Source organism: Pseudoalteromonas fuliginea, assembly GCF_000690055.1.
Classification (GTDB): domain Bacteria; phylum Pseudomonadota; class Gammaproteobacteria; order Enterobacterales; family Alteromonadaceae; genus Pseudoalteromonas; species Pseudoalteromonas fuliginea.
This window is the reverse complement of record NZ_JJNZ01000007.1, coordinates 1-57671: the sequence shown is the minus strand read 5'-3', so window position 1 is coordinate 57671 and position 57671 is coordinate 1. Positions and strand designations below refer to the sequence as shown.

43 protein-coding genes and 2 pseudogenes (1 of these 45 running past the window's edge) are annotated in these 57671 nt (G+C 38.0%); 11 read left to right on the top strand and 34 right to left on the bottom strand.

Annotated features, from left to right (window positions below; all coding sequences use genetic code 11):
* From DC53_RS18285 to tagH, 18 genes are all read right to left on the bottom strand, one after another.
* A protein-coding gene (locus tag DC53_RS18285; protein ID WP_033028454.1) for a type VI secretion system Vgr family protein crosses the window boundary here: on the bottom strand, window positions 1–1831 show its 5' portion. Its footprint begins 47 nt before the window's first position; 1831 of the gene's 1878 nt are visible here — the first part of the coding sequence; the start codon lies at window positions 1829–1831; the stop codon falls past the left edge of the window.
* 73 nt (window positions 1832–1904) lie between these two features.
* Window positions 1905–2384 carry an Hcp family type VI secretion system effector gene (locus DC53_RS18290; protein ID WP_007377086.1) on the bottom strand — a complete coding sequence of 160 codons (480 nt, stop codon included), beginning with the start codon at window positions 2382–2384 and terminating at the stop codon, window positions 1905–1907.
* 239 nt (window positions 2385–2623) lie between these two features.
* Window positions 2624–5227, bottom strand: coding sequence for a type VI secretion system ATPase TssH (gene tssH, locus DC53_RS18295; protein ID WP_008137754.1), 2604 nt, complete (start codon window positions 5225–5227; stop codon window positions 2624–2626).
* Window positions 5228–5249: 22 nt separating this feature from the next.
* Window positions 5250–6239, bottom strand: a complete 990-nt coding sequence (tssG, locus tag DC53_RS18300; protein WP_033028453.1) for a type VI secretion system baseplate subunit TssG — start codon at window positions 6237–6239, stop codon at window positions 5250–5252.
* Window positions 6236–8062 (bottom strand): type VI secretion system baseplate subunit TssF, encoded by a 1827-nt coding sequence (gene tssF, locus DC53_RS18305; RefSeq protein ID WP_033028452.1) that lies wholly within the window; start codon window positions 8060–8062, stop codon window positions 6236–6238. The genes tssG and tssF overlap by 4 nt, the downstream gene beginning before the upstream one ends.
* Window positions 8059–8544 carry a type VI secretion system baseplate subunit TssE gene (tssE, locus tag DC53_RS18310; RefSeq protein WP_007377090.1) on the bottom strand — a complete coding sequence of 162 codons (486 nt, stop codon included), beginning with the start codon at window positions 8542–8544 and terminating at the stop codon, window positions 8059–8061. The genes tssF and tssE overlap by 4 nt, the downstream gene beginning before the upstream one ends.
* Before the next feature lie 17 nt (window positions 8545–8561).
* The gene (locus DC53_RS18315) at window positions 8562–9338 is read right to left on the bottom strand and encodes a type VI secretion system accessory protein TagJ (protein ID WP_007377091.1); all 777 of its coding nucleotides are present in this window, start codon (window positions 9336–9338) and stop codon (window positions 8562–8564) included.
* 2 nt (window positions 9339–9340) lie between these two features.
* A complete protein-coding gene (gene tssC, locus DC53_RS18320; RefSeq protein WP_007377092.1) occupies window positions 9341–10867 on the bottom strand; it encodes a type VI secretion system contractile sheath large subunit in 1527 nt (508 codons plus the stop codon).
* A 36-nt stretch (window positions 10868–10903) separates the two neighbouring features.
* A complete protein-coding gene (gene tssC / locus DC53_RS18325; RefSeq protein WP_007377093.1) occupies window positions 10904–12394 on the bottom strand; it encodes a type VI secretion system contractile sheath large subunit in 1491 nt (496 codons plus the stop codon).
* Window positions 12391–12894 carry a type VI secretion system contractile sheath small subunit gene (tssB, locus tag DC53_RS18330; protein ID WP_007377094.1) on the bottom strand — a complete coding sequence of 168 codons (504 nt, stop codon included), beginning with the start codon at window positions 12892–12894 and terminating at the stop codon, window positions 12391–12393. Before tssB ends, tssC (DC53_RS18325) begins: the two co-directional genes overlap by 4 nt.
* Before the next feature lie 16 nt (window positions 12895–12910).
* Complete coding sequence (tssA, locus tag DC53_RS18335) at window positions 12911–14026, bottom strand: type VI secretion system protein TssA (protein WP_007377095.1); 1116 nt, start codon at window positions 14024–14026, stop codon at window positions 12911–12913.
* Between the two features lie 203 nt (window positions 14027–14229).
* The gene (locus DC53_RS18340) at window positions 14230–15027 is read right to left on the bottom strand and encodes a PP2C family protein-serine/threonine phosphatase (RefSeq protein WP_007377096.1); all 798 of its coding nucleotides are present in this window, start codon (window positions 15025–15027) and stop codon (window positions 14230–14232) included.
* Window positions 15020–15748 (bottom strand): type VI secretion system-associated protein TagF, encoded by a 729-nt coding sequence (gene tagF, locus DC53_RS18345; protein ID WP_007377097.1) that lies wholly within the window; start codon window positions 15746–15748, stop codon window positions 15020–15022. Before tagF ends, DC53_RS18340 begins: the two co-directional genes overlap by 8 nt.
* Window positions 15730–19239, bottom strand: coding sequence for a type VI secretion system membrane subunit TssM (gene tssM / locus DC53_RS18350; protein ID WP_033028451.1), 3510 nt, complete (start codon window positions 19237–19239; stop codon window positions 15730–15732). Before tssM ends, tagF begins: the two co-directional genes overlap by 19 nt.
* A 10-nt stretch (window positions 19240–19249) precedes the next feature.
* Entirely contained in the window at window positions 19250–20530 is a 1281-nt protein-coding gene (gene tssL / locus DC53_RS18355; RefSeq protein WP_033028450.1) for a type VI secretion system protein TssL, long form, read from the bottom strand.
* Between the two features lie 19 nt (window positions 20531–20549).
* On the bottom strand, window positions 20550–21878 hold the full coding sequence (gene tssK, locus DC53_RS18360; protein WP_033028449.1) for a type VI secretion system baseplate subunit TssK: 1329 nt from the start codon (window positions 21876–21878) through the stop codon (window positions 20550–20552).
* 16 nt (window positions 21879–21894) lie between these two features.
* Window positions 21895–22359, bottom strand: a complete 465-nt coding sequence (tssJ, locus tag DC53_RS18365; protein WP_033028448.1) for a type VI secretion system lipoprotein TssJ — start codon at window positions 22357–22359, stop codon at window positions 21895–21897.
* 15 nt (window positions 22360–22374) lie between these two features.
* Complete coding sequence (gene tagH / locus DC53_RS18370; protein ID WP_033028447.1) at window positions 22375–23646, bottom strand: type VI secretion system-associated FHA domain protein TagH; 1272 nt, start codon at window positions 23644–23646, stop codon at window positions 22375–22377.
* Window positions 23647–24169: 523 nt separating this feature from the next.
* Between tagH and DC53_RS18375 the strand changes: the two genes are divergently transcribed.
* Window positions 24170–26143: a serine/threonine-protein kinase gene (locus tag DC53_RS18375; protein WP_008137777.1), complete on the top strand. Its 1974-nt coding sequence runs from the start codon at window positions 24170–24172 to the stop codon at window positions 26141–26143.
* Window positions 26144–26351: 208 nt separating this feature from the next.
* Window positions 26352–26699 (top strand): hypothetical protein, encoded by a 348-nt coding sequence (locus DC53_RS18380; RefSeq protein WP_007377104.1) that lies wholly within the window; start codon window positions 26352–26354, stop codon window positions 26697–26699.
* A 90-nt stretch (window positions 26700–26789) separates the two neighbouring features.
* Here DC53_RS18380 and DC53_RS18385 read toward each other — a convergent pair whose 3' ends face one another.
* Window positions 26790–27161 carry a DUF1294 domain-containing protein gene (locus DC53_RS18385; RefSeq protein WP_033028446.1) on the bottom strand — a complete coding sequence of 124 codons (372 nt, stop codon included), beginning with the start codon at window positions 27159–27161 and terminating at the stop codon, window positions 26790–26792.
* Between the two features lie 51 nt (window positions 27162–27212).
* On the opposite strand from DC53_RS18385, the gene DC53_RS18390 reads away from it, so the two are divergent.
* Window positions 27213–27746, top strand: coding sequence for a hypothetical protein (locus DC53_RS18390; RefSeq protein ID WP_033028445.1), 534 nt, complete (start codon window positions 27213–27215; stop codon window positions 27744–27746).
* 62 nt (window positions 27747–27808) lie between these two features.
* On the opposite strand, the gene DC53_RS18395 is transcribed toward DC53_RS18390, so the two are convergent.
* Complete coding sequence (locus DC53_RS18395; protein ID WP_007377107.1) at window positions 27809–28351, bottom strand: carboxymuconolactone decarboxylase family protein; 543 nt, start codon at window positions 28349–28351, stop codon at window positions 27809–27811.
* A 111-nt stretch (window positions 28352–28462) separates the two neighbouring features.
* Here DC53_RS18395 and DC53_RS18400 point away from each other — a divergent pair, with 111 nt between their 5' ends.
* Complete coding sequence (locus DC53_RS18400; RefSeq protein WP_007377108.1) at window positions 28463–29050, top strand: TetR/AcrR family transcriptional regulator; 588 nt, start codon at window positions 28463–28465, stop codon at window positions 29048–29050.
* A gap of 65 nt (window positions 29051–29115) precedes the next feature.
* On the opposite strand, the gene DC53_RS18405 is transcribed toward DC53_RS18400, so the two are convergent.
* The 5 genes from DC53_RS18405 to DC53_RS18425 form a co-directional block, all read right to left on the bottom strand.
* A complete protein-coding gene (locus tag DC53_RS18405) occupies window positions 29116–31236 on the bottom strand; it encodes a methyl-accepting chemotaxis protein (protein ID WP_033028444.1) in 2121 nt (706 codons plus the stop codon).
* Window positions 31237–31341: 105 nt separating this feature from the next.
* The gene (gene arsJ / locus DC53_RS18410) at window positions 31342–32559 is read right to left on the bottom strand and encodes an organoarsenical effux MFS transporter ArsJ (RefSeq protein WP_033028443.1); all 1218 of its coding nucleotides are present in this window, start codon (window positions 32557–32559) and stop codon (window positions 31342–31344) included.
* A gap of 24 nt (window positions 32560–32583) precedes the next feature.
* Window positions 32584–33594 (bottom strand): ArsJ-associated glyceraldehyde-3-phosphate dehydrogenase, encoded by a 1011-nt coding sequence (locus DC53_RS18415; protein WP_033028442.1) that lies wholly within the window; start codon window positions 33592–33594, stop codon window positions 32584–32586.
* Window positions 33595–33614: 20 nt separating this feature from the next.
* Window positions 33615–33971, bottom strand: a complete 357-nt coding sequence (locus DC53_RS18420) for a metalloregulator ArsR/SmtB family transcription factor (RefSeq protein ID WP_008137792.1) — start codon at window positions 33969–33971, stop codon at window positions 33615–33617.
* Between the two features lie 164 nt (window positions 33972–34135).
* Window positions 34136–34564 carry an organic hydroperoxide resistance protein gene (locus DC53_RS18425; protein WP_024594483.1) on the bottom strand — a complete coding sequence of 143 codons (429 nt, stop codon included), beginning with the start codon at window positions 34562–34564 and terminating at the stop codon, window positions 34136–34138.
* A 123-nt stretch (window positions 34565–34687) separates the two neighbouring features.
* On the opposite strand from DC53_RS18425, the gene DC53_RS18430 reads away from it, so the two are divergent.
* From DC53_RS18430 to DC53_RS18450, 5 genes are all read left to right on the top strand, one after another.
* Entirely contained in the window at window positions 34688–35122 is a 435-nt protein-coding gene (locus DC53_RS18430; protein ID WP_004334500.1) for a MarR family winged helix-turn-helix transcriptional regulator, read from the top strand.
* 45 nt (window positions 35123–35167) lie between these two features.
* On the top strand, window positions 35168–36274 hold the full coding sequence (locus DC53_RS18435) for an L-dopachrome tautomerase-related protein (RefSeq protein ID WP_033028441.1): 1107 nt from the start codon (window positions 35168–35170) through the stop codon (window positions 36272–36274).
* Window positions 36275–36911: 637 nt separating this feature from the next.
* On the top strand, window positions 36912–38258 hold the full coding sequence (gene astB / locus DC53_RS18440; RefSeq protein ID WP_004334492.1) for an N-succinylarginine dihydrolase: 1347 nt from the start codon (window positions 36912–36914) through the stop codon (window positions 38256–38258).
* Window positions 38259–39385: 1127 nt separating this feature from the next.
* Window positions 39386–45859 carry a starch-binding protein gene (locus DC53_RS18445; RefSeq protein WP_239462833.1) on the top strand — a complete coding sequence of 2158 codons (6474 nt, stop codon included), beginning with the start codon at window positions 39386–39388 and terminating at the stop codon, window positions 45857–45859.
* Window positions 45860–45875: 16 nt separating this feature from the next.
* A complete protein-coding gene (locus DC53_RS18450) occupies window positions 45876–47210 on the top strand; it encodes a DUF1552 domain-containing protein (protein WP_033028439.1) in 1335 nt (444 codons plus the stop codon).
* 471 nt (window positions 47211–47681) lie between these two features.
* Here the strand turns inward: DC53_RS18450 and DC53_RS18455 are convergent, their stop codons facing one another.
* Window positions 47682–48539, bottom strand: a complete 858-nt coding sequence (locus DC53_RS18455) for a mechanosensitive ion channel family protein (RefSeq protein WP_033028438.1) — start codon at window positions 48537–48539, stop codon at window positions 47682–47684.
* Window positions 48540–48813: 274 nt separating this feature from the next.
* Here DC53_RS18455 and DC53_RS18460 point away from each other — a divergent pair, with 274 nt between their 5' ends.
* Complete coding sequence (locus DC53_RS18460; RefSeq protein ID WP_033028437.1) at window positions 48814–49494, top strand: SDR family oxidoreductase; 681 nt, start codon at window positions 48814–48816, stop codon at window positions 49492–49494.
* Window positions 49495–49626: 132 nt separating this feature from the next.
* On the opposite strand, the gene DC53_RS18465 is transcribed toward DC53_RS18460, so the two are convergent.
* The 4 genes from DC53_RS18465 to DC53_RS18475 form a co-directional block, all read right to left on the bottom strand.
* Window positions 49627–49965, bottom strand: a complete 339-nt coding sequence (locus tag DC53_RS18465) for a hypothetical protein (RefSeq protein WP_033028436.1) — start codon at window positions 49963–49965, stop codon at window positions 49627–49629.
* 522 nt (window positions 49966–50487) lie between these two features.
* On the bottom strand, window positions 50488–50868 hold the full coding sequence (locus DC53_RS18470; protein ID WP_033028435.1) for a VOC family protein: 381 nt from the start codon (window positions 50866–50868) through the stop codon (window positions 50488–50490).
* A 424-nt stretch (window positions 50869–51292) separates the two neighbouring features.
* Window positions 51293–52492 carry an alpha/beta hydrolase-fold protein gene (locus tag DC53_RS21340; RefSeq protein ID WP_050484113.1) on the bottom strand — a complete coding sequence of 400 codons (1200 nt, stop codon included), beginning with the start codon at window positions 52490–52492 and terminating at the stop codon, window positions 51293–51295.
* Between the two features lie 612 nt (window positions 52493–53104).
* The gene (locus DC53_RS18475) at window positions 53105–53497 is read right to left on the bottom strand and encodes a hypothetical protein (RefSeq protein ID WP_033028434.1); all 393 of its coding nucleotides are present in this window, start codon (window positions 53495–53497) and stop codon (window positions 53105–53107) included.
* Window positions 53498–53808: 311 nt separating this feature from the next.
* Here DC53_RS18475 and DC53_RS0120285 point away from each other — a divergent pair.
* Window positions 53809–54323, top strand: a pseudogene (locus DC53_RS0120285) (IS110 family transposase); the annotation flags it as partial.
* Window positions 54324–54361: 38 nt separating this feature from the next.
* Here the strand turns inward: DC53_RS0120285 and DC53_RS21470 are convergent.
* The 4 genes and pseudogenes from DC53_RS21470 to DC53_RS18485 form a co-directional block, all read right to left on the bottom strand.
* Window positions 54362–55342: a DUF4365 and DUF1817 domain-containing protein gene (locus tag DC53_RS21470; protein WP_065427715.1), complete on the bottom strand. Its 981-nt coding sequence runs from the start codon at window positions 55340–55342 to the stop codon at window positions 54362–54364.
* Window positions 55343–55479: 137 nt separating this feature from the next.
* The gene (locus tag DC53_RS18480; protein ID WP_045984500.1) at window positions 55480–56346 is read right to left on the bottom strand and encodes a toll/interleukin-1 receptor domain-containing protein; all 867 of its coding nucleotides are present in this window, start codon (window positions 56344–56346) and stop codon (window positions 55480–55482) included.
* Window positions 56347–56591: 245 nt separating this feature from the next.
* Window positions 56592–56714 (bottom strand): annotated as a pseudogene (locus DC53_RS22930) (transposase); the annotation flags it as partial.
* Between the two features lie 44 nt (window positions 56715–56758).
* On the bottom strand, window positions 56759–57304 hold the full coding sequence (locus DC53_RS18485; RefSeq protein WP_033028433.1) for a hypothetical protein: 546 nt from the start codon (window positions 57302–57304) through the stop codon (window positions 56759–56761).
* Window positions 57305–57671 lie beyond the last annotated feature (367 nt).

Below are 57671 nucleotides of genomic sequence, written 5' to 3'. Positions count from 1 at the left end.
CCACTTTTATATTACTACCTTTAATATTTATATTAGTGCCTTCAATAGTTATATTACCACTGCTACTCATTTTAATCTGAGCAGATCCTGTTTTAATAATAATTTCATCACCGGCTTCGATATTTAATTTTTTTCCTACTTTTAAAGTATCATTCTCACCTATATCAGCAATATGGTTTTTAGCTACTTTTAAGCTGTCATTGTTAGCTATATCTACTTTTCGATCGTTACCAATTTCAACATTATGGTCGTTATCGGTTTTATCATTTTGATCGTTTTTAACATATAGTTGTTTATCTTTTTCAGCTTGTATGTATAAAAGCTCACTGCCTTTTTTATCTTCAAAACGCAGCTCATTGAAGTTATCAGCACCACCTTCTTTTGTTGAGCGTGTTTTAATCCCACTTTGTGTTTTTTCAGCGGGTAATGCATACGGAGGCATTAAATCAGCGTTATAAATTGCGCCGCTAATAATAGGTTGATCTGGGTCACCATTTATAAAATCAACAAGTACTTCTTGCCCTACACGAGGAAAGAAAAAGGCGCCCCACTTTTTACCAGCCCAATTTTGAGCAACACGTATCCAACATGAACTTTTCGAATCTTTTTTGCCTTCTCGGTCCCAGTCAAACTGCACTTTAACGCGACCAAATTGATCAATCATTATTTCGTCAGCACTGTCGCCAGTCACTATTGCCGTTTGCACACCATTGATTACAGGCTTCTTTTTATTAATTTGTGCTCTGTATGGTATTTCTTTTGGTACACATTCAAAGTGATTTGAGTAAACCTCGTCTGCCGCGCTTTGCTGACCACCTGATTGATTAGGCACCGTTATTGACGTCATCATTGACGTTATAACAAAGGTTTTTCCTTCTAATCTAGGATCTTCATGTTTTTTAAAACCAAATAATTTACCCACGGTAAAAGAACGACAATCACTTTTACCGCTTGATAATTTCATGTCTCTTTGCAATGACTCTAACTGTACCGATGCCATACTTGCTGCACGAGGGTGACATTCAGACTCACCTGTATATTCGAATATTTCTGATACCGATTGTGTTGGCAACTCAGAATTTGCTTGCTCTCCATCAGGGTATCTTGAGGGTTGCTTAAAATCGTACCCAACACGTTTAAAGCTACCAGGGGCAATGCTTAAACCACCTTGCCAGCGTGATACATGCGACTCGCTAAGGTGTCCGGTTGAATAAACTACCTTTGCCTCTCCACACACTTCGTAGGCTGTAACATCGTCAGCTAACACAAGTGTATGATTGCTGTTTGAGTGTTCAAAGAAGTAAAAAATGCCTTCATGTTGAAGTAAGCGTTGTATAAAATCAAAATCTGATTCTTGATATTGAACACAATATTCGTATTTAGGGTAGGTTTTGCTTGTTTTGTCTGAAAAGGCAACGCTGTGTTGGCCAAACAAATCTGCAAAAATATCTTTAATTGTTTTCTTTTGAAAAATACGACTATTTTTACGGTTGCGCATTGACGCCGCAAAAGGAACTATTGTCGCTTGATAGTCAATATAATTTTTTTGTTCATCAACATCCGCTGTACGGCTGCCATTTGAAACAAGATGACTGACTATGCCATGGTAATAACGTTCGCCGCCACCCTCAGCATTTTTTACTTTTATAGAAACAGGCTTACCAACTAAGTCTTCATGTGCTATTTGCTTGCCAATCGTATACATATTAGCTGACATAACAAATAAGTCAGACATTGCCTCTTGGGCGACAAAACGAGTTAAATAGAGGGCGTCTTTACCAGCAGGGGTGCTAATTTGAATTACGTTTTTATCTTGTGTTGCTTTTTGCATTCCTTGCTTTTCCCATCCTAGAGATCAAAAAAAGCTCTGAGCAAAGCCCAGAGCCATTATTAGACAACAAATATTACATTTGTTGACCTTTAACACCGCTGTAACCATATACAAGTGGCGCAGTAATGTTATTTTTGTCGTCTGTCGGTGTAACAGTCATCATCATTTCAGTGTAGCTGATAGTGATTGTTTCAATTGGACGATCGTTCTGTACTGATACTGAATAGCTAGAAATCATTGCATCTGTTAGTTCGATTTTCATGATTTCTTCAACTTTATCACCTTGTTTAGTGATATGGAAAATAGCTGGTAAACCTTTACCAATAGTTGCTTCTTTGAAAAGGTCAGGAGACGCTTTATCTTGAAGTTTAGTAATTGTTACATCGCCTAAACGAGTAGAGCTAGATTCACGATCCATCGCTGTACCAGTGGCTGAGCTAATTTCACGGCTTACGTTCCAATCAAGTGATAAAACTGTAATTAAATCTTTGAAAGACTCAGCAGTAGTTTCGCCTTTGATTGAACCGTATTTTAAATATGTATTTGCTTGCATTTGATAATGCTCCTTTTAATTAAACAATGTTATCCATTAATACTGGATTATTTACTTTGGTTTCCCAAAATTCCTTTGAAATCATTATCTTTATAACAGCAATGAAAAGGTCTTCAGAATTCCTTTCCCTAGATGAAGACAATGTCTCAAAAATTCCATGTAGTTACCTAAGACACCAAAATTATAATGCCCTAAAACTAAAGAAACAACCTTATTACTCAGTTATATTAAAAATAAATTTAATTTAATTCAATTTCAAATTCATTATCTTTAATTAACAACAATATACTACTAACTTTGTTGCCATCTACCATACTAGATAATAAAACTTCAGATAATAAAGGTAATACTTTATTTTGCAAAATCGTATGTATATTCCTTGCACCCGACCCTGCATTTTGACAATTAGCAATAATATACTCAACAACATCACTTTTATAAGTGAGTTTTGCGTCATAATTCTTTTTAACTCTTTTAATTATTTTATCTATTTGAATCCCTGCGATTTCAGTCAGTATATTATCACTCAATGGAATATAAGGAATTACGTTAATCCGTCCTAAAAATGCAGGTTTAAATGAACCTAATAAATCGTCTTGTAATGCTTTTAATAAACCTTTTATACTTGGTTTACTCTCTTCATCTTCAAATAAGCTCATTGTGGTATCTGTGCCCACATTTGAAGTCATAATAATAATTGTATTTTTAAAATCGATGTCACGCCCTTCACCATCTTTAATTGTACCTTTATCAAACACTTGATAAAAAATATCTTGAACACCTGGGTGCGCTTTTTCCATTTCATCTAACAGCACAACACTGTAGGGCTTCCTTCTTACTGCTTCGGTTAAAATACCGCCTTCGCCATATCCGACATAACCAGGAGGTGAGCCAAGCAATAAAGACACCTTATGCTCTTCTTTAAATTCAGACATATTAATAATGGTGACATTTTCTTCGCTGCCATACACTTCTTGGGCAAGTGATAAGGCTGTTTCTGTTTTACCAACACCACTTGGGCCAGCGAGCATGAAAATACCATTTGGTCGACTTTCATCGGCTAGTTGAGCACGAGACGTTTGTACAACCTTAGCGATTAAATCAAGTGCATGATCTTGTCCTACTACACGCTCTTTCATTTGGCTTGCTAGGTTTAAAATGCCATGAATTTCATCTTCATGCATTTTCCCTACGGGTATTCCCGTCCAATCAGAGATAACCTGTGCAATCAACTCTTCATCCACTTGCCAATGCACCATGTTATGCTCGTATGAGGCAAGTTTATGTTTACTTTCTTTTAACCTTTCAAGCATCTGTGCTGAAGATTCATCCTCTTCGGAGTTTATTGATTCGAGTGCTTTGTTAAGATCTGTAACAATCTCTTTTTCTAATTTAAATTGCTCATTTAATGGCTCAAGTTGCTTTTCAATATCAACTAACTCAGCTTTTAGCGTATCTAGTTGTTCTGAATGATCTAACCCCGTTTTTTGTTCGCGGTTTAGCATCTGTACTTGCGTTTCAATCTCACTTAATCTATTGACAAGTTGCTCTATATTACTGGGGGTCGATGCTTGGCTCATGGCAACACGCGCACAAGCAGTGTCGAGCAATGCAACCGCTTTATCTGGCAATTGTCTTGCTGTTATATAGCGATGAGATAAGTGAACAGCGCTCTCTAATGCTTGCTCAGAAATAAATACTTTGTGATGGCGTTCCATTACAGGCACTAATCCGCGTAACATAGCCACTGCTTTTTCTGGTGTTGGCTCTTCAACTTTAACAACCTGAAAACGACGAGTTAATGCGGCATCTTTTTCAAAAAACTTTTTATACTCAGCCCATGTTGTCGCAGCGATTGTACGTAATTCACCTCGAGCGAGTGCTGGTTTTAATAAATTTGCAGCATCATTTTGACCAGCGGTACCACCACTCCCTATCATAGTGTGCGCTTCATCAATAAAAAGAATTACTGGATTAATCGCATTTTTCACTTCATTAATTAAAGATTTTAAGCGATTTTCAAATTCACCTTTCATACCAGCCCCAGCCTGAAGCAAAGCTAAGTCTAAGCTATGAATTTTCACATTTTGTAACACTGCGGGTACATCTTTTTGTGCGATTCTAAGTGCAAGTCCCTCTACAACAGCCGTTTTACCAACACCGGCCTCACCGGTAAGAATAGGGTTATTCTGTCTACGCCTTGTTAAAATATCGACCATTTGACGAATTTCAAAATCTCTTCCTAAAATAGGATCAATTTTTCCTTCCAGTGCTTGCGCCGTTAAATCAACAGTAAACTGGTCAAGGCTAGGGGTTTTAGAACTTAAGTTTGTTTGTGCAGTTGCACTTTGTACCGAATGGTTTCGCTCTTCTGATTGGGCAACTATTTCTGGCCAGGCATGCAAGAGTTGCCCAGGTTCAATTTTATTAAATAACTTACTGCAACGAGTCACTAAGCTCGAAAGTGTATCGTCTTTAGTGAGTGTATAAAGAACATAAGCACTGCGAATTTGGTTATCTGTAAATTCTATACTTGTGCTTAACCACGATTGCTTTAATAAGCTAGTCACATGAACGGATAAACTAGGTGAAGACTCACTACCTGTTTTTAATGATTCAAGCGACTGATTTAAGTCTTGTTGAACTCTATCAATATCAATATCGAATGAGCCAAATATAAGCCTAACGTCATCTAATTTTTGTTCAATCATAGCAAGTAACCAATGCTCTAATTCAACAGTAAAATGACTACGACTATTACAAATTGCAACAGCAGCTTCTAGGCTCTTTCTACAGTCGGGACTCAATTTTTCAACGAGCTTATTCAGTGTCATCGAAGACATACACTATTCCTTTTAATTTTAATTATCCTTTAAACGATAACTTAGTAGGTTTATTTTTAAATGTGTTTTTACCGGCGCCTAAAAAACTATTAGCGCCTAGTTGACAATTATTTTTAGAAAGCGATACCGCCTCTAACTCATGAAAATCAGATTCAATAATTAACCGAAATTGAACTGAATTTCCGACATAATCTTTTATAATTTTATTGCTAAGCTCAAACAAAGACCCTTTAGGTAATAACGATTTAGCTTTCGAGGGGTCATCTGAAGAAATATGAATTTCAATGCTTGATGAAACATCCCATATTTGCTTACCAATCACAGTGTCAACACCTAAGCGTGCATGTTGCCCTTCAAAGAGTGCCTGACTAGCTAGGCGTGTTTGCTCTTGAGGCTTAAGATCATGCCACTGGCCAATCATTTGTTTAATCGCAACATCACACCCTAAATAAGAAGTAAGAATGCTTTTTAGATCCGATGCATTTCTTATCTTTCGGCTATATAAACCAGAAAAATGAAGTTGATGTTCGTTGTAACCTCCACTTAACAAACCTAAAATTTGTGTGTATGGGTCTTTATTCTTATCTTTATTTATATGATTCAGTGATGGTTTATATTTTTTCCAAGCTCTGTAATACAAAGAAATTAGGCGATGATTAAACATGTCGTAAAAATCACGCATAGTGGTGTCTTTATATCTCAGGCGTTGCATAACCAATTCACTGTAAAATTGTGGTAGCGCACCTGAGCAACCTGTTAAGCCCATAAAAGATACCTGCATATTTACTTTATGGAGGCCATCTTCAAAACTTGTTTCCTCTAATTTTGTAATCGCGTTACCTGGGTAACCAAACTTTTGAGTTGCCGTAAATTTAATAAGCTCGTGCTTTGGGTTACTATCGTAGCCTACGTGACGGTGCTCTAAGCCATCCTTTTTAAGCTGGTTTTCTATTATGAAAACGGCTTTATAAAAGTCTATTTGCGATGCTTGAGAAATAATATGCTTAATCATAAAAGAGGACTATCACCCACTCTAGCTGGCCACTGATAATATATTTGTTCTTGCTCTTTTAATCTGAGGCTAACACGCGTAAAGCTGTTAATTGCAGCAAATTGTGCAAAAAAATGGTCTAAAATAGAGGCAAAGAAAAACATGCCGCTGCCAGAAAAGTCATCATTAGCAAAGGTAATTTCAATATCACTCCCCGTTGCAAAACTCACCCTACCACTTTGTACTACTCGTGCAGTTGAAGAGGTAACTAACACTCTGTAGATATTGTCAATCATGCCTTTTGTCTGCGGTGAAGCTCTAAAATCATAAAGACGAAGGACTTCTTTTAATTTGACACATGCATCATCACCACTAAAAGCATCTAGTGTTAAATGATTAACTAATTGCCACCTTGTTGCGTCAGCTAAAATTGGCCTAACTGCATGCGTAAAAGGAATTAAACAGCGGATTTTTTTAATTACATCACCACGTTCAGGCATAAGTAGCCCAAGCTCATCATCGCCAAAAGGCATACTTGCAGGTAAATTTCGGTTACTGCAATTTGCACGAACAGTTAATACTGTATTTCCCTCACCGTATTCCATTGCACTGTTTTCAAACGTCGCATCTACAAGTGATAAAAATGTCTCAGTTCCTGATTCAACATAACCACCGGCCCAAGATGCAGTTTCTCTTCGTATGTGCCAGAACAAGTCTTCATGCCCCTGGTATTTAGGGTGCGTTTGTCCGTAAAAAGGGGATACAATCTGCTTATTCCCTTTATGATCAAAAGCAATTACTTCACAAAGGCCAATCACCTCAGATATTTCTGAGTCCATATAGCGGGGTGTTAATTTATACTCGTATTCACTTATTTCTGGTCGTATTGGCTCTAGCTCTTGCTCAAATAGATTAATAATTGGCGTACAACCAAGTAAAAACATATTTTTATCAACTTGTTTTTCAAGTTCAGCTGATTCTGTATCTAAGTAAAAATACAAAGTACATTGATTAGACTTTTTAGGCAGTGACGACTTAATTCCTTGTAACTCAAAAAATCTAAACTTCTCTGGGAAAGTAAAATTTTCAACTAATAAACGATAACCGGAAGAAGAGCGCTGTGAATAAGGAACAACGGCTTCGTTTGCGTCGAAACCAACAGCTTTAAGTTGATCTTTTGATACGTACTTAATCCCTTCTTCGCCATTATCAATCGCAACTCCAATACAATGCTTAAAAAGTAATTCATACACTTTTAACGTATGGTGCCATTGACCATTGATGAATATACGTAGTTTCTCAAGTCCTGTTTCTGCCAGCGACACACCTTTGTATTCACCAGTTAACTCAAGTTTAAATATTGATTTTGCTTTTTCATGCCACCTCGGTTTAGGCGCAACAAATGGGCTGTTGTCAAACTGAGCGCTTGTTATTTCTACAGGCCATAAGTAAGTTTCATAGCAGGTTTGAAACTTACATTGCTTCATAGATTCAACATTTGTTTCTACTTCACTCGCTCTAGGTATCACAATACCCGTGGTAGATAGGTTTTCGGCTTCTAACTTAACTATCGACATTGAGGGTATTGGTGCTTGATAATCTGGCAGCATCTGACCCAGTAAGGCATCCGTTAGTTCAGGGAAACTATCGTCTAACTTTTGTCTAATATTGGCGGTTAAAAAAGCAAAGGATTCTATTAGTCTCGATACATGAGGGTCTTCAATATGATCTTCACTAAGCTTTAATCGCCCCGCAACCTTAGGATATTTATCAGCAAAGTCTTTACCTAAATGGCGCACAAATGCTAATTCACGATTATAATACTTTAATAATTCATCGTTCATAAAGATGCCTCAATAATTTTCATGCCTAAGTTAACTGGCTCAACTTCAGAATCAAAACTAATGAATTCAGGCTCGGGATCAGCATACAAAAGCGCATTTATTCGCAAATTGAGTACTCTATTAATTGGCACTTCTTCATCAGTAAACACCTCAACCTCAAGAAATCGTGGTTCAAATTTTAAAATCGTATCTCTGACCGTCTCACACAATAATGTTCGTCCTTCATGAGAGCTTACTGACATACTCGAAAAGTCAGGAAGCCCATATGATAAGCAAGATGTTGTTAATTCATCATATTGTGATGGCCATGTATGCCATTGAATTCGCGCATTAAGCAACGCTTCTATGTCTCTTCGCACATTTTTTCTGAGTTCACTAATCGTTATCCCTTCGGTGCGAGAAGGTGCATCTTGAAAGTCGGGCTCATCATCGATAAGTTTATCGATAATTGATGCTTGAAGCTGTTGCTTATGTTCAATCATGATTATTCAAATATAAATTAGGCTGTTTCGAGTGCGTTTATTTTTAAGTTAGGAATAGTGATTGCCTCATCATTAACAAATAGCATTTTCATTCCTTTACCGATAATAAACTCGTCTTTAAGTTCTTCCCAATCAGACACTTGCCCTAACTTTTCAATGTCGCTGTTTGAATTTGCATAAACAAGCGGTAAATGAGCTGTACCTGATGGGCCATCTTTAATTGTTATTTCCACTCGTAACCAAATACTTTCAAGTAGTGATTCGTTAGGCTGTACTCTTAATGTTTCTATTTCATTAAAATTGGCTAAATAAAACTCGCCATTTGTACCTAACACTTCTAAATATGGGCCCAAGGTATCATCAAGATCTCGAATTCCAGTTGAATCATCTTGTGATATTGTAGCTCTAAGCGCTTCCATTTTTAGGGCTAACTCAGCGGCTTCATTAACTTCATTTTCGAGTAAAGCAACATGCATTTTTAAAAATAAAGTGTCGAGTTCATCTGCATCATGAAACAGTTTAGGAATTCCATTGCCTTGATAAAAATCAACTCTCGACTGCTGCGCACGAATTAAGTGACGAAGGTTGACCGCACCAACGGCAAATTCTGGGTTCTTTTGAACCATAAAATCTAATTGTTTATCTGCTTTTTCAAGTTCACCATTAATACAAAGTAGCTCTGCGTAAATACTTCTAATATCAAAGTTTAAAGGTTCATCTTGCAACTCAGTTGCGCAGCATGACAATGCATCAGTGAGTTTCCCCTCACGAATTAAGCTATGTATTTTTTTCATTACTATTCCTTTATTTTATGGTGAGGACTAAGCTCAGTTATTAATTTAATGCTAGAAACCATTTGATCTAATTGAAAGTGTGGTTGTAACTGCAAAACAGAAAAGTAATGCCCTGGATTAGCCTTATTTTCACTAACTTTTATCTTTGCATTACTTAATGGGTATTTGCTTCTGATTTGCTCAGAAGCTGAATCTGATGCTGTGGTATAGTTATTTACCCAAGCCTGTAAATCTCTTTCACATGCTTGCGCAGTACTGTATGAGCCTACGCGATCACGTGCTAATAATTTTAAATAGTGCGCAAAACGAGAAACACACAATATATACTGCAGCATTGAAGATAAACGCGCATTTATATTTGCAGCACTTGAGTCATAATTTTTTGCTTTTTGAACAGACGCATTACTATAAAAAACAATGTGTTCTGTATTTGTAACCGATGAAGCAGGAATAAAACCAAGCTCAGAAAACTGTTTCTCAAACTTACTTGTTACCAATAAATTCAAAGGCGGTTTAGCCTCTTTTTGATATGTATCATTAGCAAAATTGTCTCGTGCTAGCCCTGTCACTAACCCTTTTGAAACTTTCCCTGGTTCAATGCCACGAATATGACCAAACCAGCCACTCTCACAGTAAGCTCTTATTATTGTTGATACGAACTGGAAAGAAGCATTTCCCCAAAGCATATCTGTTTCAGGGTCAACAATTTGCTCTTTAAAATAAAAATCTTGATGGCGTTTGCCGTCATTACTATAAGGTGGCCTAACGAGGACATGCGGTAATGTAAAGCCGATAAATCGCGACTCTTCCATCTTTCTAAAGCTCTGCCACTTTGCATATTCAGGCTGTTCAAAATGATTAAAAAGATCGGAGTAATAACCTAAGTCAGAAAAACTATCAGCGCCAAATAAATTGGGTGAAGCGGAACAGATGAAAGGAGAAAAAGCGGCAGCCGCCGTTCTTGATATCTCTTTTATTGTATCAATATCGTTGTAAGTCGTTCCTTCAGAAAAGGTATTTGTTATTTCGTAATCGCCAATAACAACCCCAAAAGGTTCTCCCCCGGCACTATCAAACTCGCTTTGATATAATAATTGGAAAAACATGCTTTGATCAAAATCAATCGCTTTATTTACATCCTTAGATAAGGTCATCCAATTACAGTTTAATACTTTTACTTTTACTTTATTTTCTTTATCGTATTGCTCGCTCTGCAATAAAAGCCACCACATATTACGCCAGCTAGCTTCTAATTTTTGAAAGCGTTTGTCATGAATAATTATATTTAGTTGTTTAGATATCAGCTGATCAAGCTCAACTATAATACGTTGTAGATAGGGACCTAAAGACTCCTTATTCCATGAAATAGGTGAATCAGAAGAGCCTTCAAGCCATAATAATAATGCTTTATCTAGGTTTTTTTCGTTTAAAAACCTATCAAGCAAAGCTTCATTATCACTTATTCGAGACTGCGACTTTTGTTGAAAAGTGAAGTCTTGATTTATAAATGAAAACTCTTCGTGATTCATTCTAATGCATTATCCTTAACGCTAGAGAGAGGTTAGTTAACCAATCTCAGGAATTTTAGCTACAAGGCGTAAAGAAGAAGTAAGCTCTTCCATTTGTAACCAAGGTTTTAACCAGGCAACAGCATTGTAAGCACCAGGTTGACCTGGAATTTCTTTAACCGATACTTTTGCATCAGCTAAAGGGTAACGTGCTCTAATATCTTGACCACCGCCCTCTGTTGCATTAACGTAAGATAGTATCCAACGATTTAACCAAGATTCAACGTCTTCTGCTTCCATAAAGCTACCAATTTTGTCACGAGCCATCACTTTTAAGTAATGCGCAAAACGAGACGTCGCCATTAAGTATGGTAATCGAGCTGAAATTGCAGCATTAGCAGTCGCATCTGGTGTAGAGTAAATTTGTGGTTTTTGACAACTTTGACCACCAAAAAACACAGCATAATCAGTATTTTTATAATGACAAAGTGGTAAAAATCCTAATTTGCTTAGCTCTGCTTCGCGACGATCTGTTATACCAATTTCAGTCGGACATTTTAGATCTGGGTCGCCGTCATCACTAGTGAAAATATGTGTTGGTAGGCCTTCTACTTTACCGCCACCTTCAGCACCACGAATAGCAGTACAAAAGCCGTATTGAGCAAAAGCTTTTGTCATATTTGTTGCCATAGCGTACGCTGCGTTGCTCCAGCAATAGTCTTTATTTTCAGTACTGACCGAACGACCATCTTTAGGCTCAACTTCAAACTCTTCGTAGTTAAACTCTTCCACTGGCTTCGAAGCAGCACCGTACGGCAGGCGAGATAAGAAACGAGGCATTGTTAAAGATACAAAACGTGAATCGTCACTGTCTCTAAATGAGCGCCATTTTGTATACTCTAATGATTCAAAGACTTTTTCTAAATCGCGAGGTTTTGTCAATTCTTCCCAGTTATCGAAACCAAATAATGATGGCGACGATGCCGCAATAAATGGACAGAAGCCTGCAGCTGCAACATTAGACATTAAACTAAGTGCTTCAACATCTTCAGGATGATTAGTAAATTCGAAATCGCCAACGATTGTGCCGTAAGGTTCACCACCTGGTGTGCCAAATTCAGCTTCGTATATTTTCTTAAACGTCTGGCTTTGATCAAATTCAACCGCTTTACTTAAATCTTTATGAAGTTCTTTTTTCTTCATATTTAAAACACGGATTTTAAGTGTGCCACTTGTTTCTGAGTTCATCACTAGGTGATGTAATCCACGCCATGAACCTTCAAGCTTTTGAAATTCATCACTGTGCATAACAACACTTAGCTGCTTTGATATTTTTTGATCGATTAATTGAATTGCTTCATTAAACGTCACAGTCATGTTTTTATTCCACTGGACTGTCCCTTTCAAGGCTTCTTCAGTCAGTGTTTTAAGTAACTCTTCTGCGCGACTCGCATCTGTTTGCTTAGTTGCACCAATAGCTTGTTCAAGTAAAGATGAACTCACTTCAGTCGTTGACTCTAATTCTGTACTTAGTTGCTCTGTACTCATTTTTCAGTCTCCTCTAATTTAAGCTCTTTAGCGATAGAGTCTAAACTTGCGGTATTACTAAGTACTTCTTCTAATACATTTTCAAGTTCTTCTGAGCGGTCAATTTTAGTCATTAGGTCGCGTAGTTTATTACGTGTTTCCATTAATTTACGTAATGGTTCAACCTGATTTACAACAGCTGCTGGCTCAAAGTCATCAATCGATTTAAAGTTAAGCTTAACTTCAAACTGAGAACCTTCATCATTTAATGTATTGTCGACTAATAAATTCAGAGAAGGACTCATACGCTTTAAAACATCATTAAAGTTGTCGCGATCTATTTGTATAAATCGTCTGTCTTTAAGTGGCTTTAAGGCATCAGCATTATCTCCTGAAAAGTCCCCCATCACACCAACAACAAATGGTAATTCTTTTTTAACCGCTGCGCCTTCAGTTTCCACATCATAAGTGATATGTACTCTAGGCTTACGAACTCGTTTTAATTTATCATGGATACTCATTGAGAACTCCTTTTACTTATGTTTCAGTTTCGCTGATTTTAATGCCAGACAACTTAAAGTACCCAGTCCTAGCATCACTATCTGTAATTAGTTCATTTAATAACTCAGGTAGCGATAATTCGCTCCATCGAATTACTTGTTCTATCGTGTACGACATCGGCGAGTGAGGCTCTGTTTTTCTAAAGAATGTGGCTATTTCTTTTAGTTTACTTATTGCATTTTCTCTAGAATTAATCTCATTGCTATTCGCTTTTTCAACTACGCCTTCGACTCCCGCATCGTTCTCAGTTTCTAGCTCAACATTTTCACTAGCATTCTTTTCAGCTAGCGCTTGTTCTGCCGCTTCAAGCTTATCTGCAGCAACGTGTTTTAGTGCCGCCAAACTCACTTCAAGTGCCTGTTTTATATTAGAAGTCGGCTGTGGTTGACCTGTCACTCTGTCCATTACTTCACTAAGCGTGGAAAATTGCTCAATCGCTTCTTCAATATCTAACTTTAGAGAGACAAAAAAATCAGTACTGGTTTCTGCCGCACTTTTTTCTATTAATTCGAAGTCAACTGCACCTTGAGTAATTTTTTTCTCTCTTTTATCATCACTCAAACGAGAAACATCATATCCTTGTTGATATTCCCAAAAAGAATAAGAATTCATACTTACACTATCAGTTAAGTAAATACTCTTTATTGGTATGATCAACGTACCTTCACCCGCAGAGCCATTTAACCCCACTAGTGCTGATACTTTATCCCAAATTTCATCATCTGAGTCGAGTGTAGGGTATAAATCGTCAAAGTGATTTTCAATTAGGTTATGAGCAACTTTAAAGCCAAACGCCAAGCCTTTAAAGCCGTAAATACGACACATTGCTTCAATTAGCCATGCCAAATATTCAATATCTTTGCTTTCGGTTTTTATTGCTTTGCTACATTGCTCAAGGAGAGGTAACCAGTCTCGCGACAAAGAGGAGATACCTTGCTCATCAACCAATGCATTTCTTTCAGCCGCTCGGAGCTGATTTCTCAAATCTTTTAAAGCATAATATGTAGACGTAGGAGAGACATCTGAGCGGGGATCAATACCTGCAATCTCAGTGTCTGAAATAGGGGAGATATATTCATCTAATAAAAACATTCCATTGTCCTAATAATTATCCATAAAACTCCAATAAAGCGGAGCGGATTTTATATTACATTCTTTATATTAAAATACAAGCTTAGTTACAATTGTGTTTAAAAATTCATTATTGCCAATATATAAACAATCAATTTTTAGTATACTTTCAAATAACATCATTTAAATAATTTAAAACAATCTTATTTAAAATAATCAATATGTTATTTAGTAAATAAAGGAATCGTCGCCTCATCCATATTATTAATCGCATTAATATCTTGATTATCTTTTGTTTCATCATATTTAATTAAAATACATGTCACATTATCTCTTGCACCTCGAACTAAAGAAGAGTGCATTAATGCCATACCCGAATCAATAATACTATTTGGTTCTAAAGACATGCATATATCGTCATCAGATAATTCTCCAGTTAGCCCATCAGAACAAAGTAAAAATATATCACCGGTTCTTATTTTATCTTTAATAACATCCACTTTTACATTTTCCATAACACCAACTGCGCGTGTTATTACATTAGATAGAGGATGATTTTTCGCTTCTTCAACAGAAATAACCCCTTCATCAATCAAGTCATTTACTTGACTATGATCTCTTGATATCTGCTGAAGCTCACCATCACGTAATAAGTAGGCTCTGCTATCACCAGCCCATAAAATATGGTAGTTCCCATCTTTTAAAAATAACGCAGTAACCGTACTGCCCGCCGTTTTATTATCTAAATAAGAAGCACTGTATTCACTGAGCTGTCTATTTGCTTCTTCAATCGCCCCCACAATATGAGAAATACTTAAAACATCTAATTCAAGCTCTTGAACTTTTGTCCTAATAACATCAACAACTAACTGGCTTGCGACTTCACCGGCTTCATGGCCTCCCATGCCATCAGCAACAACCCACAGGTTATGACTATTAATTTCTACATGGGCATCTTCATTTAGTTGCCTAACAACACCTCGGTGGGTAATGGCATAACTTGTACAAAATTTACTAATCACTATTTTTTACCTGCGTATAATTCCATTCCCAATGTTTCCACCTACCATCTAACATGGCTGCAACTTGATTTACAGGAGGTAGTGCAGATGTAATAAGCACCATTGGTTTGATGTTAAATGAACCATGTGTCCACCAAACGCTATAATCACCATGTTTCTTATGTAATATGGCATGCATTGCATCTTCTAAAACATTATCTGACAGCTCAGTACCTGAAAATTCAAACGCCTCACCCGCTTTGTTTTTATCGGGTGAATGAGAATAGCTGACCTGCTTTTTTTCAGCCGTCATTATATTAAGCGTTTGGGTGACCTCTTTTCTCCACGAAAAAAGATCAACCGAGCCCTCTAATACTTTTAAAACCACATCTTCATACTCTAAAGAAAACACGCCTGAGTTTAATATAGCAATAGGGTCACTTTGCGTCTCACTCAATAGAGTAAAAGGATAATGCCTTCCAACCGCATCCATACTCGGTATTATGGTTCCCATAACCCCGTTGTCGCCAACTATATTAGGGCTCAAGGCAAAGTGCCAGACAGGCGCTACCAAGTAATTATCCTGCCATGCTTCTCCTAGCTGCTCCTTACTAACAGCAATGGCTGCTTGTAACCATTGCTCCCAATGCTCAGAAAATGCCTTAGAAACGTTATCTTGAACAAAGTCGCCTAAAGAGGGCACTTTACCAAGATAACCTATATTTATAATCGTGTCGGACATGAAAACTTCTCTACGCTTGTATTCCAAAATGGATGTCTGATTGATTTAGGCAACAATTCGACTTTTGCATTATTTCCCATAATTGAAAAGTGCAGCTCTAGATCGTTACGAGTTTGGCTTCTTTTTTCGCTAAGCTCATCAAGCATTCTATAAAGTGACCATTCACCCTGATAAGTTGTGTTAATTGAGCGGCCACCATTTGGAGGCGTAAACACCACTCTTGTTTTACTTTGACCAGATGCTCCAGGCCAAATAAAATTTGTTACTTTTAATGGACCATGTCGGTAAGTCATTGACTGTCCATCAATTTCTATCATAAGGCTAGACACTGTTTTATCCAGTTTAAATGTTCGTAAACCAAATTCTATTCGAGGGGTATTACTTCCACCATCAAAAAAAGCGGTTTGGATTTGATAAGCATGTTCAAACATTTTTAATGTTTCACTGCTAATACCAATGTCTTTTTCAAACTTCCATGGACTTGAGCTTATATCAACGCTAGGCGCAACATAGCTATTGAAAAAGCTATCAATGGTTCCACTTGGTCCAAAAAAGCGAGCAAAGTCTTTCATATTTACTTCTTTATCTGCCTGTGGAGAGAAAGGGTACCTTCCCACAATCGCAGCATTGTATTCTCTTAAAACTTTGCTTTTCCAAATTTCGTTCAGGTGCCTGTTTGCACTATTTTTGGTGATATTACTAGTGTCTCTGCTTATATCTAATAACCAGCTATTAAATGGATAAGGTAAATCTCGACTTTGAAACTCTAATTGACGTATAAAGCTTGGTTTACTCTTACCACTAATTTGATCTTTTATTGAATATTTAAGCTGATCGCCTCGATCGAGCTTGGTTAAATAAATATTAAGCTCTCGCAGATTTTTCTGAATATTATCGAGCTGTTGAGAATCAATGTTTATCACATCTTCAAATGCTTCTTCGACTTGGTAACCTGGCAACTTTATGTCGAACTTAGGCGCTTCGTCAGGTAAAAATCGCTTGATCCTATTTGCTTTCGTTTGCATTGCAATTTCAGCAGCATTAGCAGCCAGTTTACCTGCTGCTTTTTGATTTTCCGATACCGGTAGTTTTGTCAGCTGAACATTCTTTTGAACTGCAGTAATAATATTTTTAATTGGCGCTTCTGAACCCGCTAATACATCCGTAATATTAACGCCCTCTGCCGGTGAGCTATATTGATTAAGACTTAAGTCATCTAAGAACGACTGCCAATAATGAATATAGTCTTGAAAATAACGCTGCTCTAATTTCTTTTCTATTTCATCTTTTGAAATATCGTAAGTGCCTGATGCTTCTTCACCATACACCCAACTACTGGCCATTAAATTACCTAACATTTTACTTTTTTCAACGTTAAAAATACCGTGAAATCCATTAAATGTGTACAACCCAGGGATATTTCTAGTTAGCTCACCATTATTACGAAACGTAAATTTTTGCGCACTTTCAAAGCTAACAATATCGGTTAATCTAAACGGCGGAATACTACTATTAAGAAAGTCAGCTTGCAGACGTTGATACGCTCTTTCTGCTATAGGCAACTTAGTTAATTCAGCGCGTGCAGTTCGTACAGCTTGGTTATCAACATCAGTTTGATTAATACCTTTGTTCAACAAAGCTGAAATATGACCCATTAATTCATCTCTAATTTGAATACTCTTATCACCCGGAAGGTTTCTTTCTAAGTAAGCATCAAACCATGCTGTAATGTCTTCACTTTCAAAATACTCTGGTTGAAATAGCATTAAATAACACTTCAAAGTCTCATATAAATAACTAAGGTGCTCTGGATGGGCTGCCATTTCTTTTATAAGGGTATTGCTGATAAATGGTTCTAAATAAGTTTGTAAAGAACGATCGTAAGCATTAACAGAAGATGCTTTAATTTCATTTAATTTATTAAAACCAAATGATGGTGACTCTTCCGAGTCCATTAAAAATGGCGCACTTGCTGGTAAATTTCTCAGCGCGTTTAACCTATCATTTAAAACCACTAAGTTATTTCGATCAAATGACGCTGAATCAAGCTCTTGATATGTCGAAATAGCCTCTTCAGTTTCTGCAATTAGATTACTATTCCATGCAAAACTAAAGTACCAAGAAATTGAAAAGCCAAATAGCGCAATAACAGCTAATGAGATACTAGCAACGCGTAGCCATTTATTTTGTTTGTCGTGATGTTTATTTGTACTTGCTAAATTTTGCTCTGGAAAAATCACGCTTTCTAAAACATTTTTTATAAAAAAGCTTTTTGATTGATTGATATAATCTGTTTTACCTGAGTTAACATCATTCAAAAAGCTAGAAGGCGTTCCTTCTTGAGTTGCGCTCGTTAAGTAAACGCCCCTAAACATGGGCAGCTCTTCATATGCATTAGGTGTAAATATTTCTTTTAAAAAGCCATCAGCGACACCTTGAAGTACTCTTAGCTGCCTAGGGAATTCGAATATTTTAGCTCTAATCGCTTCGTTTCTTTCATTTATCAATCTGCGATTAAGCATTTCTGTTAATTTAGAAATTAAAGTATGAAATTCTTTATTAAACGCTTCTACCTGGGTGTCTTTAGCAAGATCAAGCTCAAAGGTAACTCCCCATACTTGTTCACATTCTTCTTCCGTTAATTCGCCAAAAAATTCTCTGAATCCTTCAATTAAATCAACCTTAGAAAAAATAACATAGACAGGAAATGTCATCCCAAGCTGATTTTGAAGCTCTTGTAGCCGTTGCTTTATTGCACGTGCATGCAAGTTACGCTCAGTTTTAGTCTGACTCATCAACTCAGATATACCCATGCTGATCATCACACCATTAATTGGCCTAAGTGGACGATACTTTCGCAATAGACCTAAAAACCCTTCCCATGCTCGTGAGTCATGTTTTGCATGACTATTTTGAGTTGTATACCTACCGGCGGTATCGATCAATACCGCTTTATTAGTAAACCACCAATCACAATTTCGTGTACCACCGATGCCATGAACTAAATCAACGCCCAGTTTATCTTTTAATGGATAATCCAATCCTGAATTATTAATAACGGTTGTTTTACCCGCGCCAGGAGGGCCGATCATTATGTACCACGGCAACTGGTAAATATTTTTACCTTTGAACAACTTAACATCTTTTAACAAGTCGATAGCTTCATTCATTCTTGTTTTTAGAGTCGTGATTTCTTCGTTTACTTCACTGCCGCCTGAGTCATCGCTATCGATTAACTCATCAGCCATTTTTTCATCTCTTTTATTTTGCTGCACAAGACGATAAATTTTCGTCACAGAAAAGAGCAATAATATAAGTAATATTGTTAGCAACCTTGCAGCAATACTTGCTAAAGGGACGTAATCTGCCACTGCAATTAAAGGACCACCAAACCAAATCAATAATGATAAAGCTAGGAAACCTATAATTAGCATCGCGGTACGAGATGTAAGAGCGTATGTCATTTTTTTAAATTTTTGCGAGAAACTCATATCAGCCTCATTAAAATAATAGATCGATTTCAATTCGTCGGTTCAATGACCTAGAAGCTGAATCTGAATTGCTGGCGATTGGCTCTGCGGCCCCTTTACCTTCAGGCCATAAACGGCCACTAAGGTTAGTACTTTTAGCCATAGAATTAGCAACTTGTGTTGCTCTAGCTAAAGAAAGGTGCCAATTTGAGGGGTATCTGTCGGTACTAATAGGCGTGTCGTCTGTGTGACCCGTAATTAATATTCTGCCTTTTGTTCCCTCTAAACTAAGTGCAAGTTTCTCAAGAATAGGCTGAAAAGAAGGCAGTAACTGTGAATTACCTTGATTAAACAAACTTTCACTTTTGATGGAAATTCTGATCCGATCATTACTTTTTTTAACAACCACAATCCCCCTCTGTATTTCGGTTTGTAGTAGCTGCTCTAAAACTAATAGTTGCTGGTCTTTTTTATCGACAGTTTGCTCATTTGCGAGTGGATGAATAACGGCAAGTTTTTCATTGATAGCAAAAACATCATCATTGAGTTTCATATTGATAAATAAATAAACGGCAAGTAACACGAGCCCTAAAACAGAAAAAATCACCCAAAGCGGTACTTGATTTCTAAGTTCAACACCTGCAGCAACTCGCTCCTTCCAATTAGGTGATAACTTGTTATTGATTGGCCCATCTAATTGATTTAAAAGGTGGTACATCTGAGAACGGTATTCTTCAACTTTATTATCACCAACAGTATCTAATCTATATTTGCCCTTAAAACCAAGGTTTAAACAATGATACTGTAACTCTAAAAATTGCTTGTTTTTTTCAGGTTGTAACAGCGCGTCATCGAGTAATGTATAAAAATATTCACCACCAAATGTTTCTTTATGGAATGTAGATAATAAGCTTTCATCTGCCCATTCCATTGAGCTCCATTTTGAATTTAATACCGATTCATCGAGAATAGCACATAGGCAGTAGCGCGCATTGTTGATGATATCTTTAGATAAATTTTGGTTGCGAACTTCAACTTCAAACCGCTTTATGGCCTCAACACAACGATGTTTTAAAGCTGCTAAATTTGTCATTTCGGCTGATTGACTAATAGATATGACTATTGAAAAACAGTCAGTTGCAGCTTCTAAAAGAGGGTTTTTAAAGATAGACACTTTGACGCTACTTGGTAGCTTTGTCGATGGCGATTCGACAGACATCACCGTTTTATCAGCATCACTGTCAGTATTTGCTTTACTAGAGGTATCACGTCCTAATCTACCAGGGCGTGGTTTGATAATGGTTTCGTCCATTGAAACTCTTCCTTTAAAATTAAGTTCTAATTGCCCAAAGGCTTAATTGTAGTTCTGGGTAGCTACCTGATAAATGAATGGCAATTCCGCCACTAGAGCGCAACTTATCCCAATGCTCTCCCTGTTTATTTAATTCAAAATAATGGAAACCTGCATGATATGGGATTTGTCTTGGGGCTGTAGGTAAACTACTGATTGTTATTCCTGGTATTTGGTTATTAACAAGATCACGTATAGTTTCTACACTGCCTATTTTTATCTGTGATGGCAGTATTTTACGTAACTCTTCATGCGGAACACTTGCTTTTATTGCTAGAATAAATTGAGCTGAATTTAGCACCGACTTATCGTTTAATGCACCAAATGAAATTCCAAATTTGCTTTGTTCTAACTTTATTTCAGTTGCTGTTTGCTCAATAACATGACTCAACGACTGATATAGGAAGTTAACGACTTCGCTAAACACTTGACCCAAGTTTTTATGATCGTATTTAGGGAGCTTAGGAACTCGTTTATTAACAGTACTAAACGTCGACAGCTCTCCGGCAAGCTCAATCAACCTAATATACAAGATATTTGGATGGATATTATTGACTGATAATAAGTTGTCAAATACTGCATCATACTTATTTAATGTTTGCAGCATAATAAAGTCGGCAACTGATGTACTTCCTGCATATCCTTGACACAATCTAACGGCGATGCTTTCTGAGCGCTGTTTGATCATTGAACCAATTTCGCGAACAAGACCCAAAAGAGGCTTGCATTGCCCTACTTTTAAAGATGCCGGTATATACTTATTATCTAGCTTTATTTGCCCTTCACTACTAACGTCTAGAATTCTTGCTAAAGGCAGCAATATATAACCAGAGTGATCATCAGAGGAAAGTACTAACTTACTATATATTTTAGCGACTTGAATAACTTCTTGAGATTGCGCCCCCACTAAATCGTCACTCACTGATAAATCATTCAATTTATAACGAGTTACAATATTTTCTTCTGGGGCAGATAAGTTTATGCCGCTATTTTTCAATGCCGGTATTGCAAGATAAACTATCTCGTCATATATATCTTTGCCGACCACTAATGGCTCAGGCAAAGAAGTTGACTGAGGCATATCTATCGGTAGTAAATCTGGGGTAATTGCCGACAGTGATTCAATCGCAAATTGACCCGCTTTTAGCAGTTCAGTATCAATTGCTACCTCAAGTATTCCCCAAGGATCTGCAAGGTTACCACTGCACACTTGTTGGATTACATTCGCAATATGTTTATCTGATTGCTGGAAGTGTTGCGGCCTTAAAAACATCCCTTCAGTCCAAGCAACACGAGTGTTATCACCCATTTTACAAATCCTTTTTTTATTTCTCTCTCATGTATGTAGCAATAGCTTCTACATTGACATTTATATCATCATAACCGGTAGGATCAACTTCAATTACAGCTCTCCATCTTGCCTGATCAATGTTTCTATAAGCAACCACAACCCCCACATAACGAGTGTTTCGATTGAGACTCATTTTATATTTTTGTACTGAATTTGGCTGTAATTCAAGCTCGTCTTTTTTTAACAGATCAGGCCCTAATAATTTTTCAGGCGTATCGTAAAGGCTAAAAAAATCTTGTGTATCAAAAATAGTTCGAGAACTAAGTTCAAATATTTTCATAACTACAGGTGAAGGTCTATCCGACGTATCAGGATTCACATTCTTAGATACATTAATAATCAGATCTGTTGAAGGCGGAACAAGTTTATTAACGGTAGAACATCCTAGTACTAAAAATAGTAAACTAAAACTCATTAAGTAGAGCTTAATTTTATACATTGTTTAATTTCCTTTCTAAAGCGTTTCTTTAAGTCTATCGTTGTATGCCTTTAAAAAATCATCTGACATAGCCATTGCCCCTTTGGAACTAACGTCTTGTGACAAATCATCATGTAAACTCTGATATAACTTCCAGCATTTAGATTCAATTTGCCCAGGGATAATTTTTAATACGTTAGAATTATCATTTGCTTGCTGACTTATCTGTTGGGGAGAAACTTGCTCTAACATCCCTTTAAGTACACCATCTGCACCGGCTAATAACGCATGTTCGTGCCTGCGAGAGTCAATAAAGCTTTCATTTATCGACTCCTTAGACGAGAGGAAGCTTGCACTATTCCTTATGAATAAATTCTGAATAACGTCATCTATATTAGCAGAAAATTTTAAAGGGTTGTTTTGTTCAGTTTGAAACATTGTATGATTTAACCTCAATTGACTTTTTACATGCGCTCTTTGACGTAAAGAGTCCATAAGGCCATTGAGTAATAAATTAAGGCCTTGCCCCATTTCAAACCAATGCTTTTCTGTATTTAACGAATTTTGTACTTCAGGCTTTATATTTAAACCTTTTAAAAATGCATCAGATAACGCAGTACTGTTTTTTGCAGCTATTTTTGGTGATGCAGTCTCGACAGTTTGTTCTTTAGGGGCTATTTTTCGACTTTCCGATTGTACTCGTGGAGAATTCGTTTTTAACTCTTGAACATTCGCAGAGTCATGTTTTGATGCATCGGAGTGTTCTGGGTTCATCAGGCGTGATAAATCATCCCAATCTTCTGGGATCTGGTTACCTGAGTTCAAAAAGGGCTCTTGCACCATAGAAACTCCAGGCATTGATTCATCTAAAATAGATTCGTCTAAAAACTGATGCGATTGTGAAAATGAATCTTTACTATCCGCACGGTAATTATTATCACTGTTTTGACTGGCCGAAAAATCGGTATTACTCACTGGTGAAACGCGATCATCAACCAACTTAACATCAATTTGAAAGTCGCCAATAGTTAATACGTCACTGTCAGCAAGAACCTGCCTATTTCCTTGACCAAGTGGGGTTACAGCAAAGTTTATAAAGGTGCCATTCGTTGAATTATCGTAAATATAAAAAGAATCACCTTCTTTTACGATTTGTCCGTGTTTACTTGATATTATTTTTTCAGGATCGGGCAGATGCCAATCACAAGTCTCAGAGCGACCAAAGATGAGTTTATCTACTACAGTCTTAGATGCTTCAATTTCAGGTGAGAGTCTATGATAACTAGTTATGTTTAGTATCAGTTCCATTTGATAAGTCAGTCCCTTAAATCTTTATTGTCGGTAGGATAAAGTAGAAGAGAAACTATTGTCAACATTGAAATTAATATATAAATATAGACTGACTTTTATTGAGCCATAAAATACTGTAAAAATAAATATTAACTTAATCGATATACTGAACAATTGTGGCCATTAATATTTTTACATTTCGGCCAAAATCCGTTCTCTATAAAATGAAAAAGTAAAACCTCAATTGATTTATCTTGATTACTTAATCTCATTCATTGACGCCCTAAACTCTCTTTTTTACTTAAGTATGTGCTCAAAAGTGGGTTTATTTTTTATATTTTTATAAAGTTACATTTGTTAAATATTCCCGATAGCGTATAAATTAGCTGTTTCAAAATTTAGATATAAATATTCAATAATTGAAACATTGCTATAGTCGAGATTTTTTGTAAAAATGTACGACAATATCAGAGGGAAATTGATAATAAGTATAAAGCTTACCTTTGTAATTATTTAAATAAACACAATAAAAGGATTTATAATGAGCGGTATTAACAACCCGAGTGACAAAACTCAAATTGCATCACTTGATTCTAATCAAAAAAGAACCTCTGCTAAAAATAAGATTAACCTCATCGGAAAAAAGATTTCCGATCGCTACCTGGTTGAAGAACTAATTGGACAAGGCGGCATGTGCTACATTTACAGAGCGCGTGATACCTTCTTAGAAAATGTAAATCGTGCTGAAGCATTTGTTGCTTTAAAAGTGTTGCAAGAAGAGTTTTCATACTCAGAAGAAGCAATTACTCTTCTAAAAGACGAAACAGCAAAAACACAACAGCTCTCCCACCCTAACATCGTTAAAGTGTTTTCAGCAGATTCCGATGGTGATTTATATTACGTCACAATGGAACTTGTTGAGGGAGAAACTTTAGAACAAATAATTAAACGCAACAAGCCCTCAGGCATGGCATTTAAAAAAGCGAAAGTGATTTTAGAACAGCTTGCTGATGCTCTTATATATGCACATTCAAGAGGGGTGATTCATAATGACCTCAAACCATCCAATATCATATTTGACAGTAATGGGGACTTAAAAGTACTCGACTTTGGTATCGCAAAGCATAAAAACATTGAAGATGCGTATGCCGTTAGAAGTAATGTTGAGTTGGGCGATATTGGCGGTTATACACCGACCTACGCAAGTCCTGAACAACTAAATGGTGCCAGTGCTACCGTTAAAGATGACGTGTTTTCATACGCATGTATTGCGTTTGAACTATTAAGTAGTAAACATCCATTTAATCGAGTTGCAGCCGATAAACTACCAAAGAGTACCACTGCTAAACGTCCAAGCAATTGTCCACTTTGGTTATGGCAAAGTATAAATAATGCACTATCGTTAGAAACGTCACAACGACAAAGTTCTTTATTACCTATTTCTAAAAAACTTAAGTCTAATTTAAAGCCAGCGATCGGTTTAGTCGCAGCATCCGTTATTTTAGTTATTGTAGCTATTCAATATCAATTAGCTAACACTGTGCAAGTAAAGCAACTAGAGGCAAAACTTGATAATGCGAACGCAATTAATCAACAAGTAGAAACTTGGATGTCTTGGAATGGGCCTCATATTTTAGATAAGTTAGCTGAAATTCCTCCGCAGTACGAAGTATTAAAGCAGGGCCTATTAAGAGTAAATCAAACGAGCATATTAGGCAGTTTTGATAAAAGAGCTAATAACTTTAATAATAATAATTCAAATAAATTTAAAGATTTTGATAAAACAATTTCAATCTACTCTAAAGCTCTCGACTACTACCCTGACTCAGAAAAACTTTCAGTGCAGTTAGAGAGCATCCTAAGAGAGCGTCAGTCAATAATTTTTGATATCACATCGAGAATTAATTTATTGTTAGAACAGTCTCGTTATAACGAAAGTGACAATAATAATATCCCGCAGCTAATTCAAGACTTAAAAGAAGTTGATAATACCTACGTGTACGAGCCCTCTTCCTTACATTTTGATAATTTTAAAATAGCGTTAGACAAAGCAGTAGAAGAAGATGACGTAATTGCGCAAAAAGCACTCTTAAATGTTGGTAAAGCGATATTTACCAGTAATCAAAAAGCTGAACTCCTTTTCGCAAATTTACTCAAAAGAGAATCTGCAATTGATGCACTGACCTTTTATCAGAAAAAATTAGCGATAGGTGAGCAAATTACCTACCCACTCTCGGATGCTATTGTTTTTTATCAACCAAGATTTCAACGTTACTCTGAACAATTGGAAGGTATTGAGGATTACAAGCAGCTACTAGAGTTTGAAGAACTTATTAATTTAGAGTCTGCTGATCTACCAACTGATTTTCCTCTTCTAGTGACATTAAAACAAGATTTGTCAAAGCGATATATTACAATGGCTAATACTCTAATGAAGCGAAAAATGTACCGAACTGCGGAGCAATTAGTCGAAAGAAGTGAGGCCATTACGCAGTCGTTAGACAGTATGCTGTAAATAAAATAGTTAGGCTACGGACTCAGAGTTTGTTTAGATGATGAGCGTAGCAATAAGAAAATAACTATAATTGAATATATGGTGGATACATATTAGACTATCCACCGCTTTTTAAACGAGAGTCAAGGACGACGAGTTGAGCTTTTAAGACACTCCTCCAAGATTTTTCGTAACCTTCAACATTTTTAAATTACTTAATGGAGTATCGATGAAAAACTTAAGCGCACTTGCAGCCATCCTATTACTAAGCGGTTGTTCAACCACCTCAACAGTTGATAAAGTCGTCACTGAGGTTGTTACCGAAGCCAAAGTAGATGTTGAAGAAGTTGTAGCACCAATTTCATTAACCGTTATTACGACTCCCGCAGATGCTCGCGTTCGTATTATGAACATAAACCCGGTATATCAAGATGCCATTGAGCTAAAAGAAGGCAAATACGATATTGAAGTCAGCAGAGCTGGATACCAAACCTACAGAAAATGGGTCGTTGTTGACAAAAAAACTATTTTAACTGTTGGATTAGATGAAGCACTAACAAGTCAATCTGAACAGTAAGCCATTTATACTGTTAAGTAACCTGAACTCTGAGTAATATATTATTTACCAAAGTTCAGGTTAAGTTAGCTCAGTAAACCTTCTATTTAGTCAAACGAGTAAAGACCCCCTATTCAACCAAAAATACACGATCCCACCTAAATTAACTGCAATGCATACCCACAGCACAAATATAAAACGACGTTTTTTAGATTTATGACGTAGTAATTGTTGTGCAAATAATGCACCTGGCCAACCACCACACAGAGCAAGTAATTGCAACGTGCGCTCAGGCGTACGGTTTACTTTTTTATGTGCCGATTGTATTGCTTTGCGCTTATCCCAGGCATACATTAAAAATGTTAACATACTCAAAATACTGAGATAAATTGGTATATAAAGAGCAATATAGCTAAGCATGTAAGCTAGCCAAGTTAAAGCAATAAAAAGACTCGATATTGTTATTAAGGCTTTTTTTATCAATTAATTATCACCTATACTGAACGCACAGAATTTAAAAATAAGAGTTAAATTATGACACATTTTAAAGCGTTATTCTTAGCGTTGCTCCTCTGTTCATTTACTTTTAGTTACGCGGACGAAAACAACTTAACCCTCGATAAAGAGCTAGCAATATTTCAGCCTTACTTAGGCACTTGGCAAACCGACTTTAAGGTAGTCTCAGGCGCAAAGCCAGTTCAGGATGTCGGCAGGTGGGAACGTACGCTAAACGGTAAAGCTATTCGTACTATGCACTCTATTAATGAGGGTGAATATGGCGGCGAATCGACGATTTTTTATGATAGCAAAAAAAAGTCACTCGTATTTTATTACTTCACAACAGCAGGTTTTTATACAAAAGGCACTATAACAGTATTAAGCCCGACTCAGTTTGTAGCCTACGAAGAAGTAACAGGCAGTAAAGAGGGAGTGACTAAGGTTAAGTCTACAAGTGATTTAAAAGACGATAAATTCATTGTATCAATCTCTTATTTAAAAAAGGGTGAGTGGACAAAGCCCGAACAACGTATTTATACACGCAGTACAAAAGCCGTTAAGTTTAAATAATCGCAATTTATAAACACAAAAAAGGCAGCCTAAGCTGCCTATTGTCATTTATAAAACCGTATTTATTTTACGTATTTTTTAAATGCATCATCTACTGGTGTATCAGCAAGGTGATTAGTGTAGTTGCTCATTACTTTTTGAGACAAGCCTACAATAATTTCAAGTAGTTGTTGCTTAGCGTAACCTGCGGCAAAGAATTTTTCGATTTGCTCATCGCTGATCACGCCACGTTCACGTGTCATTGCGAGTGTAGTTTCACGAAGAGTTTCTAGCTTAGGGTTTTCAAGTGGTGTTTTGTTAACAAGTGCGTCAACAATACCTTGATCAACCTTCATTGCCGCTGCAATACCACTGTGAGCAGGAACACAGTAATGACAGTCGTGCTCTACGTTAATTGATTGCCATACTACTGTTAGCTCTTCTGCATTAAATGACGTTTTTTGAAACAAGTCATGCAGTACTTGGTAACCTTTAAGTAATGTTGGTGCTTCAGCCATTACTGCATGTAAGTTAGGAAGCATACCAAATGCTGCTACTGAATCAGCTAAAAGTGGTTTTGCTTCTTCTGGTGCATTTTCTGCCGTGTATAAAGTAAATTCTGCCATGTTTAGCTCCAAAAATAATTAGGTTTATGTAACTTCGAAACACATACTATTTGATTTTGAGCGACTGTTCAAGTTAAAATTGAGCAACTGTTCAAATTAATTGAGAATGAAATGGTTAATAAGGTTAAATTTGAACGCGAAAATGTTGTTCGTGTTGCCAGCCAATTATTTTGGGAAAAAGGCTTTCATGCAACCTCAACGCGAGACTTACAAGAAGCCGTTAATATGCGCCCAGGCAGTATTTATTCTGCATTTGGTTCAAAAGAGGGGCTATATAGTGAGTCACTAAAAGACTATACGGTGCAAATGAAAAGCCAAATTGACGGTTTTTTATCTTCGTCAGACACAACCTTAGGTGGCTTACGTGCATTTGTAGAAAATGTGGTAATTAAAAACAAAGATTGTAGCCCGAGTGCAATCTGTATGTTAGTAAAAGCTAACAATGAGTTTGCCGATAAAAACAGTAGTTTATATGAATTGAGTTTAGATTTAGCGGCTAAGTTTGAAGGTTATCTCACTGTACTTTTCGAGCAAGCAATAGCAAAAAATGAGTTGAGCGATAAATTAACAGCTATTGAGTACGCACGTTTTTTTCAGATTCAGTTTACAGGGTTACGTGGTTATTTTAATCGCCCAGGCGTTGAACTACTGGCCCAACCTATGATCAATCAAATGTTTGCGCTCATGAAAAACCTATAAACTGCTTGTTTTAATTAAAAAAGGCAGTAATTTAATTACTGCCTTTTTATTTTTTACGTTCAATATTACGTTTTTAACTTATTAAGCTCTGAATCTTGTTGCGTTACAAGCTTGTTGAGTACTTCACTGCTATCGCCTGCTTGTGCCGATAAATCGGATAGCTGCGAAGCTGCATCTGATATAAGTGTTAAATTACGATTTATTTCTTCAGTTACTAAACTTTGCTCTTCAGCTGCCGTGGCAATATGTGTAATTTGATTAGTTATTTCATCAACTTTAACCACTACACTGTGAAGAGCATCAAATGCAATTGAGGTTTCATCAACAGCACTTTGTGCGCGCACTACGCCTTTTTCTATTACAGTTGAGGCATTGCCAACTTCGTGTAACAAACTATCGATCAATTTACTGATATCGTCAGTCGATGAACGCGTTTTAGACGCAAGCGCTCTTACCTCATCAGCAACTACCGCAAAGCCTCGGCCATGTTCACCAGCACGCGCAGCTTCAATTGCCGCATTAAGTGCCAATAAGTTAGTTTGTTCTGAAATGGTGCGGATCACATCCAAAATTTGCGTAATATCTTTACTACGCGATGCTACTTTTTCAACCGCTTGGTTAGCTTCTTTAATTTCTTCAGACATAGTTTTAACTTGGCTCATCGCTGACGACAAACTCGACTCACTACTAACCACTAAGCCATTAATTTCATCTGCCTGCTGCGCTGACTGTTCTGATGCTCTGGCAACTTCGAGTGCTGTTGCGCTCATTTCGTTCATAGCCGTTACCACACTTTCAATTTCTTGAAATTGCGATTGCACATTTTGCTTTGTATCTATGGCAATGTGTTGCGCTATCTCGCCTTGCTGTTTGGTTTGCTCAGACACCGCTTTTAGTTCAGAAATTAAATCACGTAGTTTTGCTAAAAATCGATTAAACCCACCAGCTAATGCAATAAGTTCAGCGTGGCTATCAACATGCAATGTATGCGTTAAATCACCCTCAGAGCTTGCAAGGTTATCAACACGTTGTTGAATTTGTCGAAGCGGTGCAACGATGCCGCCAACCACTAATTTCATTATAACAAATGCAATTGCAGCTATAGCTAAACCGGTTACTAAAATAATAGACCCTAACGATGCTGCAGTTTCTTGCATGTTTTCAGCCAACGCTTCAGGACCTGCGAGCGCAAGCTCTGTTGGTACTTCAATAATTAAAGACCACTGCTTATTGGCAAGTTTAATATTGATAGGGTAATTAACAAGGTACTCGTTATTAACCTTAAAAATACCGCTTTGTCCTTTTGACTTTTCAATATCGTTGTACAACGATGAGCTAATCGCTTCTTTTAGTGGACGCCCTAGTTTAGTTTTATAATGGCTACTGCCAACAATTAAGCCTATGTCACTCAATAATGTTACTTTTGCTTTACCGTTATAGAGTTGTTTAGAAAGCTGTTCAGTCATCACTTGAAAAGTAGGAAGTGTTAAGTCTACGCCAGCTAAACCAATAAACTGCCCAGATTTTAAAATTGGCACTGTTAATGACGTTAACATTACCGAATCACCAGACGGAATTTCGTAAAGGTAAGGCTCCATAATACATGGTGTGAGCGTATCCTTTGCACATAAGTACCATTCAGCTTCGCGAAGTCCAAATTCGTTCAAATTTGTTATATATTTGTCACCTGCATTAGCCACTTTTTGCTGTTCTACCGTACCATTCTCGTCCCGAGTAATATAGACTTCGAGCGTGCCATCACCATCAACAGAATGCTTAAAGCCCCTCTGGAATTGAGCATCTTGTCCATCAAAAGCATTAGCTTCGAACTGAGAATAAATAGAAGATAAAAGTGTATTATTTTCTAAAATAGAGCGGTTTATGCTTACAACTGTATCTCTACTTAGCGTATTTTGTTTTGCAGCATCACCAAGTAATGCGGCTAATGAATACGGAACTCGGTAAGCCTCGTTAACAAAGCCAGCAATTCGTTCACCATATACTGCAGCATTAGCATTAAGTTTTTCTTCAACCTCAGCAACGATATACTCTTCAGATTTGCTCGCTAACTGCTCATTGCTTGATGATAATTCCCACCATAAAACACTAGAAAGTACCAATACTGTAATAAATATACTCCCGACGGTAAGCCAGAGTAACTTTTTTGCTAACGATATTTCCCGCATTCCATACACCTTTTGATTAAATCTACAGCTATAGTTTAGTAGTTTTAAAAAATGAAGCTATGAATATCATCAAACAATTTGAATTTAATACAATTAGTTGGGTTTTTACTGCTTTTTCAGGTATGCCGTCGTAATTGTCGCCATTATTAACAAACAAACACTTACCCATAAACACGCACTAAGCCCATATACTTGAAAAACCCAACCAGAAAGCACCGTACCAAGCAAACGCCCTATCGCATTGGCCATATAATAAAAGCCAACGTCGAGCGACACCCCATCATTTTTAGCAAAACTTACTATTAAGTAACTGTGTAGCGATGAATTTACAGCAAATACACCACCAAAAATAAGTAAGCCTATTACAAGCGTAAAATGTACCGCTATATCCAATTGCATCAACAACGCCAAAATGCCAGTTACACCACTTAATAAAGCAACCCACCAGTATGCTTTTTTGACCGAATGTGAAGTTGAATCACCTTGCCCAGTTATTCGCGGTGCTTGCGATTGCACCAGCCCATAAGCAATTACCCACAAAGCCATAAAGCCGCTGACCCACCAATGATCCCAGTTAAACTGAGCGGCTAAGTAAACAGGTAGTGCAACTACAAACCATACATCGCGCGCTGCAAACAAGCATAAACGCGCTGCGCTAAGTAAGTTAATTGCCCGCGATTTAGAAAATAATTCTTTAAACTTAGGTTTGTTTTTAGCTTTACCAATATCGCCTTTTAAAAAAATTAAACTAATAACCCACACAACACTAAGTAAAATAATTAGACTTATTAATGCTCCCACAAAACCAAATACAGTTAGTAATAAGCCGCCTAAAAAAAAGCCTACTCCTTTTAAAGCATTTTTAGAGCCGGTAAGTATGGCAATCCATTTATATAATTGGCTTTGCCCTGCATCGTCTTGTGGTACTAAATACTTAATGGCGCTCTTTGCGCTCATTTTATTTAAGTCTTTTGCTATGCCACTCAGTGCTTGCGCTGCCATAACATAGGCAACGGTTAGCCAATCCCCTGGCACGCAAAGCATGGCTAAAGCGACAAGTTGTAGCCCAAGCCCTACATTCATGGTTTTGTTCAACCCTAAATGCGCGCCAAGCCAACCACCTACTAAATTGGTGATCACCCCAAATATTTCATAAAACAAAAACAACATGGCTATCGCAAATGCACCATAACCCAACTGATGAAAATACAGCACCACCAACATGCGTAGCGCACCATCAGTTAAAGTAAATGCCCAATAGTTACCAGTAATTATTAAATATTGCTTTATAGAGCTCGGTAAGTTAGCCAACTGCGCAAACATAGCGTTAAACCTTTTTAAACGAGATTAAACCAAATCACTTTGTGCAACTTTAAGCATTAGCTCAGCAGTACGGTTTGCATAACCCCACTCGTTATCGTACCAAGCGTATAGTTTAAGTTGAGTATTGTTAATTACCATGGTTGAAAGCGCATCTATAGTGCAGCTGCGCGGATCTGTTTTGTAATCTATAGATACAAGCGGTCTTTCTTCGTAGCCTAAAATACCTTGTAACTCGTTATTTGCAGCGTCTTTAAACCACGTGTTTACTTCGTCTTGTGTAACACCTCGCTCGAGCTCAAAAACACAATCGGTAATTGATGCGTTAGTAAGAGGTACGCGCACGGCGTGGCCGTTTAATTTACCTTTTAGCTCAGGGAAAATATGCGTAATAGCCGTTGCACTACCGGTTGTAGTAGGTATTAAGCTTGTACCGCACGAACGCGCACGGCGTAAATCTTTATGAGGGGCATCAATAATTGTTTGAGTATTAGTAATGTCGTGAATAGTAGTCATTGAGCCGTGCTTAATGCCCACTTTTTCTTGCAGTACTTTTACTATTGGCGCTAAACAGTTAGTAGTACACGAGGCGGCTGTAACAATTTTATGCTCACTTGGGTTATAAAGATCATCGTTTACACCCATTACTACATTTAAAATACCATCTTCTTTTACAGGTGCTGTTACCACAACACGCTTAACACCTTGTGCTAAATATTGATTTAACAGCTCGGTGGTTTTCATTTTACCGCTGGCCTCTATTACTACATCGCAATCAGACCAATCAGTTTCGTTTATTGTTTTGTTGTTGGTAACTGCAATCGTGTGCTTACCCACGCTAAAGCTATTATCATCACTAGAAACCAGTTGTGCTAAGCGCCCATGTACTGAGTCAAACTCAATTAAATGTGCGTGGGTTTTAGCATCACCCGCTACATCATTTACTTTAATAAACTCTATTTCTGGCCAATCAACTGCTGCACGCAGAGTTAAACGCCCCATACGGCCAAAACCGTTAATACCTACTTTAATAGTCATAATTTAATACCTTTAATAAGTTAGTTACAGCAGCTAGTAATACGTTCAGGGCGATTACCCATAGCGTTTAAGCGCGTTAAATCATTTTCATAAAATGAAGGGTTAGCAGTAAGCGTTTGCGTTAATACATTTTTAGCCCACTCTGGCAGGGCTTTATTAATACTGTAATAAACCCATTGATTTTGTTTACGGTCGCTCAATAATCCGCATTGTCTTAACTGTGCTAAATGGCGAGACACTTTAGGTTGGCTTAGCTCAAGTGCAGCAACCAGTTCGCATACACATAGCTCTTCTTGGTCGCTAATAAGCAACATTGCTTTTAAACGCGTATCGTCCGCTAGGCATTTATAAAATTGAAGTGGGTTGAATTGTTCCATACTGTCCTCACTGTGCTTATGCATACACAATAAAACAAAATAACAACATATGGAATAGTGAATATACGATTTATCGTATATTTAATTTTTATGCCTTAAACGCAAAAAAGCACACAACGACTAATTGTCGTTGTGTGCTTTTATAACTTTTCTTTATTTAGTTATTAAATAACTGAAAGCTCTACTTCAATATTGCCACGTGTTGCGTTTGAATATGGGCATACTTGGTGTGCTTTATCTACAAGCGTTTGCGCTGCAGCTTTATCCATATCACCTAGTGATACAGCAAGTTTTACTGCAATACCAAAACCGCCTTCAATAGCACCAATAGACACTTGTGAATTAATATGCGTGTCGCTTGGTAAATCTATTTTTTCGCTACCTGCTACAAATTTAAGTGCGCCAATAAAACACGCAGCATAACCTGCGGCAAATAATTGCTCTGGGTTAGTGCCTTGACCGTCGTCTCCGCCTAAGCCTTTAGGTGTTGATAAATTTACATCTAAACGACCATCATCAGATTTAGCTACGCCTTCGCGGCCGCCAGTTGCAGTTGCTTTTGCTGTGTAAGCTACGTTTTGTAATACATTCATAATGAACTCCAAAGTTTAGTAATTAATTTAGTTTGTGTGCAAAATAATAGAACAAGTAATTAGAGATTGCAAATACTTTGCATGCAAATTAAAATACCATGTATCGAAATAAAGGATAACGTTATGCAGTTTGAGCAATTAAAGTTAAAAAATCAGTTATGCCACCGGTTATATATGGCATCTAACAGCATTGCGCGTGCGTATCGCGAGCCTTTGAACGAGCTAAATTTAACTTACCCGCAATACGTAGTAATGATGGCGCTGTGGGAGCAAGACGAAATAACAATTGCAGAGCTAATAGATAAAACCGCGATAGATGGCGGTGCAATGACTCAAATACTCAAAAAAATGAGCGACAAATCATTACTGGCTGTTATTAAAGATGAGCACGACAAACGCAAACGCCTAGTGCAGCTAACCCAGCATGGCCAATCACTTAAGTTAAAAGCAGCCGATATTCCTAAAAATATTTTATGTAAATTTGATAGTGTAGATGCAACACAAGCGAAACAGTTGATGCAGCTGCTCGATTTAGTAGTAAACGACTTAGCCGATTAGGCTCTTAATTTTTAAACAATAAACGTGTTTTAAAAGGTTTTAAAAATGACTCATATTAAAAAATTACTATTAGCAGCGGCGTGTAGCACGGCACTTTTAGGTAGCAGCGCCGTAACTGCTAACACCGCTGGCCAAAATACTGATTTAAAAACAGTAGCTACTTTTGATGCGCAGCACCCACCGGGCAACATTGCTATTACCCCATCAGGTAGAAAGTTTTTATCTGTGCATGGCTTTTTTGGCCAAAAGCAAAAAATTATGGAGCTTTTAAGCGATGGTACAACTAAGCCCTACCCTAATGAAGAATGGGCATACGCGTACAATAACGGTAAAGGTTTTTACGACGTACTTGGCATAAACGTATCAAGCGATGGCGTTTTATGGATGCTTGACACTTCAGGGCCCGATCACGCTGGGCGCTTAGTAGGTTGGGATACAAACAAAGAGCAACTACATAAAATTATTTATCTGGCTAAACCGACCATTACCGACACCTCGTTTTTAAACGATTTAGTCATCGATAATAAGCATGGCGTTGTATACATTGCCGACACAGCACAAGGCAGCCAAGCCGCTATTATTACGGTAAACCTTAAAACAGGTGTAACACGCAGAGTATTACAAAATAGCCATTACACCACAGCCGAAAATATCGATATGGTTATTGATGGGCGCACAATGAGCCTTGGCGGCCAACCTGCCCGCTTAGGTGTTAACCCTATTACGCTTGACCCTAACGAAGACTGGCTTTACTTTGGCTCTATGTCGGGCACGTCGGTTTACCGCATTGCCACCAGCGATATAAATAACGAGAGCCTTTCGGCTAAAGCGCTTGAAGACAAAGTTACGCGTTACGGCACTAAACCAATTTCAGACGGTATTATTGTTGATGGCGGCGGTAACGTATATGTAACCGACATAACCAATGGCGCAATTGGCGTAGTTAAACCCACTGGCGACTACGAAGTATTATTTAAGGACGAACGTTTGAGCTGGCCTGATGGCTTTAGTTACGGAGCCGATCATAAAATATACTTTACCGTTGACGATTTACATAACTCGCCTGTACTTAATAATGGCAAAAATCAAAGCCACGGTAAGTTTAAAGTAATGTCGTTCGAGCCTTTAGTAAAAGGAAAAGTAGGCCGCTAATTTACTTTTTAAGTGACTACATTTTTTAAAAAGCCTTGCACGTTTAAGTGACCCAATAGTTGCATGGCTTTTTGTTAAAAACACACCACGTTGGTGCATCTTTTAGTAATATTTCACCTCTTTGGTGCTAATCCTTAAGTATGTATTTACACTTAAATACTAAACACCTGATTTCTATTCATAAAATATTCAAGTTAATGTTGGCATACTTCTTCCTATAAACTGATGTGTTCAGTGAAAATACCAAGGAAAAACCATGTTCAACTTATACCATACCCTTTACCTTTTATGGCGTTTAGACATTAGCGTTTGGCAAGTTAATGATCCAACAAATACCCATACCACCGCTGACAAAGAGCGCGTCTATGTTAAGTAACATCGTATTGTGTAAAGGCTTGGCATAAAGCTTAAATGTAAAAACCTACTTTAGGCTAAGCTTTTGCACACTATGAAATTTATGTGTGCATTTTAATTAAACTTCAAATTAATTGTTCAATATAAGAACAACCCCCTTGTAATAAACTCCACATTTAAAAACATCGAAAAAATTAGCAAAAACACTTCGTTTATAACTTTGCAAGCAGCCCTATTGCGTTGTATTGTTGCATCCTATTGAAAATTTTTAGTTGGAACGTGTATGCACGCTTTGGAAGTTAATTTTGATGGCTTAGTTGGCCCTACTCACAACTACGCTGGTTTATCGTATGGTAATGTTGCCTCGTTAAATAACGCAGCAAGCTTTTCAAATCCTCAAGAGGCTGTGCTTCAAGGCCTTGAAAAAATGAAAGCCATGCACGACAAAGGCCTAACTCAAGGTGTATTTGCCCCTCATGCGCGCCCCGACTTAAACGTACTGCGCCGCTTAGGCTTTACCGGTAACGATGCACAAGTAATTCATAAAGCATTTAAAGCTGATCCTATTTTATTACGCGCGTGTTATTCAGCGTCAGCAATGTGGACAGCCAATGCCGCTACGGTATCGCCATCTCCTGATACAACCGACGGCAAAGTACATTTTACTTCAGCTAATTTAAATAATAAGTTTCATCGTTCATTAGAGCCTGCAACCACTACACGCTTATTAAAAGCGATGTTTAATAACGACAAATACTTTGCGCACCATACTCATTTGCCAGACCAAGGCTTTTTTGGCGACGAAGGTGCAGCAAACCATACTCGTTTTTGTGACAGCCACGGCGAGCAAGGCCTTGAAATGTTTGTATTTGGTGCCAGCGCGTTTAACAGCCAATTACCAAAACCAGCTAAATTTCCTGCAAGGCAAACACTCGAAGCCTCAGAAGCTATTTGTCGCTTACATAACTTAAAAGATTCAAGCCAAATTTTACTACAGCAAAATCCAGACGTAATAGACCAAGGTGTGTTTCATAACGATGTAATTGCAGTAGGTAACGCCAACGTATTACTGTGCCACCAGCAAGCATTTTTAAACCAAGCTTTGGCACTGCAAGATATTCGCGAAGCGTATGTGGGCAATAAAGAATTTTATATTATTGAAGTACCTACCGATAAAGTAAGCATTACCGACGCTGTAAGTAGCTACTTATTTAATAGCCAGTTAGTGAGCCTTGAAGATGGTTCAATGCTGTTAGTTGCACCACAAGAATGTAAACGCAACAGCGCAGTTAACGCCTACATTGAAGAAATGATCATGGCTGATAACCCAGTAAACCAAGTACAGTTTTTTGATTTACGCCAAAGTATGCAAAATGGCGGCGGCCCAGCTTGCTTGCGTTTACGTGTAGCCCTTAACGAGCAAGAACTTGCTGCAGTAAACCCAGAGGTTATTTTAACTGATACTAAATACACACAACTGTGTGACTGGGCAAAACGTAACTACCGCGACAAATTAGGCGCAAGTGACTTTGCAGACTCAGCGCTACTCACCGAAAGCTACCAAGCACTTGATGAGCTAACGCAGCTACTAAATTTAGGTTCAGTGTACGACTTTCAATTAGAAGGTTAATCAATCGTAATTTAAACTGAGAAAGCTCTTTCGAAATTAAATTGCAGTAACGTGTTTGGTGTTTAGTAGGCCACGCCTATTTCGAGTAGTTATTCCTCATAAAGAGGTAATAACGCAGTATAAATGCCAAACATGCGGTGCCTTTGGGTTCGTTCTAGGGGCGATTAGCTCTTTATTACCCGATTTTCACTCAATCCCTTGTGAGATGGAATAACGCAAGATCAGTTATGCTAACTTTATGAAATTAGCGGCCCATTATAGCGCTATAAAACAGCATATTAACAATGACCTAAACTCTGGTAGTTGATTGTTATATATGAATAATTTAAAGTATTTAATGAGTTGTCTAACACGTTAAAATGACCATATTTGTAATAAAATTGGTATCATAAAGTTCACTAAATTACAGACCTTTCGCCGCAATTAGAGCGTCCCTACATTGAATCAATTTTAACTCTAAAAATAAACATACTCTGTCGATATAGAATAAAATCACAAAGCAATTTAGTTTCACGGTTACTTCAACTCAGATAATAACGGCTCTTTATTCATTTTATGAAACAGTGAAGGAAATGAGATAACACTTCTAAAATTTAACAAGTTAAGACTCCCAACATAAAATATCACCGAAGTAACCACGATCCTGCCACGTTAACTTAATGAATATTTAATGTTAACCAGTGAATACGTATGCATAAAATATATTACGGCTCAAGAAAAACAAAAGACGATTGTTTTCAAGGTTTTAATAAAGAATATACCTTACTTTAAGATTACGCATAAAAAGTTAATTCTCGAGCAATAAAAAGCATATCAATAACGTAAAAATAATAATTAACACCATGTTTTAAAACAAATATAACTAAAATTAAATTGAATAACTCTTCATTACTTTTATCTGCTTTTGCTTTGAGCGCTCATTTTTGTAAATAAATATGTTGTGATATTGTTAACTATCGAAAGTTAATAGTCTTAAGCAGGTGGTTATAATGTCTACAAATAATATTAGTGAGAGCTGTCGTCAGGTTGAGCGATGTCGTTGCTTTACCTCTTTTAATTATTTTTTGGCCTTAAATACACTTTTTTTCCTATTATCTCTATTTATTCTTTTCGTTTCGAAACCACTTTTGGCCGCAGTTAACCCCACCGCAATTTGTTTTGATAATCCAAATAAATACAACAATCCAACGCTTCATTTATGGAACTCAATACCGACTGGTTCCGTTAACAATACCAATTGGCCAGGCCACGAGATGTTTATTGAGGGCAGTTTTTATTGTTATGACCCAGGGGTTCCTATAGACGGTATTAACCTCATTTTTAGTAATGACGGTAATCCACAAACGCTTGATTTATTAATGAATAGCCCTAATAATTGTTGGCAAAGTGGGACTTGGAAATCGCTCGCTGATTGTGCACTAGCGGTCTCGAGCCCACTCCCTAACATTGCTCCGACTGCCAATGCAGGAGAAGATATTGAAGTAATTGAAGGCATTACATTCACACTTAGTGCCAGTGCATCATTTGATCCCGATGGTAATATTACAAACTACAATTGGAGTAATCAGTTAACGGGAATATCTCCTTTAGCTGTTTACAACACGCCGGGAAGTTATACGGTTACTTTAACCGTAACTGATAATCAAGGCGCAACCAGCAGTGATATAATAGTGGTCACCGTTATTCCCAAAAATACACAAACGGTCACCGCAACGAGTATTTGCTACGATAATACGGCTAATTATCAAACCCCCACTATTTACATGTGGGACTCGACACCTGCTGACACACTGGATAATTTTAACTGGCCAGGTGAAGCAATGACGCAAGTCGGCGAGTATGTCTGCTACGATCCAATGGTTGAATTAACTTCAATGAACGTTATTTTTAATAATGGCATTGGTAATGGCCAAACTAACGATTTAGCCATGATTACGCCCAATGCCTGTTATAAAAATAATGAATGGATGAGCTTAGCCTCATGTGGCATGTTGATAACTTCAAACGTCCATGCGGGCGGCGATCGCAGCGTCAATGTGAATACAAAAATAGCGTTAACAGTTGCTGAAAGTGCTGATTCATTGGGTAATATTGATAACGCAAGCTGGCAAAGTACAGCGTGGACTGGCACTTTAACAGGGGCAAGTGTCATTACGCCAACCCTAAGTACAACAGGGACATTCAATGTGACTGTTACCTTGGCTAATGGTAATCAAGACTCGTTTAACCTAACAGTCGTAAATGTCACGCAAGGTATGCCAGAAAGGCCTAAACTCTCAGCTCCCCTAAATTTCCCACTTACAGGAAATGTATCGTCTGGTAATTATAAATACGAATTCGCTTTTCCTGCACTAAATGACGCCTTTAGCTCGCCGGTTATGGTGACCAATGACGGTCTAAATGACTTAATTTATGTGGTCGATAAGTCAGGTAAGGTATTTGTTTTCCCTAACAATTCAAACGTGACTAGCGTGCAAGTAAATACACTCATCGACATTAGTAGTGAGGTCCGCGATTATCACGAACAAGGTTTACTTGCGATTGCATTTCACCCTAATTTTGCAAGTAATCGTTTTGCTTATATTTATTATATTGAAGGTAATAGCGATACAGAAAGTGATAACGGCGCCTTTGGTGATGGCGTACTAGAGCGAATTACTTTAAATGATGCTAGTAATCCAACACAAGTAAGTGCTCGTGTTGAGGTATTACGCATACCGCAGCCTGGTCCTGATCATAAAGGCAGTATGATGCAATTTCACCCCGTAACAGGTGAATTTTATATGAGTATTGGCGATGGTGCATACGGTGATACAGCCATTACACCTACTCAACCCGATCCAAGAACTAATAATAGCTCACAACAAACCACTAATTTACGTGGCAGCTTTATTCGCCTTATTATGCGCGAAACACCTAACATCAAAGGATTGTATTACGATATCCCATCCGACAATCCATTTATAGATGATGCTAATGTGCGTGACGAAATCTGGTCATATGGTCACCGCAACCCTTGGCGATTTAGCTTTGACAGTGAAGCACCTTACTTACTGTGGCAAACCGAGGTTGGGCAAGCTGGATTTGAAGAAATCAATATTATTGAAGCGGGTGGTAACTATGGCTGGCCTATTTGTGAAGGGCTTAATCACAGAGGGAGTGATGGGGGAGATCCAAATAATACACGAACATGCAGTAATGATTTAATTGCACCTGTTGGTGGTTATGCACATGATACAGGATCAGTCTCTATTATTGGCGGATTCGTTTACCGTGGCACTGCATTCCCCGCGCTAAATGGGCGTTTCATATACGGTGATTATGTCAGTAAAAAGATTTGGTCTGCTGTTCAAGGCGACACAAACCAGCTAGTGAGCGATGCCTTTGCGGGTAATATTTCATCTTTTGGCACCGATATGAGTGGCGAGGCTATATTTGTCACTTCGCATGGCGCAGAGTACGGCGGATTATCAATTATTTACCGAATGGTTGACAGCGATGCGCAAGCAGCTGTTATTCCTAATAAACTATCAAAAACGGGATTATTTGCCGATTTAATTCATCAATACCCGGTCCATGGCGTGATAGAATACGATGTAAACTCTGACGGTTGGTTCGACGGCTTAATAGCCCGTCATTTTGTTGCTATTCCTAATGAGAGTGTGGTCGAATTTAACCCTGATGATATTTGGAATTTACCCATTGGCAGCGTATTGGTTAAACACCTATCTTTGCCGACCCAGATAGAATCAACTGAAGACAGTACGACAAGATCGACCCCCTTTGAAACCTCTGTTTTATTTAAGCAAAATGCAGGCAACTGGGCATCGGCAAATTACCGCTGGAACGCACAAGGTACTGATGCCAATTTAGTCACACAAGCGTTTAACGAAACGGTTGAGCAATTTTATAATGGCTCACTGCGTAACATAATACGCCAAGTAAGATCAGGCGCTGAATGTACCTCATGCCATTTAGGTACTGGCAGTAAAGAACCGCTTGCAATAAGCACTGCGCAATTAAATCGTGATTTTAATTATCAAGGCGTGGTTGCTAATCAAATCAATCTTTTTAATCAACTCGCCTTGTTTGGTCCCCCTATTGCTAGCGCAGACAGCTTTACTGCGTACCCAGATCCACAAAATACGAGTGCTAACTTAGACAAAAGAGCGCGTGCTTATTTAGATACCAACTGTGCTCACTGTCATGATGGCAGCCTAATGGATTTAAATTACGATACGCCAGTTAACAAAATGGATATTATGAATGTTAAACGTTCCGATGTTTATCGCATGTTACCTTTTAACCATAGCGCTAGTTTATTACATATCTATCAAACAGACGATGCCAACCGCATGCCTAAAGGAAGCACATTAACGAATCCACTTGCAGCCCAACTAATTGCAGATTGGATAGACGGACAAAGTGCAACACAAACAGGCTTAATCGTAGCACTGGATGAGCCCATTGACGAAACTGCTATTGTACCAAACAGCCGCGTCACACTCTCCACATATGCAATGTACGATAATGGATTTGAAAGCATACCAACCAACCCTGTTACATGGTCATCAAGTAATACTGAGATACTTAACCCTTTAGGGAGTGAACCAATTGTCACCTCAACGGCCGGTAACGCAGGTAATACAACTGTTTGGGCTGACTATATGGGACAAATAGGAAGCATTGATATAACGGTGCTTGGTGCGCCAAATCAACCCACCAATTTTAGTGCCACTTCAACTGGGTCAAACTCAATCATCTTAACGTGGAATGATGTAGCAGATGACGAACAAAGCTACATCCTTAGTCGCTCAATTAATAACGCAGGCCCCTTTAGCCCAATAATAACATTAAGCCAAAACAGCAATGAATTTTTTGATAACGGCCTAACGAGCAACACAACCTATTATTATCAGCTAATTGCCAGTGGCACGAATACTGATAGTATCGCGGTGACCACGAATACAACCACAAAAAACGCCGATCCAATAGATCAAATTTCGATTATAAGTACACCCCTTCCAAACCTAATTGCGGGTGAAAGCCAGCAATTAGCAGCTGTAGCTTACACGAATGGCGAAAATGAAGGCATCACCTTAGCCGCAAACTGGTTAACCAGTGACGACTCTATTGTCAGTGTCAGCTCAACAGGGCTAATGACTGCGGGTAATACGGCAGGTACTGCCATTGTTACTGCAACCTATCAAACACAAACAGCGAGCGTAACAGTTGTTAACCAAGGTGCTGGGCAATATGTTTACTTTAATGTGCCAAGTAATTGGGATACACCAAGTGCTTATATTTGGTCTAATGAAAATGCGACATTAACAACTCGATCAGCAGATTGGCCGGGAAACGAGTTAAATACGTCTGCCAACTTATTTGGTGATACATGGCTGCGCTTAACACTCCCAGCCACATGGGCAAACAGTAATGGGAATATTAATATAATATTCAGCAATAACGGAGTAAATCAAACAGCTGATTTAACGGCTAATATTGCCAGCCCAATGTGGTACGACGATACATGGTTAACCGCCGCACCTACCAGTAATGGAGTTGAAACAGGGAGCCAAGTTCAGGTCGGTAATGGCACGGTTACTTTAAATAACAGTGCCAATTTATCAGGTAAGCTCTTTGCCACCGGTACAGTCGTCAATATCAATGCAGACGCCGCAGCCACTGGGCTTGAATTTTCTGGCTGGGAAGGTTCTGGTGTCGCTTACTTAGTCAACCCAAGTCAAGAGAATACACAATTAGTAGTGGGTGATGCATTGTCATACACCTTGTTAGCTGTATTTAATAGCGTAAGCGACCCTTATCTAACGGGACGTACGTTTTATAATAATCAAGGGTGCGCAGGTTGTCACGGCAGTGATGGCGCTCAAAATATCGGAGGAAAGTCCTTACTTAATGCTATTAATCGTTATGACTTAAACAGCTTAACGGCTTATATCGAAAACAATATGCCATTCGGTAATGCAGCAGCTTGTACTGGTGACTGTGCCACATCTACCGCGAGCTTAATTTTAGCCGAAGCTTACACGGCCCCAACTAACATATGTAATTCAACTGACTTAGATGACTTAATTCCTCAAAATCGCAGCTATCGTTTGCTATCGACTTTAGAATACAACAATTCAATTCGTGATTTATTCGCCTTGGAAAACAACGTAGATGTCACCTCTGGTCGTATCCCTGCGGATATTCCAGTAAACGGTTTCAAAACCAGTGCCAATACTTTATTTACCAATGATTACGCAAAAGGCTACGTTGTTGCAGCAGAAACAGCCGCTATGATGGTCGATAATATTTATAGTTTGACTTTAAATTGTAACGATATCAGCTGTTTTATTAATGACTTTGGAAAACGCGCATTTCGTCGTCCGTTAACGCCAACGGAATTAACCGACTTGACCTCGGTTTATAATGAGCATGGCAATATAGGCGTGTTGTCAGCAATACTATCAGCCCCAGCAATGTTATATCGCTCAGAAGTAGGCGAGAGCAATGGCGCTGGTTATTTTGAACTAACTGATTACGAAATCGCCACCTTGCTATCGTATACATACTGGGCAACAACACCAAGCCCCGAACTAATGGCAAAGGCTGATGCAGGCGAACTCAGTACCCCTACGCAAATTGCCGCAACACTTGGCAACATGCTACAAGATGCTCGTGCAGAAACAACTTTCGAACGTTTTATTACAGGCTGGCTAGACCTAGACAAGGATATTAAAACGTCGACACTTAGCGACAGCTTAAAAGCAGATATGAAACAAGAGACCATTGAATTTGTGCGTCGTACTGTATTTGGTGGAGGGCAATATCGCGAATTACTCACAGCAGATTATAGCTTTATGACCCAGCAATTAGCAGAACATTATGGCTTGCAGTGGTCTGGTGGCGACCAATGGCAGCAAGTCAATTACAACGATGGCACTGGCGAAAGTAACGAGGTAGATGCAGGTAACAGTGAACGTCGAGGCATATTAGGCCATGCTGGGATTTTAACTTTGCAATCTGCATCAGAAAAAACGCATCCAGTGAAACGAGGACTATTTGTTCGCCGTAATCTCATGTGTCAAGACTTCCCACCGCCACCTATTGGGGCAGTATTAAAGCCACAAGACGACCCAAGTTTAACGGTACGAGAACGATTTGAAACCGCTCATTTACAAAATGATTGTCAGTCGTGCCACCAATACATTGACGGGATAGGGTTCGGATTTGAAAACTACAACGAGATCGGAGTTTATACCACAACCGAAACCACTGGCGATGGGCAAGTTAAATTTATTGACTCATCAGGTTACATTGGCAGTTTATTCTCAGCTGAAACTTTCCTATCAGCCAGCGAACCCGTAGTTCCCTATCAAGGCATTGATGAACTTGCTGAATTAATCGCGGACAGCGCGCACGGTAAATCGTGTTACGCACGTCAGTGGTATCGCTATACCCGTGGTCAACGCGAAACCAACGAGGACACCTGCACAGTACAAGTATTAGGCCAGCTATTTAAAGATGACCCAAACGCAACCTTACTCGATCTGATGATCCAGTTTACTCAAACCAAAAACTACACCTTACGCAAATAATGGAGCGGGCATCAAAATGAAGTTTTTAAAAAATAAAATGCAACGTCGTGATTTTCTCCGCATACTAGCCAAAGCGGGGCTTACCACAGCCTTTGCTAGCCAATTTGCGTTCGCACCTAAAGTCTTTGCTGCTGCCGGTGAAGCTAGACGCTTTATTATGGTATTTTACCCTAATGGGTGTGTCCGTGATAAATGGCATTCATATGATATTGGAGGATTAAGTGCCAGCAGTTTAGACACCAGCCCACTGAGTTCATTAAACAAGCATATAAACAACTTAGTTCCCATCAAAAATCTAACCTATGCAGGCCAAGGTGGTAGCTCAGGCCACCCAGAAGCGTGTCGTGGTATTTTTTCTGGTGGTGTAGATGGTGCCCCTTCATTTGACAGTGAAATAGGTAATGCACTGGGCGGTAACTTAACCAACAATCTACACGTTGGCTGTTGGTCAAGTAAGGCTAAAGGCTCCGAATACATGCCGTTTACCAATATTAATCGCAACAAAATTGACGTGCCCGATAATCCACAAATGATCTATGACAATCTACTCGCTGATGTTGTTAACAGTGATAATCAAGACGGCTTATCACCTGTCGACCTACGTCGTCAAAGAGTAATAGAGTCGCTTCACGAAAACCTTGATCTATTAAAAAACAACACTTTAAATATAAAACAGCAAGGTAAGCTACTCACACACGAAGCATCTCTTGACTACTATAAAAATGTATTAAATAGTTCACTCGACATTGGCGATGGCACTGGTTTTAGCCGCCCTAACGTAGGTATGAGCGGTATAAATGAGGAAGCTGAAGCCGTTGCTCAAGCACAAATGCGTAATATCGCAATGGCATTTCAAGCCAATGTAACACGTACTGCAGGTTTTCAATTTATGGGCGCACAAGATGAATCTTTGCAAATTAACTTTCCAAGTATTCGCCCTTATATGGGCGAATTTGGCAGTGGTGCACGACTTTACTGGAATGAAACCCGCTCGCATGTTAGTTCGCACAACGAGTCCAATTTATTTAATGCTCAAACGCGCTGGTATAATATAATGGTCAGTTACTTAATGGATCAACTCGCTGCTCGACCCGATACCGCTTATGGTGGAACCTTACTCGACAACACTTTAATACTAGTCATGTCAGAGGTGGGCGGCGGAAATCACCAGCAAGAAAACCCCGGAGTATACCTAGCAGGCGGTGCGGGTAATGCAATTAATAGAGGTATTGCAATTAATGCGAATAACGCAGGAATGTCGAATGTATATTTAGATATAGCAAACGCATTCGGCCTAGGTTGGAACCGATACGGTAATAGTTTTGGTGGTATCAATGGCCTGCTAGTTTAACTCTATACCATTGAATAAAAACATTTATAAATAAAGCTATGTGATTTAAATGCAATACGATTCATGTATTATTGAATCGTTAATATCACCAAACTCGTCATATAATAAAGTATATAAATTCACTTTCGTTTACCCATATAGGGTTAACTTTTTATGCCTTTATTAGCCGTAATATTGCTTTATCTTAAAAAAGTAGATTTCCTGATCTATCTGTAGCAATTAAAATAAACGTCATACTAATTTACCACCAAACTTAATATAAAATTTAAGCGTCCTTATACCAATTCGCTTAATTAAGTGGTCTATTTTGAGGTAAGGCAATCATGTTGATAACAAGGAAAAATTTCGTTATTTAGTTGTCATTACTAATTGCTCCTGCATTGCTCTACTTTCTGCATCCATGCAGCCGTATATTAGAAATTTTTAACGCAGTTAGCGTCAGATTTAATTCCTCAAATTGATTAAGCATTATTACGGATTGGTATTACTTACCGTTATTGCTGAGGCCATCGACTCAGATATATGCAGCGTACGCTGCGGAAACGGAATACTCAGCCCAGCACCTTCAATTGCTTCTTTAACGCGTTTGTTTAAATCCCACACGGTTTGCCAATAATCACCATTAACAGCCCACGCACGTAATTGAATGTTCACTGCGCTTTCGCCTATTGATGTCACCATTACTTTAGGTGCAGGCTCTGCGAGTAATCGGCTCTCTGATGCAGCTAATTCTTTAAGTACATTTAAGCCAACGTCAATAGAGTCGGCATACGAAATACCCACCACTATGTCCATTCGTCTTTTGCCATTACGGGTAAAGTTTTTAATATTGCCACCCCACACTTTGCCGTTAGGCGATGCTATATAAAGGCCGTCGGTGGTTTTAAAAATAGTGGTAAACAAGTTTATTTCACTCACAGTGCCAAGCGTGCCACTGGCATCAACAAAATCGCCTATTTTAAAAGGTCTAAGTATTAGCAGCATGATACCTGCAGCAATATTACTCAGTGTATTTTTAAGGGCTAAACCAATAGCCAAGCCAGCAGCCCCCATTAGCGCAATTAAACTGGCCGTGTTTACGCCAAAAATATCTAAAATAAATAGACCGCCAATTATATAAACTAAATAACCAGCAATACTCGATAAAAGAGGAAGCAGCGTACTATCCACTCTTTTTAACGGGGATTTAGAGTTTTTAATCGCTTTTTTAACCGAGCGTGCAATTAAGGCACTCGCAACTAAAATCACCAACGCTAAAATCACCTTGTAACCTAAAGTGATGATTGTTTCTGAATGGCTTTGCCAAAACGCTAAGAGTTTATCTTTCATGTTTGTTCCGATAAATGTGGCTGAAACTCAGCAAAATAATGGTTAAATCTAATAAAAACCGACTTCAAAAGAAGTGGCGCGAGTATATAGAATAAAAAATTTAAACCTACCTTTTTTAATCACTTATTTCAATTTTAATAACGGCCTAAAAACCATGGTTATTAGAATATAAAACACCGCCATTTATGGCTAATTTATAGCGACTATTCAATGTAGGTTAATCGTTTATTGGTATGGTGACTTTAAGTTTTTAACGTTCATTAAGAGGTTATCTATGGCAAAAGAAAAAATAGTACTCATAACCGGCGCTTCAAGTGGCATTGGCGAAGCAACCGCAAAAACTCTTGTAAATAATGGTCATAAAGTAATACTTACCGCTAGACGCGAAGATAAGTTAACTGAGTTAGTAGAGTTGCTAGGCTCAAATAATGCAATGGGCGTAGCCGCAGATGCAACCGACTTTACCGCGCTTGAAAGCGTGGTTACCAAAGGCATTGAAAAATTTGGCCGACTAGATGTAGCCTTTGCTAACGCAGGCATGGGCGTTTCAACCGCTGGCACCGAAAAAGGTGACCCCGATGAGTGGTCAACCATGATTGATATAAATATTAAAGCCCTACTGTGGACTGCAAAATTAACCCTGCCGCATTTACGTCAAAACAAAGGTCACTTTATATTAACCAGCTCTGCTGCTGGCCGTAAGCCAATTGGCGGCTCTATTTACGGTGCAACTAAATGGTTTGCTTACGGGTTTGGACAAAACTTAGCTGAGGAAATGACTGAGTGGAATGGCCGCTGTACCACCATAGCACCAGGCATGGTAAACACCCCGTTTTTTGATGAAGCTAAACCCGACAAACTCGACCCGCAAGATGTAGCCGACGCGGTATTGTTTGCTATTGAAGCAAACCAGCGCAACAGCGTACGAGAAATCTATTTAATGCCAACTAATTAAATGTTGCTTGGTAGATTTTGGGCTATCAGGTTTAATGCTAATGGCGTTAAACCTGATGGTTGTTAGTGCTTAGTTTGGGTTAGATGTTAGTAGGTAAGAATGAATTAAAGGTATTAGGCATTTAAAGTCTTGTTAATTGCCAATGCTGTCCTTAAACCATATGTAAGAAAAATATAGGACAACGGCAATATATCCAAAAGAAATAACTAGGTTTACTTTCCAGAGGTTTAGCCAAAAATTGCCTCTGAAATAAGTGCGTTCTCTTACTTCATGGTTGAACAATGCTACTGAAGAGGGCACTAATATTAACGCAGACCAACCAAGTATAGGTAACACCATAAACATAATGCCTATGCCTGCACCTCCTGCTGAAGCCTCGGATGCTTCACCATCAATTGGGGCTAGCATCACGTAGCCTAAAATAAACCCAACAATCGCAAGTATAAAACCTAAAAGCTGAAATGTTCTCATTATTATCCTAGGGTCTGTTGATCTTTACGGATTAAAATTTGTTCAAATTAGGGGCTATTTAATCGCGGCGCGAGGTTTGTAACCTAGTGGGCTAAGTAAGAACCGAGCAACAAGGAGTAAATAGCCCCTAGGAAGAACTCTTTGGGCAGCGCCTGTTTGGCATTAATGCTGCGTTATCGCCCATTTATGGGGAATAGCCACACTACATAGGCTCTGCCTTGCCTAAATACCAAACAGACTGCTGCAAATTCAACCTTGAAAGATCAACAGACCCTAGGCTCATAACGAGACTGTAAAATAACTCCAACAGCCAAATTCAATTAAAAAACGAGTTCCTGTAATTAACTCTAATCGTTTTTAAAGCATTAGGTAATGCATTTGGAACCCATAAAACAGGCTGTTTTTCTTAAAAAAGAGTAATTCCACAGTCTTAACGTCCACTTGATCGGACAAAAATAGTTGGTTGGGACATGAAACGAGGTAAAACCTAACCAGCTTTTTTTATTATATTTAAATTACTTACTAGGCGCGCTTATCTACTCGCCATGGTGGATTAAGCCTGTTTTTCCCCGCCCAATACAGTTTGATTTTATTACCTGATGGATCGTGTAATATTGCTTCACGCCACAGATAACTTTGATCTGTTGGCTCTTGATAAAACTCGATGCCAATAGATTTTAAATCAGATACCCACTGATCAAGTTTTTCATGCTCAAAATAGATTACTACGCCATTTAAAAAACTACCAGTTTCTAATAAAAGTGAAAAGGTTGAGTTTCCGTCAGGACATTCGAAACGGACATAATGGGGAGTATCGACAATTTGGGTAAAACCTAGTTTTAAATAAAACTCAGTCGCTTTATCCATGTGTTTAACTGGCAAAGTAACTTGATTAAGATTCACGAAACCTCCATGTGTGCCTAACGAGACTGTAGAATAACTCGTTTTGATTTATTTTTATTGATGGATAAACCATAGCTGAGTTCCTATTTCGGTTCAATTGATTACTGTATTTTATGCAGAATATAAAGCGGGAATTTGGTGTTGTTTTAATTGGCGTTTTGGACGGGATTACGGGTACTTGAGTGGCTTTTATTTAGGTTAAAAGGGCTTCCCCTTCTCAATGCATCGTGTACACAGCCCTTCTATATAATAAACAAAGCAGTACAATTGCCATCGACCTACTGACTTTCTCTTTTTACTTTCATCTTGCTAATGTAGCTCAGTTTTTACGTGATTCATTATTTATAAAACTCACTTGCCATCATGATCTAATTGACAATTTCCGTAACAGTTAGGATGGGTGTCAACGCTATTTTGGTTAAACTTACATCAAATTTACATTCGACTTTTTCTCGGTCAATTGTTGACGTTCCTCATCACTTAAATCATCTCTGCGCAACAAAATGTTTAAATGTTTTAACGCTTCTTGTTTTTTACCAAGTTTTACAAAGGCGTCAACGATATGAAGCCTAGAGCTATATGCAGATGGCTCCTGACTGATGTTGTAGCTAAAATACTTAATTGCTTCAGCAGGATTTTCTAAGTAGGTGAGTTGTCCTATGCCTTCATCATACATTTGCCAGGATTTTGGTTCAATTTGATACCCATATAGGGTTGATAGCTTTTTGAAGTGCGCTAGGACACTTTCGTAGCCTTCAACTGATGTTTCATATGGAATAGACCACTGAGGGTACAAACCTCTGAGTGCCCCAATTGTCCCGTAAATCGGTGTATTCTGATGAGGCTCTTCTCGAAAGTATTCAAATTTGTAACGCAGGTTCGGTGTATTTAAATTCGCAAGTTCTCTCTCTATCTTTTGAATCCCTGAGAGCATCTGAACACCTTCTGGGGAATCTGATTCTGGGTTACCTTCATTCCCTATATTCATGTATAGAAAATTTTTGTGCATGGGATTCGTTTTTACGAACTTAATGAGATCGCTAACGGTTTTTCCGCTCTCCCAGAACACAGAGGGACTATTGGCAAAGTGCGCTTGGAACAAGTTTGGCCTTTTATGAAAACTATGTGACACAAGCAGCCCGCCGTATGAATGCCCAGAGAGTATTCTAAATTTTTCTGTCCGATAGTGTTTCTCGATGTATGGGATAACGTCTTGTTCAATAAACGTTAAATACTTATCTGCCCCGCCGCTATGCTCTTCGTAATTTGGATCAGATGTTGGTGTAAAATCTCTGCCTCTGTTGGAAGTAGAGATCCCAACGATGATCATTTGAGGGGCGCTATTGTAGCCATTCAGCGGGGCAAGAACGCCTGATACAAGAGGCAACCCTACAGGTGCATCTAAAGTGTAAAGAACAGGATAACGATAGTTTTGATTGAATTCACTTTCATACTTGAAAGGCAATTGAACATAGATATCAACGGTTTCATTTAACACAGAAGATGAAATTGGTATTTTTTGAAAAGGTAAATGCCGCTCAACAGCATTTTCTTTAAATGAATCCGCATACGCACTAAAGGAAGCCGTGACAATAAAAAAAATCGTGCAGAAATACTTGGTCATTCAATGTCCTTATTTAAATGCTTGTTTAGTAAAAGAAACTCAAGAATAAGGGATTGCTTAGATGGAGTCTAGTCACATGGAAACAATCAAGGTGTTGAAAAAAATTAGCAGCTCCGAATTCTGACACGGACGCTTGTTGCGCTCTTGATACAAATTCCTAAATCATACGAACGAGTGCTTTAGCAGTGGTAGATACCTTCGAATAAGACAATTATTGATCTGTGTTTCGTTTTTTTTGTTTCGATCAGATTGCCCAAATAGGTATTACTTGCTAAGGTCACTACGGCAAAGTCGCTCGGTAATTAGACCGACAGAATCCCTTGGTAATCACACTAATACAGCTTAGAGGCCAATTCCACTGAATAGGAGTCTTTTACAACTATCATCCTCCGTATGGTGGCCCGCAAGGTAAACGTCATATGAGGTATTAGTCTCGGAAACAAGCGCTTCGTTCATGGTTTGTCAGTCGAGGTTTCGATACTCACCACTTTGATAACCGACTTGTAGCTTCAATCATTCGGTACACAGACCAAAATATTCATATAGAATCTATAGCAAATCAGTTGTAACGAAAAGTTCTAAGTGGCTGATTAACCGATGTAAACAATTTCACTATTTATTGGTCGCAGTGGTCCTATACAAACCTGCTTCAGCTAACAATCTGAAATGGTTTAGCGATGATTCTTTTAGTAATTTCATATAATAATTTCGAGCACTATCCAAATCACCATTCCCTTCAAACCCCTCAGCTTTGGAAGCTAATTCATCCAGTCGGTTAAAGTCTAATTCGTTGGATTTGAAGTCGTTTACTACATCCGGAGTTAACGAAGGGTCTATCTCATAGATACGAGTTCTTATTTCCCACAAAGAGTGAATTGCTGTGCCAATATCAACCATATTTTTCCGCGTATCCAATGAACTAGAATCTTCAATTAGTTTTGAAGTATCAACTACCGTTTCGATAGCTTGGCCCAGTAACAAGTCGACGCTTTTAAGCTTATCCATAACACTACCTACTTATAAATCGAGCTAATATATTACCCTAACTTGATATTCGAGTCTGCAATTCAGACCGCAAACAAACAACTTTTAACTAAACATGTGAATCGAAAATTTAATACGTTTTGCAAAGTGGATTAGTATTGAAATTAAGCACTACTAACTTTCGCAGCCGTCCGTGCCATCCACGATCCCAATGCTCCTCTATCGTTTAATATTTTTTGATCAGGATGCTCAAGATAGAGAATTTAGGATGGATGTCATCTCAATTTGTCCGAAAAGTGCAAAAATTAGGATAGGTGTCATTTTAATTGGTTGAAATACTCACCGAAGATATGGCGGTGATCACGCCAAATTTATTGCTTATTGAATGCCTCGTTCCGCAACTTAAACAGCTGATGTTGGCAATAACACGATTTGATGACGAAATTAAAACACTTTATAAGCAACATACAGATCGCGCTATTTTTGATAGTTTACTTGGGGCGGGGCCACAATTAGCACCTCGATTATTAGCCGCTATGGGATCAAATCGTGACCGCTATAAGTGCGCCTCTGACATACAAAAATACGCAGGCATTGCTCCAGTAACCGAACGCAGTGGCAAGAAAGAATGGATACACTGGCGGTACTCATGCACTAAGTTTTTAAGGCAAACATTTGCGGAATGGGCAGGATTATCTGTGCGCTATTCATTTTGGGCAAAAGCCTATTATCTGCAGCAAGAAGCCAAAGGAAAATACATACGCCCTACAATGAATCAACTTACTTAACCGCATTGAAAAGTAAGGGATCACCGCTGTTAAAATTTGCGGTGGAAAGTGAGCTTTAGCGCTTGCTGTCCACCTCAGGGCATGTTGTTATGTAACTTTACGCCATTCCAAGAAGCTCATATATAGGAATACAAATTTCCTCATTTTCATCTCCTGTCATTTCTAGCCAATCAGTTACTTTATTAAGCAGCTCATGCTGTTTATGAACAAATTGTATAAGTGCATGCTTGTCGATTTTGACTTGGGGGGGAATGCTATTAATAAGCTGTGCTTTGGCGCAACACAGCGCTATTGACTTTAAACCACATAAATTGCTCGAAGGGTCACAATAAAAAAATAAAGGTAACTTCTCAGCTAATATTTTTGAAAAGTGTACTACTTCTGGAATTTCAAATAATTCACGAGGGTCTGATTCATACCCGTAAAATGAAACTTCAACGTTACTTTTCTTTTTAAATGCTAATTCCCGAGAAACTTGAAATCTATCAAATTGACTTGCGACTTCTGATATATCACTTGATTCAATCCATTCTCTTGAAATAACTATGTGAAAGCTATCTGTATGTTTAGTTATAACATCATTGATGAGCCAATATTTTTCCAACTCATCTGTGTGATCAGTAACATCAGGCAACAAAGAAGTAATTGATTTTTTGCTATCCGCCAAAACTTGTTTCTTGGAAATAGACATTTTCCATGCCGCAGGTGTTCTATCTGTTTTAGCAACATCAAATAACTCCCAATAAACATCATTTGAATCAGGATCGCATAACATGATAAATACAGGTAATGGGTAATTTAACAAGTAATTTATATGTTTCAGCTCTCCACGGTAAATATATCCCCATCTATTTTTTTCTTTTAGGAAAGACTTACCATATTTTATTTGAACTGCAAAAGTTTGACCCGTAACGGTACCGTTAATATCTACCAAATCAACTTGGCCATCTATTCCAAAATCAAACTCTTGAGGGGTTCTTTTGAAGATCCAACCTAAATTTTCAAAGATTATATTTGAAACTCGCTGAACACCTAATTCCCCTTTTTGTGCTTCTACAGAATATTTTGGACCTAACATTTTAACTACCAATAATAAGAAATATGAATGATGAACTAAGCTAATGAGTTACATAACTCCGTTTTAAGCTGCAATTTACTGTGTGCTAAAATCGCGAAGCGATGGTGCGCGGTAAAATGTCCACTTGAAAACTATTGTTATACTTCTGTTACGGGACTTTTCAACACGCTAGTCATGTGCTCATGAGCTTGCGAAATAAGGTTTGAAACATTCACCAAAATATCCTTACCCGTATCTTCGCCTAAGCGTCTTGTGCCAATTCGTAGAGAATATATTTCATGTACCTCATCACCAGGTATTTCAAGTCTTTCAACATTTTCATATTCTGAAGACAATCTAGGTTTTAGATCGCTTTTACGTGACAAATAATTATGGACGGTTGTAATAATTGAAGCCCGTGCAACTTCTTCATTTTCAGCTTGAGATATCTGATGATACTTTAGCGTCGCAGCAGGAGATGCTAGTAGCTCAATATTTGTTAATACCGTAAATGGTTGATCCTTTGCTTGTTCTACAAAATTAATTATTAATGCAAAATTACCATTCACATCACCCCAATCTATAGACCAATCAGTATGGTATTCAGGTGCGCTAATACGATTCATAAAAGGATTAGTAACTTTTGCAATGCCATCAATAACTGTTTTTAAACCATCATCAAAATTTGAGCGGAAATCAGCATAAAGCTTACCACGAGCAAAAAGCGGAACTTTACAGTCTTCTAACAAAACAGGCATTACAACAACTCGTTTTTCTTCAAGTTCGCGTAGTAATCCAGCTGAAAGTTCTTTTTTACACCATTCAGAAGCCACTGAGGCATTTGATAAAATAACTAATAAAGCACTTGCCCCATCAGCCGCATCTTGGACTTTATCAATAATTGAATCACCTAAACTTAATTCCCAACGATCAAGCCAGATGTGTACATTTTGTTGTACCAATTGCATTGCCAATTGGTCAACGAACTCTTTATTTTCATGTGAATAGCTAATAAATACAGGCATAAATAATACTCATAATTAATTTAGGAACAAAATACGAAAGATGCATAACGAGCCTGTAGATTAACTCGTTTTTTATTTATTTTTATTGATAAACAAACCATAGCTGAGTTCCTATTTTGGTTCAATTGATTACTGTGTTTTTACGCAGAATATTAAAAAGTGTTTAGTGTGGGTTTTATTCGAGTTTTGGAGGGATTTACGGGTGTTTCAGTGGCTTTATTTTGGCTTAAAAGGGGTTGCCTCTCTTAATGCATCGTGTTTTGCAGCTTTTCTATATTATGAACAAGGCAATACAGTTGCCATTGGGCGTTCACTTTCGCTTGCCTCCGTTGACCCCGTAAGGTCAATTTATTTATCCCTATATTCACCGCAGTGATTTAGCAGGACAGTCACTTTAATTTTTTAATGGTTGCTAAATTACGGTTGCACCAATAACAGCTGCACTCTTAACTGCCAAGTCTAAATAACGCTCTGCTTCTGATTGTTTGACGGCAAAATCAGGTAAGTGACTTGCTTTGTTTCTGATTTGTCGTAATTGATTAATTAATTCCAAACTATCAGGTGAAAACTTACCAGATGCTGACAGGTGATCCAAAATCATTTTAGGATTAGTTCGTTTAATTGCTGTACCAGTCGAGAGTCCGCTTTTCATTGCTGCCGTTTCAATTAATGTCCATGCTTCGACGACGGCTGCTCTTGGAGAAACATCAGCAATACGAAGTAATTGTTCTTTTTGACTTAAGTCAGTTTCAGATTCATTTACTTTAGGCTTGGCAATATTTTTAGCACTATTCTCAGCTTTACTTAGACTCTTTTCAAAGCTTGCTTCAACATCTTTATATTTAAAAGATGATACCCGCCCCAATAACTGGCGTACTTCAGCACGAAATATGTATGCAATCCAAATAACTGCAACAGGCCATGCTAATGCTTTAACTAGTTCTACGAAATGTTCCATATTTCCCTTAGTAAGCTGAAAATTTAGTCTACGACATTCGTCGTTTTACAAACCGACAAATGTCTTTATATTACAATGATTTTATCCTAGCTATAAAATAAACAACTGTAAACAGTTAGTTAGCTTCGCCTTACCTTTTCTAAATGTAACAAAACCCCAAAATGGTGGAGGTCAGTAATATCAGACGTATAGCTGATTAGTTATACCCGTTGATTATTAATTAACAAATTATATTTTAAATACCTGTGTTTAAACTAATAACGCGTTCACCCTTAAACTTATAGCTCGTTATTACTTATAAAATTAGTTAAAAATCACAACCTACTCCTATTGAATCCTCTGTATTTTTACTTCATATTAAATATTC

Excerpts from the sequence above, each read along its gene's own strand:
- DC53_RS18430 (WP_004334500.1), top strand. The coding sequence starts at position 34,688 with ATGCAGTTTGAGCAATTAAAGTTAAAAAATCAGTTATGCCACCGGTTA.
- DC53_RS18450 (WP_033028439.1), top strand. The coding sequence starts at position 45,876 with ATGAAGTTTTTAAAAAATAAAATGCAACGTCGTGATTTTCTCCGCATA.
- DC53_RS18375 (WP_008137777.1), top strand. The coding sequence starts at position 24,170 with ATGAGCGGTATTAACAACCCGAGTGACAAAACTCAAATTGCATCACTT.
- DC53_RS18425 (WP_024594483.1), bottom strand. The coding sequence starts at position 34,564 with ATGAATGTATTACAAAACGTAGCTTACACAGCAAAAGCAACTGCAACT.
- DC53_RS18395 (WP_007377107.1), bottom strand. The coding sequence starts at position 28,351 with ATGGCAGAATTTACTTTATACACGGCAGAAAATGCACCAGAAGAAGCA.
- DC53_RS18455 (WP_033028438.1), bottom strand. The coding sequence starts at position 48,539 with ATGAAAGATAAACTCTTAGCGTTTTGGCAAAGCCATTCAGAAACAATC.
- DC53_RS18315 (WP_007377091.1), bottom strand. The coding sequence starts at position 9,338 with ATGAAAAAAATACATAGCTTAATTCGTGAGGGGAAACTCACTGATGCA.
- tssJ (WP_033028448.1), bottom strand. The coding sequence starts at position 22,359 with ATGTATAAAATTAAGCTCTACTTAATGAGTTTTAGTTTACTATTTTTA.
- DC53_RS18420 (WP_008137792.1), bottom strand. The coding sequence starts at position 33,971 with ATGGAACAATTCAACCCACTTCAATTTTATAAATGCCTAGCGGACGAT.
- DC53_RS18485 (WP_033028433.1), bottom strand. The coding sequence starts at position 57,304 with ATGGAACATTTCGTAGAACTAGTTAAAGCATTAGCATGGCCTGTTGCA.
- tssE (WP_007377090.1), bottom strand. The coding sequence starts at position 8,544 with ATGATTGAACATAAGCAACAGCTTCAAGCATCAATTATCGATAAACTT.
- tssG (WP_033028453.1), bottom strand. The coding sequence starts at position 6,239 with ATGATTAAGCATATTATTTCTCAAGCATCGCAAATAGACTTTTATAAA.
- DC53_RS21470 (WP_065427715.1), bottom strand. The coding sequence starts at position 55,342 with ATGTTAGGTCCAAAATATTCTGTAGAAGCACAAAAAGGGGAATTAGGT.
- DC53_RS18390 (WP_033028445.1), top strand. The coding sequence starts at position 27,213 with ATGACACATTTTAAAGCGTTATTCTTAGCGTTGCTCCTCTGTTCATTT.
- DC53_RS18405 (WP_033028444.1), bottom strand. The coding sequence starts at position 31,236 with ATGCGGGAAATATCGTTAGCAAAAAAGTTACTCTGGCTTACCGTCGGG.
- DC53_RS18465 (WP_033028436.1), bottom strand. The coding sequence starts at position 49,965 with ATGAGAACATTTCAGCTTTTAGGTTTTATACTTGCGATTGTTGGGTTT.
- tagF (WP_007377097.1), bottom strand. The coding sequence starts at position 15,748 with ATGTCCGACACGATTATAAATATAGGTTATCTTGGTAAAGTGCCCTCT.
- DC53_RS18290 (WP_007377086.1), bottom strand. The coding sequence starts at position 2,384 with ATGCAAGCAAATACATATTTAAAATACGGTTCAATCAAAGGCGAAACT.
- DC53_RS21340 (WP_050484113.1), bottom strand. The coding sequence starts at position 52,492 with ATGACCAAGTATTTCTGCACGATTTTTTTTATTGTCACGGCTTCCTTT.
- tagH (WP_033028447.1), bottom strand. The coding sequence starts at position 23,646 with ATGGAACTGATACTAAACATAACTAGTTATCATAGACTCTCACCTGAA.
- tssH (WP_008137754.1), bottom strand. The coding sequence starts at position 5,227 with ATGTCTTCGATGACACTGAATAAGCTCGTTGAAAAATTGAGTCCCGAC.
- DC53_RS18415 (WP_033028442.1), bottom strand. The coding sequence starts at position 33,594 with ATGACTATTAAAGTAGGTATTAACGGTTTTGGCCGTATGGGGCGTTTA.
- tssL (WP_033028450.1), bottom strand. The coding sequence starts at position 20,530 with ATGGACGAAACCATTATCAAACCACGCCCTGGTAGATTAGGACGTGAT.
- tssA (WP_007377095.1), bottom strand. The coding sequence starts at position 14,026 with ATGTTTTTATTAGATGAATATATCTCCCCTATTTCAGACACTGAGATT.
- DC53_RS18435 (WP_033028441.1), top strand. The coding sequence starts at position 35,168 with ATGACTCATATTAAAAAATTACTATTAGCAGCGGCGTGTAGCACGGCA.
- DC53_RS18380 (WP_007377104.1), top strand. The coding sequence starts at position 26,352 with ATGAAAAACTTAAGCGCACTTGCAGCCATCCTATTACTAAGCGGTTGT.
- DC53_RS18475 (WP_033028434.1), bottom strand. The coding sequence starts at position 53,497 with ATGGATAAGCTTAAAAGCGTCGACTTGTTACTGGGCCAAGCTATCGAA.
- astB (WP_004334492.1), top strand. The coding sequence starts at position 36,912 with ATGCACGCTTTGGAAGTTAATTTTGATGGCTTAGTTGGCCCTACTCAC.
- tssK (WP_033028449.1), bottom strand. The coding sequence starts at position 21,878 with ATGGGTGATAACACTCGTGTTGCTTGGACTGAAGGGATGTTTTTAAGG.
- DC53_RS18400 (WP_007377108.1), top strand. The coding sequence starts at position 28,463 with ATGGTTAATAAGGTTAAATTTGAACGCGAAAATGTTGTTCGTGTTGCC.
- tssC (WP_007377092.1), bottom strand. The coding sequence starts at position 10,867 with ATGAATCACGAAGAGTTTTCATTTATAAATCAAGACTTCACTTTTCAA.
- tssC (WP_007377093.1), bottom strand. The coding sequence starts at position 12,394 with ATGAGTACAGAGCAACTAAGTACAGAATTAGAGTCAACGACTGAAGTG.
- arsJ (WP_033028443.1), bottom strand. The coding sequence starts at position 32,559 with ATGTTTGCGCAGTTGGCTAACTTACCGAGCTCTATAAAGCAATATTTA.
- DC53_RS18460 (WP_033028437.1), top strand. The coding sequence starts at position 48,814 with ATGGCAAAAGAAAAAATAGTACTCATAACCGGCGCTTCAAGTGGCATT.
- DC53_RS18480 (WP_045984500.1), bottom strand. The coding sequence starts at position 56,346 with ATGCCTGTATTTATTAGCTATTCACATGAAAATAAAGAGTTCGTTGAC.
- tssF (WP_033028452.1), bottom strand. The coding sequence starts at position 8,062 with ATGAACGATGAATTATTAAAGTATTATAATCGTGAATTAGCATTTGTG.
- tssM (WP_033028451.1), bottom strand. The coding sequence starts at position 19,239 with ATGAGTTTCTCGCAAAAATTTAAAAAAATGACATACGCTCTTACATCT.
- tssB (WP_007377094.1), bottom strand. The coding sequence starts at position 12,894 with ATGAGTATCCATGATAAATTAAAACGAGTTCGTAAGCCTAGAGTACAT.